This is a genomic window from Chryseobacterium manosquense, from assembly GCF_014623485.1.
GTDB classification, from domain to species: Bacteria; Bacteroidota; Bacteroidia; order Flavobacteriales; family Weeksellaceae; genus Kaistella; species Kaistella haifensis.
The window spans coordinates 230,687-288,357 of record NZ_CP060203.1; the positions used below are offsets into that span (position 1 = coordinate 230,687).

Sequence of the window (57,671 nt, forward strand, 5' to 3'; positions counted from 1 at the left end):
TTTAAGCCATTTTGTGAGAAGTTTATTGTCGTCAGTTAAAAACGGGAATTTGTATTCACATTCAAGTTTCAATGTTTCAGATTTCTCGTCAAGTTTGAAGAAGTTTTCATACTTGGTCAAATATTTAATATCTCTTTCTAATGTTCCTTGATTATGTATGTCAAAGTTGTCAAGTATCCAAATTAGATACATTCCGTGTTTTTTGTAAAAGTCGTAACGACTTAGAATATAGCCAAGCGACAAGTCTGAAAGTTGAATTTCAAATACAAGTTCTTTGTCATGAAATTTACAATAAACATCAGGTTTTCTTTTTTCATTGCCTTTGATGATAAATTTGTTGTCAATTTGAATTGTGCTCACATCAACGCCTGATACGTTTTTTAAAAGTTCGCCGATTTTATTTTTAAGTTCTTTGTGCCTGTCGCTTTCTTTGGCTTTTAAGATTGCCGTTATTTTTTCGTGGTCGTGTGGAGAAAGTTTACCGTCAGCTAAAATACAATAACTATGTCCTGGTTTGTGTTTGAAATGAAGCCTGTCATACTTACTATCCGAAACCATTAAATCTTGTTCACATTCACAACAAGAAAGTATGAGATTTTTTTCGTGATACTTTTTTCTGATTTCAAAAGCGTCTTTGGCAATATCAAACACTTCGTCAGCATCAAGTATTTCTCCTGATGTTTTGTCAAATGCAATTTTTATTGAACGGTCATAACGTCCCATCTTTCATATCGTGATTTGTCGTTGTATTGTATAATCTAAAGGTTCGTAGCTTGACGTTATTTTTTAATTTTCTTTTCAATTCGTGATTTTACTCTTGGCTTATCTTCTTTTTCTATCATTTTCAAACAACTTTCGTAAAGTTCATTTGCACGCTCAATTAAGTTCCAAGACCTAAATTTGTCTGCAATTTTTTCTATTGGTCTGAAATCTGCCTTATTAGATAAACTTAAAAATAATTCAAGTAATTTTATTGAGTTTTCAGATTTTTTAAGTTCAGTGGTTTTATGGTCAAAAATATAAATCAAGTTTTTATTAAATTCTTGTTTTTTGTATTCGTACCAGTCTGCTGACTGTTGTCCATAAATTTTATGTTTAATTTCTCCTTTGATAAGTTTGTCTAATATTTCATTTGTTTCTCCTATGAAAGAAATAACTTTTTCATATTTATGATTGTTGATTAACACTTTTAACCAACTATTCATTTGTCCAGAATGAATGGCAGAATCAATATCAAACTTGTATTTTTCAAATTGCTCATCTACAACCTGTTCATTATTTAATTTTAGTTCTACATCAACTTTTAAGTCTTCGTAATCTTCTGTCTTTTTTAGCATCAAAGCCTTATCTATTTCTTTTTGTGCATTTACAAAATCTTGATTATCAAAAAAATCAACAGCTCTTACGAAACCTTCTAAATCTTTCCCATAAACAACAAAATCTGTTAAAGGGATACCTTGTTCATTTAATGCTTTTATGAAATAGGGTTTTTCAGTTATTCTTTTGCCTGTTTCAAGTGAAATTTTATGATTTTGCTTTTTTAGATTGGCATCGTAAAATCCAAAATATCGCTCTTCTCTTTTTATAGCTTTCCAACGTCCATATTTTTCCTTTTGTGGTTTAATTCCTATTTCATACCATTCCGAAAGCGGTTTTACAATGTCCACATATTTTAAAATTTGTTTGGGAAGTTCAATGTAATTTCCAGTTTCTAAATAGACAGGTATTTCTTTAATTTTTTCAAATTCTTGTTCTTTTTTCTTTTTCCTCTCTTCGGATGGAAGGAATTGTTGTGGGTATGCAAGTCCGTAATATGTTCTAAACTCATCATATTCTTTTCGGATTACCTGCAAATGGTCTGTAAAATTTCCATTTTCATTGATGTTTTGTTGTCTAATACTTTCAATAAGTTTAGCATATGAAAGATTGGTAAGTTCAAAATCGCCAGTTGTGAGACCTCGGTCAATGGCATTAATATGCCAAACAATCGCATCAGTTCTGTCGGGAAATGGCAAACTTGATATTTTGGATTGAAATTTTTGTCGTGCTGAATTTGTCTGATTGTTTGTGGTTACCCCCTGTCTGTTATCAACAAAAGTTTGCTGTGATTTTTTTCTTGTACCGAAGTAAATTAGTAGTCCTACTACTGCTATGATTATGATTACTGTCATTTTTTATGCTGTCGCTTTACAATTGATTATCACCTGCTGGCGTTTTTGTTAACCATTATGTAAGTTAATTTTATATGTTGTAGGAAACTCACAAATATTTGTCAAGTCGCCTTGAATTATTAGTAAGTCAGCCGTGTCTGTTTGTTCGCTGTAATTGTATAAACGATAAAGATAATAATTCTCTTTTTCGATTTTACTTCGTTCAAGTTCGTTTCTTGTTACGAAAAAGGTTGAGTTCTGTTTACCTTTTGTTGTTTTAGCTTCTATGAAAATTTTGTTTCCGTAAATGTCAAACGATTGGATGTCGAAGCCTGTTCCATCTCCTTCGTCTTTTGATGTATGCTTTATCTTGTCAATTAGATTATAAAGTTTGGCGTTTTGTAATTTCTCAATTTCGTATTTCATAACCCATAGTTCGCCTAAATCTCCCAATCGTTTATTTTCAATTCCGTTTTGAATAAAGTTTACAGTTCTTCCACGAAAACTAATTTGGTCAGCAGAAATTCTTAAGTCAGTTGATAAAACATTGGTTTCTCTTATTTCTGTTGGTTCAGACGTATCAACTAAAATTGCTTGGTCTAAATGTCTTGCAACTGCATATATAAAATCTTGTGTTAGAATGTTTAGATTTTCATCATAATAACAGTCAGAAGTTATTCTGTTTTTATGAAGTTTTAAAAGTTCTTGATCAAGCGAAAGTTCAAATCTGATGAGTTCACATTGGCTATTAAAGTGTCCAATATTTTCAAGATGACCTTTTACTGGTTTGTAAATCAACTCTAATTTTTTAGAAAATTGTTTAAACATTTCAAATTTGTAGAAAAAGTAACGCTCAGGATAACGTAGAACTAAATATACAATTATTGCTCTTGGGTCTTGGTATGATTTTTTGTTTTTAAATAGTTCGTCATTTATTACATTAATATTTGTTTGAAAATTTTGAATTCGCTCAAACAAATCTTCTTCTTCATTATATAAGTTTCTAAAAAGTTGTCGAACTTCATTTGGTCTATGTTCAGCATATTGAACTAACATTCTTAAGGGGAAATATTGTCCGCTGTCTAACAGGTTTTTTGTTCTGCTTAATGAAACCATTAACATTTCATAAAAATTTTCAGCTTCAATATTCCAATTATCTTGATAACATTTTACAGCTTTCCATTTGTAAATTTCTTCTTGATTTACTCTGTCGAAGTTGAGTTTATACTCGTTTATGTAATGTCTTAAAATCTGTCTGTTCATTGTTTAAGGTGTATCGTGAACTCGTTTGTAACTCTCACAAATGTTATCAATTCAACTAAATATGGTTGATTTTATGTAACTAACTTGTGGGTAAATTTTATAAATAGCTAAAGTACAAAAAAAGCCAATGTAGGAACATTGACTTTCTTTAATTAGACTTACAAACTTTATAGTTGCGAAACAAAAGACTGCTCCATACCCTTAAATTTATGCGATACCTTTTGCATATCCTTTCCGACCTTCTCGTTGAGAATTTTTGCATAAATCTGAGTAGTAGCAATGTTTTTATGCCCTAACATTTTGCTCAAACTTTCTAATGGAACACCCTCGCTTAAAAATAGCGTAGCAAACGTATGACGTGCTAAATGAAAGGTTACTTTCTTTTCTACAAGGCAGTCAATCAGTTGAGATATTCTCTTTAAGCTGTCATTACAAATCGTATTTGATGGTACAGGAAATACCTTTCCGTCTTTTGCGAATCCTGCATATTTCTCAATAATCATTTTCGGAATATCCAAGAGCATCACGTTTGATGATGTAGCCGTTTTCTTTCTCCGTACAATAATCCACTGGTTACCGTCAAAGAAATCTTGAAGATTGCTGTTTTTAAGCCCTTTCATATCTGAATAGGAAAGCCCTGTAAAGCAACTGAAAACAAACAGGTCTTTAACTAATTCGTCTTTCTTTTTATCGCAGTTGAACGTTACGAGTTGTTCCAATTCATTACGCAATAGATAACCACGGTCTTTATCCTTTTTGGTATTCTTGTATTCGCTTAATGGATTAAAAGCAAGATGCTTTCTGCTCATTGCCAATCGGCAAAGCGTGGTAAATCCAATCATATACAGCCAAATGGTGTTGTGGGTCAAACTTTGGTCGTCACGCAGGTAGTAATCAAAGTCCTGTACAAAATCAGGTGTAAGGTCGTTAAAGGACACATCGGAATAGCCGTATTTTGTAAGTGCAAAATTTCGAAGATGTTTCAAAAGTATTTTGTATTTACTGCGTGTGCCATTTACCCGAAGTCCACTATTAACCTTTTTCTCATAGTCCAATAGGAACTGTTCATAGAATTTGAAAAAGGTCAGTTCTCCGCTTTCCATCCCAAGAACGGCATTTTTAAGTTTAGCACTGTTTACAGCCCCCTCGTTCTTCAGGATTTTGGAATAGCATTCCTCAATACCCGAACGAATTTTGTCAAGTTTGCTGTTTGTGTCTTGGGCTTCTCGGCTTTTACCTAAAACCCTGCCGTACTTCAAATCCCAATTTGTTGCGGAAATATCCAGCTTTGTACTGAATGCAGACTGTTTGCCGTTTACGGTAATCCTGCACATAACCGTGACTTTTCCGTTTTTCTTTGGGGCGTTCTTTTTAAGGTAGAACAATACCTTAAATGTTGATTTTTTTGTCGTTTCCATACTCACAATTCTTAATGATAAAATTAAACCTATGTGAGCTACGGAACAATATGAAAAACTATGCAGAAAGCTGAAATACAGTATTTTAAACGATTGTTTCTAATGTTTAAAAGTAACGTTTTAGTAACCTTCCTTTTGCCAAACCTCGCTTTTTACTGCTTTTTAACTCATTACCAAAAAATCATAAAACGGCTGTAAAGTCTTTATTTACAACCGTTTTGCCTGTTATTAATCTTTGATGTATTTTTACTGAAACTTTATTTTAAATTCACTATTTTTGGAATTGATTTTACATTGATGACAAAATATTTAAAACTGCTTCGTGTAGAGCAATGGGTGAAGAACCTTTTTGTTTTCGTACCACTTTTTTTTTCCGGAAATATCACCAATTTTGATCTGCTTATCAAAAGTTTTTTTGCGTTTTTGGTATTTTCTTTTGCAGCGAGTGCAGTGTATATTCTTAATGATTATTCCGACATCGAATCCGATAGGAAGCACCCTGAAAAAAGTAAACGACCTCTCGCGAGTGGAGCTATTTCAAAAACTACTGCAGTTGTTGTTTTTGTAGGATTAATCGCACTTTGTGTAGGTTTGATAATCTTTGGTGGATCGTATTTTCATCTCAATTCCTGGAAGTTTGCGAGTATTATTGCCTTTTATTTTTTTATGAACATCGCTTATACTTTTAAGCTGAAACATGTCGCCATTATTGATGTTTGCATCATTTCAATTGGTTTTGTATTAAGGGTTTTAGCCGGCGGTTATGCCACAGGAATTTTTATTTCCCAGTGGGCGATTCTCCTAACCTTTGTTCTCGCATTAGTATTAGCAATAGGGAAAAGACGCGGAGAGTTGATCAATGCACAAATTTCCGGGAAAACAAGAAAAGCATTAGACGGCTACAATGTACAGTTTGCAGATATTGCGCTTTCCATCAGTTGTGCGCTGGCAATTGTGTGTTACCTTATGTTTACACTTTCTCCCGAGGTTCAGCAGCGTTTTCATCCGAGGGTTTTTTATACGGTGATTTTTGTCGTTTTTGCTTTTTTGCGCTATTTGCAGCAAACTTTGGTGTACAACAAAACAGAATCTCCAACCAAGATTATTTATAAAGACCGTTACATTCAAGTTACGTTGGTTCTATGGATTGCGGCATTTTTACTTCAAATTTATTTCAAATAATGAAACCAAATTTTACACAGAAAGTTACGAATTGGGGCAATTTTCCAGTTGTGGAAAAAGAAATGAAATCTGAAGATTCTATCCGGAAAATTAAAGAATTCGTACAAAATCACAATGAAATTATCGCTCGCGGAAACGGACGTTGCTATGGTGACGCTTCACTTTCTGAACATATTTTTTCAACCAAAAGACTTAATAAGTTCATTAGTTTCGATCGGTTGAACGGAGTGATAGAGTGCGAATCCGGAGTTTTGCTTTCCGAGGTTCTCGAAGTGTGCGTTCCGCAAGGTTATTTTCTTTATGTGACGCCGGGAACCAAATTTATTTCCGTCGGAGGTGCCATCGCATCGGATGTTCATGGCAAGAATCATCATTTGGAAGGTTGTTTTTCCAAGTATGTGCTTGAATTTTCTTTGTTAAATGAAAAAAATGAAGTCATGACTTGCTCGAGAACTCAAAATTCCGAAAAATTCTGGGCAACTATTGGCGGAATGGGACTTACAGGAATTATTCTTTCCGCAAAATTTAAACTGAAAAATATCGAAACTGCATACATTCGACAAGAAAGCATTAAAGCCAATAATTTGGATGAAATTTTTCAGTTGTTCGACGAAAGTGAATCCTGGACTTACAATGTAGCATGGATTGATTGCCAGCAAAAAGGAAAAAACTTAGGAAAAAGCATTTTAATGAGAGGCGAACACGCTTTCAGACATGAATTGCCAAAGAAATTGCAACAAAATCCTTTAAGATTAAAAAAGAAAATTAATCCATCTGTACCATTTTATTTTCCTGGTTTTGTGTTGAATAAATGGAGTGTAAAGTTGTTCAACTGGTTGTATTTTAATAAAAAACGGAAAAAAGAGGTAAAGGATTATGTGGATTATGAATCGTTTTTCTATCCTTTGGATGTGGTGAACGATTGGAATAAAATTTACGGAAAAGAAGGTTTTATTCAGTATCAAATGGTAATTCCCAAAGAAAATGGGAAAGAAGGAATGAGAAAAATCCTTGAAACCATCGCGAAAAGCGGAAACGGCTCTTTTCTCGCCGTGCTGAAGCTTTTCGGTAAGAATAATCCTGAAGCTTATAACTCTTTCCCGATGGAAGGTTATACGCTGGCTCTGGATTTTAAAGTTAACAAAAATCTCAAAAATCTGGTCGAGAAATTGGATGCGATTGTAGAGGAATTTGGTGGCAGAATTTATTTAACTAAAGACAGCATGAGCAAATCCAGTTTAACGAATTATCTACAAAACGTTCAGAATTCGAAATTTGTATCGTTACAACACAAAAGAATCATCAATAATAACTGAATCATTTCTACTAATTCTAATTTATGATCATACTCGGAAGCAATTCAGAAGTTGCGCAAGCATTTGTTGAAAAGGTTTTAGAAGAGGGCGGAAAATATTCGACCATCTATTTGGTGACCTCCAATCGGGAAACTACGGAAAAATTTGCCCGACATCTCGATGTGAAATTTCTACAAAATACCGAAATCATCGACTTCGATTTGTTAAAAGACAACGAATATACCAAACTTGAACATCTTTCAGCGGATTTGTTGTTTTGCGCGACAGGTTTTCTCGGCGAAGGAACTGAAGAAAGCTTGTACGACCCGAAAAATACGGCAAATATTGTTGATATTAATTACGCAAAGCTAATTCCATTGCTCAATTTTTTCGCCCAGAAAATGGAGAGGCAGCGTTCCGGAACAATGATCGTTCTGTCCTCGGTAGCGGGTGATCGTGGCAGACAAAGCAATTTTATTTATGGAAGTGCAAAGGCAGGATTAACGGCTTATTTAAGCGGGTTGAGGAATTATATGTTCACCAGAAAAGTTCATGTGATCACCATAAAACCAGGATTTATGGACACCAAAATGACGGAAGGTTTGCCGCTGAATCCCAAACTTACAGCCACGCCAACACAAGCCGCAGAAGCAATTTATAAAGCACTGAAAATGAAAAAAAATGTTGCATATGTATCGCCGATTTGGGGATTGATAATGCTGATCATCAGAAATATTCCTGAATTTATTTTTAAAAAACTGAAACTTTAGAAAACACGATTCCGATTGATGAGAAAATTATATTGCTTCGATTTTGATGGAACATTAACCCACAAAGACACGATGTTTTTGTACCTGAAATTTTATGATGCTGCGAAATACAGGATTCAGTTTATCAAGCATATTCCGCTCTTTATTTTGCTTAAATTAAAGCTTGCTGATGCCGAAAAAGTAAAGAAAAATTTTATATCTTCTATTTTAAAGGGTGAAAGCAAAAGCAGAATAGAAAAGAAATCGGAACTTTTTTTTCAAGAATTTTATCCGGAAATTTTTCGGGAAAATGCTTTGGAATTCATTAAAAAAATCGACCGTGAAAATATCGATTGCTATATCGTTTCGGCCTCTCTTGACATTTGGGTAGCGCCTTTTGCCAAAGAATTTCAAATGAAACTTTTATCCACACGCGCGGAGTTTAAAGACGATAAGTTTACCGGAAATTTCATAGGCAAAAACTGCAATGGAGCTGAAAAAGTAAACCGAATTAAAGAAGCAATTGATGGCAAAAAGTTCGATAAAATCATCGCTTTTGGCGATACTTCGGGCGATCGGGAAATGCTGGCTTGGGCAAATGAAAGCCATTTTGAATTTTTTCACTAATTTTAACTCCCCAAAATAACAAAGTACAAGAAAATGGATAAAATATATCTGGATAATGCTGCGACAACACCGCTCTCCGAGGAAGTAATTGATGCAATGGTTTCGGTAATGAAAGTTACTTATGGCAATCCTTCATCTACCCACAGTTTCGGGCAGGAAGCCAAAATTCTTATCGAAAAAACTAGACGCGAAGTTGCTGATTATTTGCATGTTACTCCATCTGAAATTATTTTCACTTCATGCGGAACCGAATCCAATAATATGATCATTAAATCTTGTGTAGATCATCTTGGAGTGCAGCGAATCATCACTTCACCACTGGAGCATAAATGCGTTGCAGAAACCGTTTTGGAGATGAAAAATAGGAGAGGAGTTGAGGTGGTTTACCTTCGTCCGGACCAAAAAGGAGATTTGGATTTGGCAAAACTTGAAGAATTGTTAAAAAATTCAGATAAAAAAACGTTGGTAAGTTTAATGCATGCCAACAACGAAATCGGAAACCTTCTCGATATCAAGAAAGTAGCGGAAATTTGCAAAGAAAACAATACGCTTTTCCATTCAGATACTGTACAATCGATGGCGCATATGGATTTGGATTTTTCTCAAATTCCGGTGGACTTTGCAAGCTGTAGTGCCCATAAATTCCATGGTCCGAAAGGAAGTGGGTTTGCTTTTATCAGAAAATCCTCCGGTTTGAAGGGGATCATCACCGGTGGACCTCAGGAAAGATCGTTGAGAGCAGGTACGGAAAACGTTTGTGGAATTGTAGGTTTAGGAAAAGCATTGGAACTTTCATTGAAAAATATGAGCGATTATGCTTCACACATCAAAGAAATTAAAAATTACGCGATCGAAAAACTTGCTGCTGAAATAGAAGGCGTGAAATTTAACGGAAGAAGTGCGGAAGAGGGAAGTTTATACACGGTTTTAAGTGTTTTATTGCCTTTCAAAGATCCAATGATTGGATTGAAATTAGATATGAATGGAATCGCCATCTCTCAGGGAAGTGCTTGTTCATCGGGTGCATCTAAACCATCAATGGTGATGATGATGATTTTGGATGAAGAAGAAATGGATAATTCCACACCACTGAGAATTTCGTTTAGCCATCTCACCACCAAAAAGGATATTGATGCATTAATTGATGCGCTGAAAAAGATCGCTTCAGATTCTAAAATAGAAAAAACAAATATTGAACATAGATAATTTACGCAAGGGATTGGTAAGAAAGTTGTAAATTTGGACTTTGAAATTTTAATTAAAAAACAAAAAAGATATGGCATTAGAGATTACAGACCAGTCATTTAAAGAAATGGTTTTGAATTCAGACAAACCAGTGTTGGTTGATTTTTGGGCAGTATGGTGCGGACCATGTAGAATGTTAGGACCAATTGTTGAAGAAATCGCAACAGATTTCGAAGGAAAAGCGGTTGTAGGAAAAGTAGATGTTGACAATAATCAGCAGGTTTCTGTTGATTATGGTATCAGAAATATACCTACTGTTTTAATCTTCAAAAATGGTGAGGTAGTAGACAAAATTGTAGGAGTTGCTTCGAAAGAAGTGATTGCGGAGAAATTATCTGCACATTTGTAGAAAAATAATTCAGTAATAATCAATGCTTTCCGAAAAAGAAAGCATTTTTTTTTCGAAAATATTTTGTAGATAAGCAAAAAGTTGTATTTTTGCACTCACCAAAAAGAAAGAAACTTTCTAAGAGGTAATTCTAAAGATCCGGTAGTTCAGCTGGTTAGAATGCCGCCCTGTCACGGCGGAGGTCGCGGGTTCGAGTCCCGTCCGGATCGCAGAAAAGATTTACAATTTTATCTTCAAAAAATTGATCCGGTAGTTCAGCTGGTTAGAATGCCGCCCTGTCACGGCGGAGGTCGCGGGTTCGAGTCCCGTCCGGATCGCCACTTAAAAGGCAAAACCTTACAAAACCCTTTATATCGTATGATTTAAAGGGTTTTTATTTTTGCGGCATCACAAAAATTACAATTTTTTGCATTTCGTAGGGGATAAATTCGGTTACCCGAAATATTACCCTTTCAGGGTAACCGAATTTCTCGCAAACTACCTGTTTATGGGCTGTCCAATAATTGAACGTCTTGTAAATAGGAGTCTTGACAATTAATTTTAATCCTATAAAGTCACCACTATGAATGCCAAAATTTCTATTCTCTTCTATGCGAAGAGAGCCAAAGCCAGCACTTCCGGTTTAGTTCCAATTTATTTAAGAATTACAGTTGATGGAGTTCGTATAGAAATCAGCTCCAAACGTTTTATAATGCCCGAAAAATGGAGTCAGGAACAATGCAGGATGACTGGTAATTCCGAAGAGGCAAGATCACTAAATTCGTATCTTGACATCCTTAAAGGAAAAGTATATGATGCACAGAGAGAAATCGTGCAGGAAGGAAACTTAGTTTCTGCAGAAACGCTCAAAAATAAGTTGCTTGGTACAGAAGTGAAGAAAAGAATGCTTATCCCAATTTTCCAGGAACATAACAACCGAATGGAAAAGTTAGTTGGGAAAGAATTCGCTAAGGGAACACTTTGCAGATATCAGACCTGCATAAGCCATACAAAGGAATTTCTGAAATGGAAATTTAACATTTCTGATATTGATATAAAGAAAATTGACTATACATTCCTTAATGATTTTGAATTCTATCTAAGAACCGAAAAATCTTGCAATAATAATTCTGCAGTAAAGTATCTGAAAAACTTTGGAAAAATAATAAGAATCTGTATGGCCAATGGTTGGCTTGAAAAAGATCCTTACCTCAACTACCATTCTAAATTTAATGAAGTTACAAGAGTCTTTTTGAATGAAAAAGAACTTCAAACACTCATCAATAAGGATTTCAAAAATGAAAGGCTTTCACTAGTTCGCGATATTTTCCTTTTCAGTTGCTATACAGGCTTAGCATATATTGATACTCAAAAATTAACTCAGGATAACATCAACCTTGGTCTGGATGGTAATAAGTGGATATTTACCACGCGTCAGAAAACCAAAACGACATCCAATATTCCCTTACTTCCGCAGGCAGAAGATATTATTGAAAAATATAAGAAACATAAAATCTGTCTCAATTCTGGAAAACTCTTGCCGGTTCTAAGCAATCAAAAAATGAATGCTTACCTCAAGGAAATTGCGGATTTATGTGGAATTAATAAAGAATTAACGTACCACATCGCAAGACATACATTTGCTACCACCGTAACTTTATCAAATGGCGTTTCTATTGAAAGTGTAAGTAAAATGCTTGGCCATAAAAGTATTAAGACGACACAGCATTATGCTAAGATTCTAGATAAAAAAGTCAGTGAGGACATGTCTAATCTAAGTAATATTCTTAATCTAAAAATGAACAACAAAAAACCAAGTCAAATAATAGGTACATAGATAAGTGTAACTTTTACAAATTAAAATCAAGAAGCAAGTAAAAAAAATATAAGAAAACTGTCATAAACAGTGTTGATCATTTAATAACAGGCAATAAATTCTAAATTAATGTTTTTTAAATATTTTCTTCACTAATTCATGAGGGTATTTTTTAAAAAGGACAAAGAAGAATTTTGGGAAAAAGAAATAATTTTGGCTTATTTTCTAATATACTCCATATTTCTATTATTATGATTTAATTCAAATTATCACAATATAAATTTTTTACGAAATGCTTTAAGGCAGCATAGAAATTCTAGGTAAACCAATCTCGTGTTCCTGCGGATAAGGTTGTCGCCATGTCATACTCACATCTTCATTAATTTTCCTGTGGATTTCAAATTTTTTCTTCTGGTCTCCGGAGTATCGCGGATCGGGTATAAATGGCATCTTTGCCATTTTATGAATGGTAATGGTCGGAAAATGAAAATCAACTTCCACAGTTCCCAAAAGCAGATAACAGCCACCGCCCTGAAAAGGATACTGCTTCAGATTATCAGGAAAATGCGCCGTGTCGAAATAGTTGCCTTCAACGTCAATCCAGGTTCCGAAAAACATCGTGCCTTTTTTGGTGGGCACATGCTTTCGGGAAATTAAGTAAGCCAACATTTTCACCTGCTTTTTATGGAATTTCGTTAAATCTTTCGCCATAACGCTTCCACGGTATTTGGTCTGCAACAAATCAAACGGACTGCCCGTCACGGGAAATCCCAAAATTTCAATTTCATCGAAAGCATCTTCAAAAGGATTTCTTTTTAAAATTGGAAGTGTATAATCTTTTTTAGGGGTATCAAAAAAAGAAGGATTTCGGTATTCTGGTTTAAAGTTCACCATTAGCAGTCTTGCCTCAATCAACAGTTCATTTTTCTGTTTTCCGGTAAAACGGAAAGCCCCGATGAAGATTAAAGTTTGTAACGTTTCAATTCCAATCGGAATTCTTTTTATGAAATCTTCAAGAGAGAGAAAATTACCGTTTCGTTCACGTTCTTCGGGAATGAACTGCGCCAAACGGCTTTCCAGTTTTTCAATGCGAATTAAACCTAAAAAAACATCTTCACCATAAACCGTAGTCTCAAAAAGGCTCCGGTTTACACACGGATTATGGATTTTCCCACCACCCATTCTGCATTCGTGGACGTAAACTTCTGTCCGGTAAAATCCGCCACCATTGTTGATGGCCGAAACCATAAACTCTATAGGATAATTGACCTTTAAATAAAGGCTCTGATAACTTTCCACAGCATAAGATGCGGAATGTGCCTTACAGAATGAATATCCTGCAAAACTCTCAATCTGCCGGTAAACTTCCGCAGACAGTTTTTCGGGATGCCCCTGCTTTGAGCAGCATTCAAAGAAATGGTCTTTCACTTCCTGAAGCTTTTTGATAGAACGGCTTTTTCCGCTCATCGCCCTGCGCAGAATGTCGCCATCGTCCGCAGAAACGCCGCCGTAATGGAGCGCAATTTTAATCACATCTTCCTGATAGACCATAATGCCGTAAGTTTCTCCCAATTGCTCCTGAAAAATAGGATGGAAATATTCAAACTTATCGGGATTATTGTGACGAAAAATATATTCGCGCATCATACCGCTCTGTGCAACTCCGGGACGGATGATGGACGAAGCAGCCACCAAAGTTTTGTAGTTGTCACACTTAAGCCTCCGCAAAAGCCCGCGCATTGCCGGACTTTCAATATAAAAACAGCCTAAAGTTTTTCCGATACTTAAATATTCGTTGCATTTTTCTTCATTTTTTGAAATGGAAATATCACGAATTTCAACATCAATTCCGCGGTTTTTTTTAACCAAATCCACGGTATCTTTAATTGTTCCCAAACCGCGTTGGGACAAAATATCAAACTTTTCAAAACCGATTTCTTCTGCCACATTCATATCGAATTGCACTATCGGGAAACCTTTCGGTGGCATTTCGAGTGCAGTGTAATTGGTAATCGGTTCCTCGGAAATCAGAATTCCGCACGAATGCATACTTCGCTGATTTGGGAATTTCTCCAGCAACATTCCGTATTTCTGAATTAGTTTCACCACATCGTTGTCGTCGTGCAGAGCCATCGGATTTTTGGCCAATTCATCCAGTTCTTCTTTCGGTAAACCGAAGGCCTTTCCGACTTCACGGAAAATCGAGCGATATTTAAACTCTACATTCGTGCCGCAAAATGCCACGTGGTCTTTTCCGTACTTTTCAAAAATATAGATAAGAATATCATCCCGGTTCTGCCAGCTCCAGTCAATATCAAAATCGGGCGGAGATTTTCGGTTCAAATTCAAAAAGCGCTCAAAATAAAGATCCAATTGAAGAGGACAAATGTCGGTAATTCCCAAACAGTAACTCACGATGGAATTGGCACCGCTGCCTCTTCCCACGTGCATGAAACCACGGCTATTACTATACTGAACGATATCCCAGGTGATTAGAAAGTAACCGCTGAAATTCAGTTCGTCGATGACCTGTAGTTCTCTTTCTATTCTGTTTACGGCAGCTTTATTGTTTTCAGAATAACGCTTCTTTAAGCCTTTGTAGGTGAGTTTTCGGAGCAGTTTTTCGTCTTCTTCCTTAGTTCCTGTGAAATGTTTTTTGTTCTTCGGAGTTGAGAAGTCGTACTCAAAATGTGATTCCGAAATTATTCTTTCCGTATTTTCAATAATCTGGGGGAAGTTTTTGAAATGTTTCAGCACTTCGAAAGGCTTCTTCATCACTTCCGATTTTGAGCAAACATCCTTTTCTTCGAGTTTTGAAAGCAAAGTGTTTTTGTCAATAGCTCTTAAAATCCGGTGCAGATTGTATTCCTTCTTGGTTTTAAAAGTCACCGGCTGAAGAACCACCATTTTGTGCAAAAACGGTTTCCATTTTTTTTGTATCAAAAGATTCACTTCTTCAGGCCGTACTCCAATAAACTCGTAGTCGCCTAATATTTCCGGTACATTTTGCATAGGATATATCACGAAGACATTTTCAAAATTTGGATTTTTTTTGGGGAATAGAATGTTCTCACAATTAAAATCGGTCAATACCCGGTTGATCTCGGCAACTCCTTCCGGATTTTTGGCAATGGCGACATAATACGGTTCATTGTCCAACCTCACTTCCACACCAACCAGAGGTTTTATCTGATGAATTTTGCAGAGTTTATAAAAATCATATATTCCGATTATGGTATTGATGTCCGTCAAAGCCAAAGCATTCACGCCGGAATCAACGGCCTGCTGCACCAGTTCTTCAATGGAAACAGTGCCGTAACGTAAACTGTGATAAGTGTGGCAGTTGAGATACATTTTAACTTTGATTTAAAATAAATCCTGAAGCACGGCCAACTGCATCTGCTCCGAAACGGGTTTTCATTCTGTCCATCGCCTGATAAAGATTGATGAGCTCCTCGGTGTCTTCGAACAAATTCATTTGGTGATTGCCGTGAACAAGGCCTGAGAATCTTACGCCGATTAATCTTAAGCGCATCCTTCTCGTATAAACTTTTTTGAAAAGTTCCGCCACATATTTTGAAAGCGTGTGGTCAACTGCTGTGTATGGAATTTTGACCTGCTTCGTTTCAGTGTCGAAATTAGCGTAGCGTATTTTCACGGTAACGATAGAGGTGAGCCACTGTTCTTTGCGCAACTGAAAGCAGAGTTTTTCCACCATTCCGGAAAGTAAACTTTGCATATTTTCCACGTTTATCGTGTCCTGTGGGAAGGTATGTTCTGTGGAAATGGATTTTCTTTCGGAATACTGAACCACGGGCGTTTCATCGATACCGTTGGCTTTTCTCCAAAGTTCCGTGCCGTTTTTTCCTATCATTTGCTGTAGGACATCAACCGGCATTTCCGATAAAGTCTGAATTTTGCGGACGCCAATTCTTGAAAGAAGCTGAAAAGTAGCATTTCCAACCATCGGGATTTTTCGGATGCAAAGTGGATTTAAGAAGGGTTTAATGTGTTGTGCGTCAATTTCGAGTTTTCCGTGGGGTTTGGCTTCTCCGGTTCCGATTTTGGAGACAGTTTTATTGGTAGAAAGTGCAAAACTGATGGGAAGCCCGGTATTTTTCATTACCGAATCTGCGATTTCGCAAGTCCATTTGTAGCAGCCGAAAAATTTGTCCATTCCGGATAAATCAAGATAAAATTCATCCACACTCGCTTTTTCCAGAACAGGAACTTTTTTCCTGATAATTTCAGTCACTTCGTGCGACATTTTGGAATAGAATTCCATATCCCCGCAAATCACTTTGGCTTCGGGACATAACCTTAAAGCCATTTTCATAGGCATTGCAGAACGTACGCCGAAGTATCTTGTTTCATAAGAGCAGGAAGCTACCACACCACGTTCTCCACCGCCAATAATGATGGGCTTTCCAATAAGTTCAGAATGCTTTACTCTTTCGCAGGACACGAAAAAAGTGTCCAGATCCATATGTACGATTGCACGGTTCACGTTACAAAACTATTGCAGTTTTGTAACATTTTATTTATTTTTGTTGTTCTAATTTGTAACAATGTCAGTTTTTTCAGATAATATCAGGGTTTTGAGAGACCGCAAAAATATCTCGCAACAGAAGCTTGCCGATAATCTACTCATCACGAGAAGCCGGTTTGTAAAATATGAGGACGGAACTTCGGAACCACCTATTGAAATATTGATTCGTATTTCGAAATATTTTAATTTGAGTATTGATTTGCTGCTGAATGTTGACATAAGAAAATATCCCCTGGATGATATGCTGAAAATTGCAGAAAACAGAATATTGCTTCCTGTAGCAGTGGATTCTAAAGGCGAAAATAAGATTGAGATTGTCCCGGCAAAAGCATCAATGGGTTACCTTAACGGTTATCAGGATCCGGAGTATATTGAAGGTTTGCAAACATTGTCACTGCCGTTTTTAAGAAACGGTAAATTTCGCGCATTTCCAGCAGGCGGTGATTCTATGCCGCCTTATAAAGACGGGACTTATATTGTAGGAAAATACGTTGAGAATATTGCAGACTTAAAAACCGATAAAACCTACATTTTTGTAACAAAAGAAGGCATTAGTTATAAGCGCTTTCATTACCATGAAGGAAATTCTATATGGGTGCAGGCGGATAACAATTTTTATGAGCCATACAAAATTTCACTTTCTGAAATTTTTGAAATCTGGGAATTTGCGTGTAGCATCAATACTGAAGAATATAGAAAAGGAGAGTTTGAAAATCAGAATATTCGTGTTTTAGTTGACGAAATAAAAACTGAAATAGAAAAACTTAGTAAGAGATTGTAGTAAATGCCTTTAAAATTATTGCATTCGCTGTAATTGGTTACTAGAAACCTGCCAACTCCGCCATCTCTTTGTATTGCACGGCTGCCCGCTCCAGTTGATTGTCACGGTCAGCCAATGTTTTTTTTAATTGAAAATTTTCATAGAGCAGGAGAGCTACAGCTAAAATGAGCAAGATAAAAACAATTTTGTAAATTAGTTTCATAGGATAAGTTTTATGGTTAATTTAAGTTTCTTTGAATTTACAAAACTTTCAAAAGAAAATCAATGGGAAATTCTATTTAGTCTCTCCTTAAACCACCTATAATTTACTGATTATTAGTATTTTGGGTTTAAAATAGCTTGTTTTTTATTGCAAGAATTTGTATCTTAGAGCTTTAAAACCTTGCAAATATGTTGGGGAAAAATCCAGAAAAGAAGCCAGAATTATTCCGCCCAATGTTGGTGGATTTTATTGACCACGAGCATGAACTTGTTCTACTTTCAGAAAAAATAGATTGGAATTATTTTGAGAAAGAATTTTCGCCCTTGTATTCCAAAGTGGGCAATCCGAGCCATCCGATTCGGTTTATGGTGGGTTGTTTGCTACTGAAACATTTGTATAATTTGGGCGATGAGACGTTGGAAAAAGCCTGGATCATGAATCCTTATATGCAGTATTTTTGTGGCAGGGTTTTCTTTGAACACGAATTTCCTTGTGACCCGAGTAATTTTGTTCATTTCCGAAAAAGAATTGGCGAAAAAGGTATCGAAAAAATCTTTGCCTACAGCGTAAGAATGCACGATGCCAAGACGAACACCTCAAATTTTGTTTTGTCCGATACTACCGTTCAGGAGAATAATACCTCTTTTCCTACCGATGCAAAATTGTGCAAAAAAGTGATCGATTATTGCAACAAAATAGCCGGAAATGAAGGCATAAAACAAAGACAACGCTACACAAAAGTCAGCAAACAAATGGTGCGCAACACCTACAACGGAAAACATCCCAAGCGGGCAAAAGCGGCAAGGAAATCTCAAAGACAGCTCAAAACCATCGCCATGAGACTGATTCGTGAATTGCAACGGAATTTTAATGCAGAACAGCAAGAATTTTATAAAGATTTAATGACATTGTACACCAAGGTTGTCACACAAAAAAGAAACGATGCCGATAAAATTTACAGCATTCACAAGCCTTTTACCCGATGTATTGCCAAAGGAAAAGCGCATAGCCAGTATGAATTTGGGAATAAGGTAGGTTTGATAACCACCGCCAACAAAGGCAAGAAAATCATTCTCGGGATTAAAGCATTTTTGCAAACTCCTTACGATGGTCACACCATAGAACCACTTTTGGAACAGATGGAAACCGGTGGTCAAAAGCTCCCAAAAGAACTCGTTTACGATAGAGGTGGCAGAGGAAAATCAGAAATAAAGGGCGTGAAAATCTCCATCCCAAGCACTCCAAGAAAAAAAGACACTGCTTATCAAAAGCAGACAAAGCGCAAAAAATTTAGAACCAGAGCGGCAATAGAACCTATCATCGGACATTTAAAAACCGATTTTAGGCTGGCAAAAAATTACTTCATGGGAGAAACGGGACCACAAATCAATGCATTACTAGCTGCAACCGCTTGGAACATGAAGAAAATGATGGAACTACTGAAACAGAAAATTATTTTCTTATCTTATAAGATACAAATTATGCTGTTTTCTAATCCTGTTTTTAAAAATAAATTAAATAGTGGGTTTTGTTAAGGAACGACTATTTAAAGAGGGTGTTTTTATTAATTCTGCAATTCAAGGTAATATAGAATTTGTCTTATATAAATTATTTTCTTTCTACGTAGAAGTTGAATACAATAAATCTTTTAATAAAATAATTAAAATGGTATGTTATGAAGATTTAAAAGATAAAATTAATTAAATTTTACGGTCAAATAATTCTTTTCTCAACTTCCATTTGATTATTGTATAAGTGTGAAATACGACTCTTACTTAGTTTTTCCTATTTTCAAAAGCTTATTATCTTTCATATATGTTCCAAAATCAAATTTGAAATCAAAGAGTTCTTTAGGCTCAATTCCTGCGGCTAAAGAAATTCGAATGAGTGTAGAAAGTTTTGGTACATTTTCCTTATTTAATAGCCGATAAATTTGCCGTCTGTCTAAATTAGCTGCCGCTGCCAACTCCGCAACTTCAATACTCTTAAACTCCAATAGTTTCTGCAAATGGTCTGTTAGAGCAATAAAATACTTGTCTTGTATTGTATTCATCTTATAAATGTGACATAATTGTCAAAATTTTCATTGACATATTTGTCACAATTGAAAAATGTTTTATATATTTGTTTTATCAGATTACTTAATAAAAAGTAATTTTGCGACACTTCTAAAAAAATATTGAAGCTTCGCTTTGAATCTCGACTGGAAAACTGGTAATTTAAGGAACGAGAGGATAAGTAGAAGGCTCACGTCCCGGGCGTGGGCTCTCTTATCGTTCCAAGGTATACCAGTACCCCCAGTCGGTAAGTTGAGTTCCACGCCTTTTTTGTGCAGTACACTCAGCGTTCATCGAAAACTCTTTAATAAGTCTCGCTAAGATTAGACCTCTACAGCAGTGTGCACAACTGTTGCGGCCAAAGTGCTTCATTTAGTTTTTATTTTCATATCAATCGGCTTTGCATTTGAGAAAAGCCATCTGATGATTTTGGATAATGGAGTAAGTATCGTTTTTCTCATTGGCAAGGCTTTAAAACAAAAGCCTATGTAATAATTTTCCAAAACAAAAAGCCCTTCCTGCATATTATGGGGTAATCATGCAGAGAAGAGCATAGTCTTAATTTTCTAACTAAAACTTTACAAAACTATGAAAATCTTCCTGAAGTATTTGGGATGGGGTTGCCTTGTCTTGATATTGAGTACATTAAGGACTCAAGTTACAGCACAGTATAAGAAGCCACTCTCAAAAAATCCAGAAATAAAATCATTGCTTCCAGGTGAAAAAATCCCTGAAAACCTCCGGTTTCATCCACTTAAATTGATCAACGGAACAAAAGAAACTATAAGTCTTTCAGATTTTAAAGAACGTCTGGTAATTCTTGAGTTTTGGGCAAGTAATTGTTCAGCCTGTCTAAAAAATATTCCAAAAGTAGCTGAAATCAATAATCAGTTTAAAAACAGAGCGATCATATTGCCTATTTCAGAACAGCCAAAAAGTGTTATTGCAAAGTTTTTCCAGGGGGATTATGGAAGAAAATATACCGATTTAATATCAGTAACAGATGACAGTATACTTGGAAAGTATTTTCCTCATTATGGAGTCCCTTACCTGATCTGGATTTACGACGGCAAAGTTATGAGTACCACTGATGCCGGACAGCTTTCAGCAGAATCAGTTAGTGATATTTTGCAGGAAAAAAAATCTTCTCTCAAAAATATACAGCAGATGGATGCTTCTAAGCCTTTGTTTCTTAAACCCAAATTCCGCAATAGAAAAAAAAGAGTATTTTAGTATTCTAATATCCAACTGCGTAGCAGTAGAAAAAAATAAGCGATGAAATTCGATCTATCCTTTACCAATAAAGAGATTACGCCTTGGGGTGGAATGGTGTTTTTAAAGCAAATGTTGGACAAAATCGGCTTTAGAGAGCAAATTGAAAAATGCGAATCTTTACCTGTGTCACTTTCCAATAATTCTTATAAAAAAGAAGTTTTGCTTGAATCTTTTATTACGAGTATTTGGTGTGGCGCCAATCGTTTTTTGCACACAGAAATTACCCGTGCAGATAAGGCTCTTGGGGAAATATTTGACTGGCGGAAAACCCCTGCTCAGGACGCATATAAACGCTATTTTGGCAAGTTTACACAACACATCAACCAGCAAGTTGGGCATCATTTTTTCAGTTGGTTTTTTCAGAATTTGAACCTCAATTATTTTACGTTAGACATTGATTCATCTGTAATTACTCGATACGGAGAGCAAGAGGGAGCAAAAAAAGGCTACAATCCTAAGAAAAAAGGAAGAAACAGCCATCATCCTATCATTGCATTTGTGAACGATGTAAAGATGGTCGCTAATTTTTGGCTCAGGAGCGGTGATACTTCTTCGGCAAATAATTTTGTAGGATTTTTAGAAGAAACACTCTTAAATTTTGGGGATAAAAAAGTAGGATTAGTTCGTTTGGATAGTGGTTTTTTCCAGAAAGACATTATGGATTATCTTGAATTAAAAACACTCCAATACATCATCGCTGCAAAATTTACTCACCCCATTCAACACTTGATAGACCAGCAAGATTTTTGGATAAAAGTTGATGAGGGCATCGAAATTTGCGACAAATATTATCAAGCAAAAAACTGGGAAAAGCCAAGAAGGATAGTCATTGTAAGGCAAAAAACAGCACAACGGCCGAATGCGGCAGGCCGAATATTAAGCCTGTTTCCGGAAGATGAAATCCATAGAAATTATCGCTATTCAGCCTATATTACCAACCAAGAACAATCGGCAACAGATGTTTGGAGAACGTACCGAAACAGAGGCGATGCAGAGAATAGAATCAAGGAATTAAAGGCAGATTTTGGAGCCGAAAGTTTTAACCTTAAAGGCTTTTTCCCTACAGAAGCTGCACTTATATTTTCGATGATTGCTTATAATCTGATGTCAATTTTCAGACTGTTTGTTCTTCAAGAAAAAACGCAGAAAACATTATCTACACTACGATATAGAACCTTTGCTATTGGAGCTTATTTTGAAAAAGTAGGTGACACACTTAAACTGAAGATTGCACTCACCAAAAAACGCAGAAAATGGTTCGTCGGAATTTGGGATTACCCCATAGACTTATCTCAAAAAATTTCAACTGCGTGATTTGGGTTAAAGAAAGCTATTTTGATAATGATGCCACAACACTGCAAAACTATTTTATTCTTTCAAAAGGTGCCGTTAACGGAATTGGTTCTGGAAGTTCATTCAGAAAATCTCCTACAGGTGCAATTAATGGGAGAATGTTCAGCAACCTTCCGCTTAGTGATATTCTCTTTGCGATAGGCCTGGAAATTTTTAAACAGAAAGGAGAAGTGGCACTTTTCAACGAGAAGAGGGCGGTAATCAATGTAGCGGATCAATCTAAAATTTTTCAGTTGACGGACGACTATATTGATAAAGATAACCTTTACAGTTTGGATCTGATTGTCCCAGAGAAAAAGGCAGATTCACTTTATTATTTTATGCTTGATAACCTTAACCGTTATACTGGGTTTAAATCAAAATTTAAAGTTGTTCCCACTAAATGTTTAGTATTAAAAAGAACATCTGAAAAAGATAAGATAAGAACTAAGGGAGGGAAAAGAATTTCAACATTTCCGCGAACACCCTCTATAATCCAGAATGCACCACTTTCTGTCATGGTAAATATGTTGAACGGCAAAACACCAATTTCATTACCCATCATTGATGAAACAAATTATACTTCTAATGTGGATATGCAAATCTCATCAATTACAACAGTTGAAAAACTGCAGAAAGAACTTTTGCAATATGATCTTGAATTAATAGAGGCTTCAAGAAATCTTCTGATGCTGATAGTTGAAGAAAATAACCAAAAATAAAATTAACAATATGAAGAAATCTTTGTTTATTACGCTAATAATATTGGGATCATTACTTCATGCCCAAAAAATGCTTCGTGGAACTGTGATAGACGAATCCACTAATCTTCCCTTAACCGGAGTTAATGTATCATTTGAAGATTCTGACAAACTTGTGCTCACAGACCAATATGGAAAATTTGAACTTCCAATAACACAGGAAGGCAAAAAAGTCAAATTTAGATTTAACGGCTATGAGACAGTTGAATTTTCTGTGGATCAGTTGAATAAATCTAATTTTATAATTAGGCTTAAGTACAAAATAAAGGAAATTGAAGGTGTTAATCTCCTTTCAACAGGATATCAGAAAATCCCTAAAGAAAGAGCTACCGGCTCATTTACTGAGGTTGACAATCGGTTGTTCAAAAATCAGGTTTCCACAAATGTCCTAGACCGTTTGCCGGGAATAGCGGTTGGAATCATCGTGGATAAAGGGACATCCTTAACAAAACCGCAGTTTATGATAAGGGGGCTAAGTACAATCAGAGGACCGAAATCACCTCTGATTGTAATTGATAATTTTCCTTACGATGGTGACCTCGGGAATATAAATCCGAATATTGTTGAAAACATTACCATTCTCAAGGATGCCTCTGCAGCGAGTATTTGGGGAGCCAGAGCAGCAAACGGGGTTATTGTAATTACTACCAAGACAGGCAAATTCAATCAGCCGACTTCTTTTAACTTCACAATGAATACCATCGTTACGGGGAAACCTGATTTAAGTTACATTAAGCAAATATCCAGTGCCGATTTTATTGAGTTAGAACAGGAGTTGTTTAGCAGAGGGTTTTACAATACGGATATTAATTCTTCCAGCCATCCAGTTATATCGCCAGTAGTTGCATTGTTAGATAAGGAAAAAAAAGGTCTGGTAGATCATTCCGCGGTAATTGAGCAGCTTAACAAATGGAAACAGATTGATATGAGGGAGGAGTTTAAAAGATATATGTACAAAGCCTCTATCAACACACAATATGCTTTTGATGTTTCTGGCGGAAGTAATCGATTTTCCTGGTCTTATAATCTCGGTTATGATGATAATGAAGGTAATTTGGACGAACGGTATAAAAGGATAAATTCTAGGATTCAAAATACATGGCAGCCAAACGATGCAATCAAATTTAACTATTCGATACAATACAATGCTACAGAAACAAAAAGTGGAAGAACGCCGTATGGAACAGTATCAATGAAAAATAACAACGCTGTTCCTTATATGCAGTTAGCCGACGAATTTGGTAATGGCTTACCCGTATTTGCGGGATATAATCAGGATTATAAAATCGCGTTGGGCAACGGGAAATTATTAGATTGGAATTATTATCCTTTAACGGATTGGCAGCATAATATTTCGTCCTCAAAAAACAATGAGATTATTATTGCTGCTGGTTTAAATTATAAAATTATGAAGGGACTGGATATGGATTTAAAATACCAATTTCAAAATAATATTGGTGTTGCAGAAAATTTACAGGACGAAAAAAGCTACTACACTATTAATTACATTAATAGGTTTACGCAACTCAATTCTAATGGAAGCTTAACTTATGCTGTTCCGCGTGGGAGCATATATGGAAGATCCGTTTCTCATTTGAGAGTAAATAATTTAAGAACACAGCTAAATTATGGTACCAATTGGAATAAAAGTCAGATTAATGGATTGGGCGGTATTGAAATTAGAGATATTAACAATGAATATATGAATAACAGATTTTACGGATATAATACAAACAATCATACTGCTGGTGTTGTTGACTTTACCAAACCGTACCCTGTTATCACCGGTGGAAATTCATTCATTGACAATTTAAATGCTATGGGGGAAACTACTAACAGGTTTGTTTCTGTATTTGCGAACGCAGCATATATTTACGATAAAAGATTGATATTCTCAGCAAGCGCTAGAAGGGATGCCAGTAATTTATTCGGGCTTAAGACAAATAATCAATGGAATCCGTTTTGGTCTGGCGGGTTAGCTTGGATCATTTCGAATGAGGAATTTTACAAATGGGATACGCTTCCTAAATTAAAGATCCGCAGTTCCTATGGTTATAATGGAAACGTTGATCCTGCAATGGTTGCGGTTTCTACGGTTTCTTACTCAGCAAATAATTCAATTTACACAGGAACAAAAATGGCTCAGTTTAGTAATTATTTTAATCCAAATCTTAAATGGGAAACAATAAAAACATTTAATCTGGGTCTTGAATTTTCGTCAAAAAATTCAAGAGTGAGCGGTTCAATCGACTATTTTAATAAAAAGGGGAGTAATTTGTTTGGCCAGACACCAATGGATTATACGACCGGAATAACAAGTATGCTATGGAATGTTGCAGGGATGAAGTCAAATGGTGCTGATATAGAATTAAGAACATTAAATATTAATAGTAAAATTCAGTGGAGCAGTCTTATTAATTTTAGCGTCGCAAAAGAAAAAGTTACAAAATATTTTCTATCCAATACTGTTGGCCGGCAGTTTGTCGTTTCACCAATCCCAATTTCAGGTGTGGAAGGGTTACCGGTATATTCCATATTTGCTTATAAATGGGCTGGATTAGACCCTGCTACTGGAGATCCGCAAGGTTATCTAAACGGAGAAATAAGTAAGGATTATGCAAAAATAACAGGGGTAGGTACGGATTTAAAAGATTTACAGTATTTCGGTTCTGCTGTTCCTACACTATATGGTTCTTTTATTAATACAATATCATTCAAAAATTTTACTTTGGATTTGGGAGTTACTTATAAACTTGGCTACTGGTTTAGGAGAAGCTCGATTAACTATACCAATCTGTATAGAGATTGGGCTGGGCATAGCGATTATGCATTAAGATGGCAGAAACCTGGGGACGAACTTATTACAAACGTACCTTCAAATATATATAAAACTAATACAAACAGAGATGCATTTTACGCTGGATCAAGTATTTTAGTTGAAAAAGGGGATCACGTAAGATTACAGTTTATCAATTTTAATTATTCATTATCTCAGGAAATGCTAAATAACCTTCCGCTTAAATCTTTGGATCTATATTGTAACATCTCAAATATTGGACTTCTATGGAAAGCAACTAAGCAAGATATTGATCCGGATTTTAGTCTTGGAAACAATACACTCAAAGCCCCATTAACTATTGCATTTGGATTAAAAACAAAATTTTAAAAAATTATGAATAGAATTTATAGATTAATAGTTTTAGTGATAATTTTAATTACTTTAACTAATTGCCGTGATTTTTTATCAGAAAAATCTGATGTTAAATTGGCAATACCAGAAACAATTGAAGACAATCAGGCTTTGTTAGATCAGTATGGATTTATAAATATTGATTTTTCAAGTATTGCCGAAACCAGCTCTGATGATATTTATCTCAATGATTCAGACTATAATTCGCTCCCTTATGATGAATATAAACGATTATATACATGGCAGCCAGATAATGTAACACCGCCTGTATCAGTTGGCAATGCGTGGATGCATTGCTATCGCGCAATATATATTTGCAATTCTGTATTAAAAAATATTAATGATTACAATCTGACAGGAATTGATGCTGATAATGTTAAAGGACAAGCGCTAGCATTAAGGGCAATACGTTATTTAGATGGTGTTCAAGCATGGTGCAAAGCCTACAATTCTGCTACTGCAGGAAACGATTTGGGATTACCATTAAAACTTGACCCCGACATGAATGCTCCGTCGACAAGGTCTTCGCTTCAAGATACTTATGCGCAAATAATTGCTGATTTAAAAAGTGCAATCGATTTACTGCCAGAGAAGCAGATATCTGTAACAAGAATGTCCAAAACAGCAGCACAAGGTATTTTGGCAAGAACCTACCTTTATATGGGAGATTATGAAAATTCGCTGAAATATTCATTGGAATCTCTTAAGAGTAATAGCAAACTTTTGAACTATAATCAACTAAATCAACAAGCGGATTTTCCAATAAATGACTTGAATGAAGAAATTTTGTTTTGGGGAGCCATGAAATATGATTATCATCTTATACCGGCCAAAATTCCTCTTTCGTTATTCAACAGTTACAGTGACAACGACTTAAGGAAAAATATTTTTTTCAGAACCAATGCATCTGGAGAAATTCTATTTAAAGGCTATTATCTAAATTCTAATGGCCCTTTATGCGGTATAGCTGTTGATGAAATCTTTTTAATGGCAGCTGAATCTTATATAAGGAAAGGTAATATTGTCGATGGTTTAGCAAAACTTAACGAATTATCAGAAAAAAGATGGAAAATTGGGACTTTCATTCCTTTTTCTGCTTCTACACAAGAAGATGCTTTGGAGATTGTTTTGACAGAACGGAGAAAGGAGCTGATATTAAGGGGTTTGAGGTGGGCAGACATAAAGCGTCTAAATTTGCAAGGAAAGAATATTGTTCTGAACAGAAATGTAAATGGTCAATCATACATTTTGCAACCAAATGATTTAAAGTATGCAATAGCAATTCCCGAAGATATTATTAAATTAACTGGCATGCAACAGAATCCAAGATAATCAGGGATGCGTGGGCATCCCTGCTTTAAAAATTGGCTAAGGTTTTCTTTCTCCAGGATTAATTGCTAAAACTTGTGAGTTGCTCATTCCACCAATGTATTCTTCTAGAGAAGTGCCTTCGGATACCAAAATATGGCAAGGTCTTGCTCCATTGGACTGACAGGATGAGCTGCCGCTTGGACTCCAATTTGAAACATTTCCGAAAGCTCCTTCTGTCGTATCACTACTGTTGTAGTAATAAACAGTGTCAGTAACAACATTCTCAGATTTTTCAAAGGATTGGATTGAGAATAACAAAGCCAAAATAAATAACGTGAAAATTCCAATTTTTAACCCAAATCACGCAGTTGAAATTTTTTGAGATAAGTCTATGGGGTAATCCCAAATTCCGACGAACCATTTTCTGCGTTTTTTGGTGAGTGCAATCTTCAGTTTAAGTGTGTCACCTACTTTTTCAAAATAAGCTCCAATAGCAAAGGTTCTATATCGTAGTGTAGATAATGTTTTCTGCGTTTTTTCTTGAAGAACAAACAGTCTGAAAATTGACATCAGATTATAAGCAATCATCGAAAATATAAGTGCAGCTTCTGTAGGGAAAAAGCCTTTAAGGTTAAAACTTTCGGCTCCAAAATCTGCCTTTAATTCCTTGATTCTATTCTCTGCATCGCCTCTGTTTCGGTACGTTCTCCAAACATCTGTTGCCGATTGTTCTTGGTTGGTAATATAGGCTGAATAGCGATAATTTCTATGGATTTCATCTTCCGGAAACAGGCTTAATATTCGGCCTGCCGCATTCGGCCGTTGTGCTGTTTTTTGCCTTACAATGACTATCCTTCTTGGCTTTTCCCAGTTTTTTGCTTGATAATATTTGTCGCAAATTTCGATGCCCTCATCAACTTTTATCCAAAAATCTTGCTGGTCTATCAAGTGTTGAATGGGGTGAGTAAATTTTGCAGCGATGATGTATTGGAGTGTTTTTAATTCAAGATAATCCATAATGTCTTTCTGGAAAAAACCACTATCCAAACGAACTAATCCTACTTTTTTATCCCCAAAATTTAAGAGTGTTTCTTCTAAAAATCCTACAAAATTATTTGCCGAAGAAGTATCACCGCTCCTGAGCCAAAAATTAGCGACCATCTTTACATCGTTCACAAATGCAATGATAGGATGATGGCTGTTTCTTCCTTTTTTCTTAGGATTGTAGCCTTTTTTTGCTCCCTCTTGCTCTCCGTATCGAGTAATTACAGATGAATCAATGTCTAACGTAAAATAATTGAGGTTCAAATTCTGAAAAAACCAACTGAAAAAATGATGCCCAACTTGCTGGTTGATGTGTTGTGTAAACTTGCCAAAATAGCGTTTATATGCGTCCTGAGCAGGGGTTTTCCGCCAGTCAAATATTTCCCCAAGAGCCTTATCTGCACGGGTAATTTCTGTGTGCAAAAAACGATTGGCGCCACACCAAATACTCGTAATAAAAGATTCAAGCAAAACTTCTTTTTTATAAGAATTATTGGAAAGTGACACAGGTAAAGATTCGCATTTTTCAATTTGCTCTCTAAAGCCGATTTTGTCCAACATTTGCTTTAAAAACACCATTCCACCCCAAGGCGTAATCTCTTTATTGGTAAAGGATAGATCGAATTTCATCGCTTATTTTTTTCTACTGCTACGCAGTTGGATATTAGAATACTAAAATACTCTTTTTTTTCTATTGCGGAATTTGGGTTTAATAGATGCGTATTTTTCATTGTCCAGGTCTTTTTTTCTGTAAAAAAAGGTTGCCATAAAAAACTTTGGTTAGAGTTAATTTTCTTATTTAATTCTGAATTAAATTGTAACACAAAATTCACTAACATTGGAATAATAAACATTTTGATTATTGAGAATATTATATTATTTATCTCAGAAAACATTATTAATGATGCTTGATGTATTATTAATTTTGATTACTAAAACTTTTTGCAATATCTAGGTATTTTAGAGAGATTTAGAAAGTTGGTCTTGTGGAAGGCATTATACATGGCTATGTAACTTGAAAAATTGTTTTTAAATGCAATTTCTTTTAAAGTGAGATTGGTAAACATAATGTCTCTGATGGCGTTTACCATTTTCATTTTCAAAACAAAGGCTTGATGCGAGGAGCCATAATAGTCTTTGGAATCCTTAAGAAATTGTCGATAGTTAATTTCGGATTCATTTTTAATTGAAAAATTTTCCTCATTTAATGCTTGAACTAAAATTTTATTCAAGTACTTAAATCTATGATTTTTAAAGTCTATATTTTGAGTTGTCAATATTACCGTGTGTAACAAATAAACTGGATTATCAATATGGTCGATTTTGAATCCAATTTGAAAAGTTAGTGTTTGTTTGCTTACATGGAGAGTTCGTACAACCTGTAGGAATCTTTTATGATTTTTTTGGAAGGATGATTTCAAGGAAAAAGGAATTTTTTCTTCATTAGAATAATAATTACTGCTTTGAAGATTGATTAAAAAATCAGGAAAAATCGTTTTGAAAAAATCAATATAAAAAGAAAGCATTTCCCTGCTTTCCTCCATTATTTTTTTCAGCAGAAGAAGGCTGTAAACAGAATCTTCAAATGGAAGTTCTGAAAATAAATTAAATGCCTCTTCAATTTTATCATCTGCAATTTTAAGAATACCTATATTCATACAGTCTAATTTTTTCCTTTGCAAAAAATGAAATTCATTTTTTCAGAAAAATAAGACCTAAATGTTTATGACACAAAATATATAAGTCGTAATTTATAAATAATGACGTAATTTTAATCTTTTAAGGAATATTTACTCTTAATTTTATGATATTATTCAAGTTCCTTTTTCCTCTGCTTAATAAAATCTGTCGGACGGATCCCATTTATTTCCAAAAAGAGATCTGAAAAGTTTTGTCGCGAAGAAATCCCACATTCATCTGCCAAACCCTGTACTGAATAGCTCAAAACTTTAGCGTCGTTATACATGAGGTCGGTGACATAGTTGATCCTTAGAGTAGAGATATACTTATTGAAATTCACGCCCATCACATCATTGATATATTGGGAGAGATATGTTGTATTAGTTTTAAAATTTTCCGCCAGTTGAGGAAGGGTTATTCCTTTTTCTTTAAAACTTTTTGTATCTTCAAATTCTTTTAGCTTTTCAGCCAAATCAGTGAAAACATCTTTGCTAATTACGGCTTTACTTTGTTGCGGAATATTTTCGTAAGAAACTGCTGGTGTAGGTTGGTGAGTTTGTAATCTCTCTTCTAATTCGGAATATTTTTTTCTGATGAGTTTTTCTTTTTGATAAAGCTTCCATGCTATAAAAATTAATCCAATTACAGCGAGAATTAATAATAATATTGCACCTAAACTCCAATAATTTTGCTTTTCTAATTTACCCTTCGCATCCTCTAAAATTTGAGTGTCGTAATCCTTATGAATTTTTGCAGAAAGATAAGGGAAGTCCTTGGCTAAAATGCTGTCCGCCTTCAACAAATTTTTGGTGTAGTGTAGTTCTTGTTTATCATTCTTTTTCTCTTTCCAATATTTGATGAGCAGTTCATAATTTTCGCGTAGTTCCGGAACAATAAATTTGTGTTTTTGGAAAATAGAATCAACCTTCTCAAACTGCTGTATCGCCTGTTCTTGTTTTCCCAATCCTAAATAACTTTTCCCAATATAAAAATCTGCAACTGATGTCCAGGAAAAATCATTGTTTTTTTTAAGCACTGGTAACGCGCTGGTAAGATTTTGAATTGCATCATCATAATTTTTTTGGTGATACTCAAATATCCCTTTGCATTTTGTAAAATAGGCTTGTTCTAAAGGGAATTCTTTGCTTTTACTTGTGAAATTTAAGCCTACATTCACTAATGAATCCGCCATTTTGTAATTTCCCAAATTCCTATAGCAGATGGTGGCTTGGTGCAAACTGTTGAGGTAGCCTTTGCTATTATTAAAAATGGTGTTAGGATGTAAATCTCCCTTTGTTTTAGGCTCAAAATATTGAATACAATCCTCAAAATGCTTCAGCGCTTCATTATAATAACCAAGGTAACTTTTTACCACACCCATGTGATAGATTACTTTATATTCTTGGTAATCATCATTTCCTTTTTTAGAATATTCATACGCTTTTACATATTGATCGAGAGCAGGTTCGTAGCGTTTAAGATTGAAATAATAAATGGTTCCCTTTCCTAAATATGACCGACTAATAACATCATAATCATTTGTTTTTAATGATGCATTAATACAACTGTCAGCATATTTTAATTTTAATGTAGCATCATTAGAATAGTAAAATGCATCTTCATAACCCTTTACTAATTTTTCATAGTTATTTTCCTTTTTTGCCTTACTAATAAAAAGTCTTACTACTGGTAGAGCCCTTTCATCATTTTGTTCGTATATTTTATACTTTTTTCTTATGTCATCATATGTATTTTGAGCTTTCATTTTGAAGCTAAATGAAAGTAAAAAAATAAGAATTGATATTAAATGATATTTTTTGATGAGCATATTAAAGAAGAATATTAATCTTCTTTGCCAAAAATAAACAAATCTGATTAAAATATAAGAAAACTAATCAAATATTGTTAAATCATTTATGTTTCTGTTTTTCAGAACATTATAAAAAATTCATGTCCTAATTTATAAATAATGACGTCTTAAATTTTAAAATTTATAGAACAAGACTGTGTTTAGTTGCAAAAATTTTTAACACCTAATAATTTTAGCAACAGAATTCTAAGGAAAATTTTTTCCCGGCCGGGATAAACTTTAAAAAATTAATTATGAAAAAGTTTATCTCATTGGTAGCAATAGCTACAATATTAATTTCAGCAGTAAGCTGTAGAGAAGCAGAACAGATTGCCGATTTACAAGAAAACCCAAATCTCTCTGCAAAAGTAATGAATGTATCTGAAAATGGAAATTTTGCAAAAGATAGCATTTATGTTGCCACTGCAAATAGCGAAACAAAGGATCCACCTGACAGAGATGGACACAATTGGTAATAAAATAGGAAAGTAAATTGTTTACATTTAAATAAATGTAAAAATTAAAATTATGAATTTGAGTTTTCGAAAATTGATATGTTTTCCAGGTCTGTTAGCATCTTTCTATTTGGTGAATGGACAGGAAGTTAAAGATAGTATTTCAACAAAAGAAATTCAGGAAGTTTTAATTAAAGCACTGCGGAAAAAGCAGTTTTCCGACCATGCTAATTACACTTTTGATAAGGAAGCGTTAGAAAAAGCCAGACACTCAAAAGATTTGTTGACGACACTTCCAGAATTACAACTCGACCCTATTTCAAATACCGTTACAAGCATTAAAGGTGGAAGAACTCTCTTTTTAATTAACGGCATTGAAGCGACGGACAACCAAATTAAAAGCATTGCACCAACGAATGTTGTTCGGGTTGAATATTTCGATATTCCTCCTGCAAGATATTCGCAAAGAGCCGATACGGTGATAAATATCATCACAAGAAATCCCGAGGTTGGTTATTCTTATGGTGCAGATGTTACTTCTGCTTTAACCACAGGTTTCGTCAATGGTTCTGCGTATGCAGGTTACACGAAAGTCAAGAATGATTTTGGTTTGGAATATTCTATTAATCTTCGGGATTATGACAACAGAATTGTTGATAAAATCTACGACTATAATCTCAACGGAAGCCACTACAATTCTACCGAACAGCAGAAAGACCATTTTGGTTATACGAATCAAAACATTTCTCTGCGCTATGCCAATGTGGTTACGGGAAACTATACTTTTCAGGCAAAAGGGAGTATTTTTATCAACTCCAATTTTGTAAAAGGTTTAGGACAAAGCCTTTTCACGCAGGATAATTTAACAGAAAATCATAGTACCATTCACAAGAGTAATTCAAATTATACTGCACCAACACTAGATTTGTATTATTCTAAAAATATTGGAAAAAAAGATGAATTAAGTTTAAACTTAATTGCTTCGCATTATACTACCAATTCTTCACAGTTTGACCACGAATGGAACATTGCGGATAATTCAGATGTTTTTAACAACGATATGAACCTAAAGGCGAAACAGACCGGAATTGTTGGTGAGATTGCACACGTTCACAGTTTTGAAAACGGAAAATTAAGTTCCGGTTACAGGATTTCCAACACCGCAATTTCCAACGATCTCGTTAATTTGTTTGGCAGTTCCCATTATGATGTCAATTATTTAGAACAATATCTTTATACAGAATACTCCGGAAAATGGGACAAGTTGGGTTATCGTGTAGGATTTGGCGTTACAAATATTCACAACAAAAGTGCAGAAACAACACAAGATGATTGGGCGCCAAATCCGAAAATTGCTTTAAGTTACGAATTATCCAAAAATCAGATGTTGAGGTTATATGTTGATTATGGACCCCATAGTCCAAACAGTGCCTCTTTAAGTAAAAATATTGTTCAGGTTGTCCCAAATATTGTTCAATATGGTAACCCCTATCTTAAATCATATGGTGATTATTATGGAAATATCCAATATTCTTTCAATAACAAGTTTGTGGATTTAAATTCAATTATTTTCTATGAATACAAACCCAAGGCTTATAACCAGTTCTTTATTGAAATTGATAACGGTTTCGGACTAACATATGAAAATACCGAATATACTAGAGATATTGGATTGCAATTTTCGGGATCGGTAAAACCGTTTGGTAATAAACTGTTGGTTTTGAAGGCTTTTATTGTTCCCGCTTCAACCAAAGTTAAAACAGTTAATGGCAAAGAAATTACAAATAATCAGATTAGAAATAATTTTGTGATTTCGTCAGAATACAAGTCTTTTTATATCCAATACCAATTTAGTATTCCTACAAATATGCTTTATGGAGCGTTCTTAACTAGCACTGAAAATGCGAACAACATATTTGCAAGTTATAAATTAAAAGAATGGGCTTTTACAGCAGGAATGTATTGGATGGGCATGCCTTCAGAATATAAAACAAAGAGTCTTCCTGAAAGCGTTGTGGATTACACCAGAATATCGCGTATTTACAATAATAAAAATATGTTCGTCCTCGGTTTGAGCTATGATTTTTCAAGCGGTAAGAAACTGCAAGTCCAGCGAAAACTGAAAAACAACACAGCCCCTGCATCAATTTTTTAAATTGATTTATATGTGGTTTCGGGTAGTGCGCAATACTGAGAAACTATGTCTAAATAAAGCTTTCTTTAAAGCAAAATTTGTCTATTAACTTCCAAAATTTAAACAAAATGGAAAAGAAAAATCAAAACAAGAGATTTCAAGAGCTTGCTAAAAAAGTGCAGACTCTATCTGAAACACAGAAAGGGAAACTTAAAGGTGGATTTTCTGCATTTTCTGCAAATGTTCCAATTAGTGATCCTACGAATGTTAACGTAGACGTAGCGAGTGGCCATACTTGTGCATGTGCTTGCTCATAAACTAAACAAAAATGGGCTGTTTTCATAGAAGACAGCCTTTTTTCAAAAAATAATTTAAAGATGAAAAAAAGTAAATTTAATACCATCGTTAATTTTGATAACTTGATTATCTTACATAACTCTTTCACAAACAAGTTCCTGCTCCTAGAACAGTTTTTATATGACATGTATAATTCTGTATCAACACAAGATGACCTCTTAGAACTAAAAGAGGTGCATTCAGATTTTTATGAAGCTTTAATAGCTAATGGATTCTTTGTTGAAAAAGATGTAAATGAATTAGAACGAGTTAGAGATTTGATAAATACTGTTGACAATCAGGACGAATATTATCACCTTATTGTCAACCCAACTATGAATTGCAATTTTAAATGTTGGTACTGCTATGAAACACATGAAAAAAAATCACAATTAAATGATGAAACTATTCAAAAGATCGAAAAATTAATTGAGAATGTTTTTATTAAAAATCCTAATATCAAATATATTGTGTTATCATTTTTTGGTGGCGAACCACTATTATTTTATGATAAAATGATTAAATTAATTAGAGGAGCTAAAATAATCACAGACAACTATAATAAAGGTTTGGAGCTAGCAATTACGACTAATGGCCTACTAATCAATGAAGAAATTATCAGTGAATTAAATAACTATAAAATATCAGGCTTTCAAATCACTTTAGATGGAAACAAGGAAAAACATGATCAAGTTAGATATATATCGAAAAGTAGGGGGTCTTACGATAAAATTATTGAAAATGTTATAGCTTTAGCTCAAAATGGAATATTTGTTACTTTGAGAATAAATTACACAAGAGAAAATCTTAATGGCTTGGAGGAGGTCATAAATGATTTGGAAAATCTAGAAAGCTCTGCAAAAAAAAATATTGCGTTATCAATGCAAAAGGTTTTTCAAGAGCCAAATTCTCAAGAGCTAACTGATTTGGTTGAGAATTTTAAATTTTATGCAAAAGAAAAAGGAATAAATCATAGAAGTGCTTTACTGTCTGATACTTTAAGGAATTCCTGTTATGCTGATAAAAAAAACCAAGCAGTTATAAATTATAATGGGGATGTATACAAATGTAACGCTAGAGATTTTAATCAAAAAAATAAGGAAGGTGTACTGAATGGAGATGGAGAAATAATTTGGAATGAACAGCATAATAAAAGACTTATTCCTAAAATGACTAACAAACCCTGCTTAGAATGTAGCATATTACCAATTTGTGGCGGTGGTTGTAGTCAGATGATTGTTGAAAATATAGGGAAAGACTACTGTGTCCATAATTTTGATGAAAATAGTAAAAAAGAACTGATTTTAAACATGTTTCTAGACGAGGAATTGATATAATGATTTTTTTTGCGCAACATGACCAAATGGATTGTGGACCTGCATGTCTTGCTATGGTTGCATCTTACTATGGCAAAAATTTCGGACTGCAATACTTGCGAGATAAAAGCTTTATTACTAGAGAAGGAGTTTCACTATTAGGGATAAGCGAAGCTTCCAAAAAAATAGGATTTAAAGAAATCGCCGCAAAACTTAAAATAGAGGAATTAGACTCTGACCTTTTCCCATGTATTATTCACTGGAATCAGAACCACTTTGTTGTACTTATTAAAATTTCTAAAAATTTTTTTACAGGAAAAAAAATATATAAAATTGCAGATCCAGGGCATGGCTTATTATCTTTAACTGAAGAAAAGTTTAAAAAATCTTGGCTTTCACATGAAGATAAAGGCGTAGCTTTATTCATGGAGCCAACAGAAGAATTTTATAATCAGACACCACCGCAGGAAGAGAAGCTTTCTATAAAATATTTATTAAAATACCTTCGTCCACACCAAGCGCAAATGGGTTGGATGATTTTTCTCCTTACTTTAGGTACACTCTCGACATTAGTTTTCCCTATTCTTACTCAAAAATTAATTGATGAAGGTGTAAGCAAGAAAAATCTGTCAGTAATTACAGTTATTTTATTGGCTCAGCTGGCATTCTTCTTTGGAAATATTGTAATTAATATTTTTCGGAACTGGATTATGCTTGTTGTAGGTACAAAAATTAATATTCAAATCATCTCTGATTTTCTTAAAAAGCTTTTGAAGCTACCAATAAAATTCTTTGACACAAAGCTTATGGGTGACTTTAATCAAAGAATACAGGATCATGAAAGGATTGAAAACTTTCTCACCTCACAAAGTTTATTAACGCTATTTTCAATTATAACTTTTACAGCCTTTTTTGGGGTGCTTTGGTATTACGATGCCAGAATTTTAGCTGTTTATATGATACTTACAATCGTTTCTATATTGTGGTCTTTATACTGGATGAATAAAAGAAAGATTTTAGATTATTTCAGGTTCCAACAAAGAAGCGAAAACCAGGAATCTATTTATGAAATAATTAATGGTGTGTCTGAAATGAAGCTCAACCAATTTGAAGATTTTAAACGTAAAGAATGGGAACAAATCCAGCAAAAACTTTTTAAAATCAATATTCGCATTCTTAAATTAGATCAAGTTCAACTTTCAGGATTTGAATTTATAAATCAGCTTAAAAACATTCTGGTAACTTTTCTTTCTGCTTATTTCGTAATAAAAGGACATATGACTTTGGGAGCTCTTCTAAGTGTTTCATACATCATTGGCCAAATGAATTCTCCGGTGAGCCAACTCATCAATTTTTTCAGATCACTACAAGATGCAAAATTGAGTTTAGCAAGGCTAAACGAAGTGCAAAATAATCCTGAAGAAGAACAGGAAAACCAAGTACCGTTACTTAGTAAAAAATATACAGAACAAAATGGGATAGAAAAAGGAATTTATTTCAAAAACGTTTCATTCCAATATGAAGGGCCACAATCTCCGTATGTTCTAAAAGATATCAATTTGTTTATTCCGGATGGAAAAATTACTGCTATTGTGGGAGCTAGTGGAAGCGGTAAAACCACTTTAATGAAAATGCTCTTAAAATTCTACGAACCAGTAAAAGGTGAAATAAAATTTAATCATCTCAATCTAAGTGAAGTTTCACCCACAGATCTTAGAAAAAATTGCGGTGTAGTAATGCAGGACGGATTTATTTTTTCTGATACAATTGAGCGAAATATTGCAACAAGTGATGAAAATATTGATTATGAAAAACTAAATACTGCTTTAGAAACGGCCAATATTAAATCTTTTGTAGAAGAGCTTCCATTGGGATTAAAGACTAAAATTGGTGCTTCTGGTAACGGAATTTCCGGTGGACAGAAGCAAAGAATTCTTATTGCTAGAGCGGTTTATAAAAATCCACACTTCATTTTATTTGACGAAGCTACTTCTGCTTTGGATGCTGAAAATGAAAAAATAATTCACAATAATCTGCAATCTTTTTTTAGAGGAAAAACAGTAATAATTGTTGCCCACAGACTTTCTACAGTGAAAAATGCAGACCAAATTATTGTACTGAAAAATGGACAGATTGTGGAACAGGGAAATCACCAGGAGCTGGTAAGCAAAAAAGCAGATTATTTTAATCTGGTTAAAAATCAATTGGAATTGGGAAATTAAAATATATTTATTGAGAACAAAACTAATATGAAAATCGATATTCATGTTCATACTCGTAAAATAAAAACAGGCGACGCTCTTTCAAGAAATATTGAAGCGGAAAAATTCATTGAAACAATGAAGAATACCGATGTAAAGATTATGGCAATTACAAACCATAACCATTTTGATATAACACAATATGAAGTTTTCAGGGAGGGAGTCAAAGATCATTGCCAATTATGGCCAGGTGTTGAGCTTGATGTTTTTGAGAATGATAAAAGGGGACATCTTATTGTAATTTGCAATCCTATAAACCACGAGGAATTTGATAAAAGAGTTAAAGCTTTGATTGGCGAAAAAAACGTAGATACTTTTACGTGTTCAATAAAGGAAATGGTAGAGTCATTTGATGATTTAGATTGCATTTATGTAGCTCATTATTTTGCTAAAAAACCAAATATTGGAGACGAAGAACTAGAACTTTTGGGAAATCAAATCTCAAATAAAAAGAGAATTATAAAAGAAGCGACAAACTCTATTTCTGCGGGCATCTATATTAGTCACGGTCATAATTCTATTTACGGTTCTGATGTTCATGATTGGGATAACTACATTAAAGAAAGTGAAAATTTACCAGAACTTAGGCTCCCTGTCGAAAGTTTTGAACAATTTTCTTTATTACTTGAAAAAGATGAAGCAACAATAAATACACTTCTTAATAGTAAAACAAAAGAAAATGTAGAACTTGTTCCTTTTACAGTGGCAGATAAGATATCTTTAGAAATTTTCAATGATATTAATATTTTATTTGGTTCGAAAGGAACCGGAAAGACAGAAATTTTAGATAATTTGTCAAAATATTACAATGATTTAGGATACAAAACAAATGTTTATAAATCCAATGATCAACATCTAAGTGAGGCATTTGATTTACGAGGTTCAGACAACATCGATTTTGCTACATTGAATATAGATGGATGTGAAGAAGAAATCCAGTTTATTAAGCAAGTAAGTGAAGAAGATATTACTAGTATTTCAAAATACAAACAACATTTCGCTTTAGAGCAAACAAATAAAATTTCAAAAAATCTAAAAATTAAGGACACCATTCTGCAAGATGATACTATAATATCTCGTAAATTAAGTGAGTTAAATACGATTTCGCAAAAATTTAATGATTTCCTTACTTATACTAGAGATAACGACAATTTAAAAGATTATATTGATTTGGAACTGCTTAAGGAATTAATTGGAGTTTTGAATAAAATTTTGTTTTCATTGAAAAAACATACAGAAGATAAATTCATTGAGAAAACAAGTGTAAAAATGCTAAATCAAATAATTAATCTTTTTAGTACAGAAATTGCAAAAAAAACGGGTCAACCTCAAAAACCTGCAAAAACTGGATTTGCAGAATACGCAAGTAATCGTATAAAAATTGAAAAAACTATAAAAAAAATTCTTCAAAATATTAGTAAACAAATTGAACCGATTGAAGAATACGCTGGAAGCCTAGGAGAGAAAGGTGAAATTTTTTGCAAAACAAATCTTAAAATTCAAGATGGCAATATTACTGATAGTGCTTATACTCCAGTAAAGCAAGTTAGAAAAACACCTCAAAAAGATTTCGCAAAATCAATAATAGCGATACAGAGATCTTTATATAATAACAATTTATTCGAGAAAATTACAGAATTGAATGCGATCGATGGTATTGAAACAATTAATTCAGTAAGTGATTTACTTTTGAAATACAAACATTTCATTCTGAATAATGAGTCTTATAGTCCTTCTAATGGAGAGTCTTCGATGATCTTATTGCATAAAGAATTAAGCGAGGACAAGGAAATTTACTTGATTGATGAACCAGAAAAAAGTTTAGGAAATGATTATATAAATGATGTAATTGTACCTTTGTTGAGGGAAAAAGCACTGCTCGGTAAAAAAGTGATAATTGCGACTCATGACGCAAACATTGCAGTGAGAACTTTGCCCTACAACTCGATATATAGGCTTCACGACCAAGGACAATATTACACATTAACAGGAAATCCGTTTTCTAATAAATTGAAATGTATTTACGGAATTCATGATGAATTAGATTGGAAAGAAATAAGTATGAAAACATTGGAGGGTGGTAAAGAAGCCTTCGGAGAAAGAGGAAAAATATATGGAAACTAAAACAGCAAATATCAAAAGAGAGGCAACAGCAACCTCATTAATTCTTAATTTAGACACTCCTTTGGAAATAATTCTAACAGAGGATAATCCAAATTCTGTCAAAGCAATTTTTAATAATTTGATAAAAGAACTTAAAAAAGGTCCTTTAAAATTTAAATTGCAAGATGAAAAAAAAGATGATATGTACTTTCACATTTGCGATGAATACATTAAACAATTAAATTCTGAAATGGAAACTGTCTATAACGAATTGGAAGATTATGAACTTTTAGAGATAAAAGAAGAATAATCCCGTCCTAATTCATAAATTGAGACATATTCTAGTTGTATATTAGGACAAATCAACAATATTTTTGCTTTGCTTATCGAAAACCAATGCAGGAATATTTTGAAAATATAATCGAAACACTCCAGGAAAACATCCGGGAATTATCCATGGAGATTGATAATCCCATTGTATTTTCCGAGTTGGCCGTCAAATTGAGTTTGGATACGCTTTCTGAGCTTAAAAAATATGTTCTTGAACATTCGTTTCAAAATATTGAAGATGAGATTTGGTTTTTCAAAAATATTAAACCAAAAATTCTTTCAAAATTAATTTATCATAATTCAGTTTTCAGAATTGAAACCAAAAAGCCAAATGGTGGTGAGAAAATTATTAGAAAATATTATGAAGCACAATTGGCCAAGCTCAAAAATTATTTTGAGAATAATTTAGAGTTTTATAAATATTACAGAACCGGAAATACCTTTCTGGATGATCATTATTTCGTGAGAGGCAAATATGATATAAAGCTGAGTTTGGATACTTATTTCTTTGAATCTGACCACTCTTTCACAACTTCTCACGATTATAAAGTGGCCAAAATCATTGCAAATGATCAACTGCAGGTTTATCTTGAAAATGAACTCACCAATCTTTATAAAACACACAGCAGAGAGGAAAAAGAGTTGCTTTTGTCAGGTTTAAAATGGACGGCTCCCAAAGTTTCCCTAATTGAATTGCTTTATGCTCTGCATGCTGATGGAGTTTTTAACAATGGCGCTGTGGAACTAAAAGAAATTGCAGAAAGTTTTGAAAAAATATTCAATATCGATTTAGGACAGTTTCATAGAGTTTTTCTGGAAATAAGAATACGCAAATCGTCCAAAACAAAATTCCTTGATAATTTGAAGGAAACCCTTATAAAGAGAATGGATGATGCGGATGAAAATTAATTATTACTAACCAAAATACATAATATTATGAAAAAACATTTTTTTATTACATTAGCATGCTGTTTATTTTTACTATTCACATCATGCTCAGACTCTTCAATATCAACTCAATTTGATGAAAGAGGTTCTGAAAAAATCACAAAGTTTACTTCTGATATAAATGAAGAAGCTGATGCAGCAATTCAGGAAGAAGCAAATTTAAAGATTGGGAAATTAATGCAAGCTTTTGGAGCGAACAATGCATTAGGGAAATCCAATGTTAGTTATCCAGATTATTATGGAGGTTCATTTATATCTGATAAGGGTATTTTAACCATTTATATTTCAGGTAAGTTTGGCGTAGGTAAAAAAGAAATACTGAAAATAATTGACGAAGACAAAGTAAAATTTAAGCCGGCAAAATTTTCCTATAAATATTTAACAGGCTTAATGGATGAATTGAATGTTTGGGCAAAAACTAAAGAGGATCCCTCTTTGTTAAATTTTATTTCAACCTTTGGGGTAATGGATGAATTGAATACTATCGAGGTCAATGTTTTGGGATTGGATGAATACAAGAAATCTCTCTTAGAAAAATCTATATTTGGAAAAGAAGGAATCAAATTTACAAATGTAAGTGGAAGAGTTAAATTAGAAACAATAATATATCCGGGATGTGCCGTTGATAGAACCTCTTCCATGGTCACCGCTGGTTCAGTAGGATTTAAGGCAAAAAGAAATTCTGATGGAAAAATCGGATTTGTTACTGCCGGTCATGCAATATCAGTTGGCGAAACTGCTTATTATGGAGGTGCAGCGGTTGGCACTTGTGCAAATTCAAAACAATCTGGAACGGTTGATGCTGCTTTTGTTGTTTTAAATAATATATCAACAGATGAAGTAAGTAATACACTTTGCAGCACTGTTGACAATTTGTCTTTATCTACAACTCTTCCCGGTGTTGGAACAGTTGTTAATAAAAGAGGTAGGCAGACGGGGGCAACATCTGGTAAGATTTTAAGTACGAATATAAGTATAATTAGTGCTACAGGGGAAACTATTGATAATATGTCAACTGCAGATTATAATAGTGATGAGGGTGATAGTGGTGGTACTGTTTATACTTACATAAGTAGTACTGGAGCAAGACCAACAGCTGGAATACATATGGGTGCAATTGGAACGACAAGATATTTTACAAAAGCTACAAATATCCTTAGTACTTTTGGATTATCTAGGAATTAAAAATAAGTAACTTAATTATTAAAAATAAAGTAATGAGAAGTTTGCTTTTGTTATTGCTTACTATAAGTTATGGATGTAACAAAAAACTCAATCCTACAAATCCATCTGTTAATAAATATACAATGAATGAAAATGTCTTAAATAGAAGTGAAAAAACGGAGGTAGTACTAAAAATTTCACCAAAAATTTTCAATTATTCTGATTCAAAAAAAGAGGGTACTTATAAACTCATAAATAATACTGAAAATCAAATATTATATTCAAGCGATTTTATTATTGAGAAATTTAATGATGAAAAATGGTTAAAACAGGCTTTAGATCCTAAATTAGTTTTTGGAGAGATTAATTATTCATTAGAAAAGAAAACCTCAAAATCTTATCCGCTTTTTTTGATAACTTTTATGAAAAATAAGCAGTTAGAAAAAGGACTTTATAGAATTGGTAAAAAAGTATGGATTTCTGAGAATCCCAAAGATGTTCGATATGTATACGATGAATTTTTAATTGAATAGTTTGAAAAAATCACAATTCTGTGCAACTTGCTCAGTTTCTAAACCCTAAAAAGTAATTTTTAATAACACTTTTTAGGGTTTTTTGTTCAAAGAAATCGTTCACAACTTCGGTTGCGCTTGTGAATAACTTATAGGTATAAAGTTAAAATTTGCAAATCAATTTAAATGTATTTATTATGGCGGTAAACATCATCACTCAGGAAGATTTGCAGAACTTCAAAAAAGAACTTATTGATGAAATCAAAAATCTATTTCATTTCAGAACTACCGAACAAAAACTTTGGCTGAAATCTGCAGAAGTAAAGGAATTATTGAAAATTTCTGCGGGAACACTTCAAACTTTAAGAATCAAAGGCACTCTGCGGTATTCTAAAGTCGGAGGAACATTGTATTACAATTACGAGGACATCGAAAAAATGTTGAATCAAAAATAAAGAGTTATGAACTACATTCGGCATTTAACAGGTTTTTTCGATAAAATTCAGGACGATGAGCAACTTAATCCTACACACATCAGTCTGTATCTCGCACTGTTTCAGTTTTGGAATCTCAACCATTTCCAAAACCCGATAAGTATTTCCAGAAATGAAATCATGCAATTAAGTAAGATTTCGGCGTATGGCACTTATCACAAGTGCATAAAAGACCTGCAGGAGTTTGGATATATTGAATACATTCCATCATTTAATCCATATAAAGGAAGCATGGTAAACCTCCACAATTTTGAAAATTCAGAAGTTCAAAATTTGAACAGGAAGCGTATCAAAAAACAGACATCCTCTGAACAAGCATTAAACCAGCACCATATCAAAATCGATACAAGTTCTGAACAAGCGTTGATACCTTCTATAAACAATACAAACTTATTAAACAATAAACATAGGATAAGCCCAAATAAAATTAATGAGTTAAATTTTGAATCTGAAGAGTCAGAAAAAGAAAAGTTGCGCCAAAAGAAAAGCGATACTGTCATTGCGAGCGAAGAGAAGCAATCTCAGTCTGTCATTCTGAACGGAGCAAGGCGAAGTGAAGAATCTCATTATACAAAACCATGTTCAAAAATTCCTCCGGAATTTCCCGAAGTTCAGATGTATTTTGAAGAAAAAGATTCCACAAAATTAGAAGCTGAAAAATTCTTCAACCACTACGAAAGCAATGGTTGGCTCGTTGGCGGAAAATCCAAAATGAAAAATTGGCAAGCCGGCGCCAGAAATTGGCTTTTAAATTCCAAAAAATTCAATACCGTCATTGCGAACGGAGTGAAGCAATCTCATAATTTAAAACCAAGTCACCTCAATGCAACTACCAACAAATCCTACCAAGACAAACTCTAATTTCCCCTCTTTTTTAAAGAGGGGTGTCCGCAGGACGGGGTGTTTAAGAACATTCATTGAAAAAAATCATCACAACAATGCAACTTCCCAATCATGAAATAGAAATGTCCTACGACTACAAGCAAGTGGTAACCTGGCTCCGTAAAGCGGGCAGAAAACACATCGGCAAAAACTTTGTCATTCCAGATAACGAAAAAGGAATCATTTTCGGAATGCTCGCTTGGTTTCTTCAGGACGAGTCAGTGGCCAAAGAAATGAATATTGACCTCAACAAAGGAATAATGCTGAGTGGACCAATCGGCTGTGGAAAAACAATCCTTTTCAAATTGATGAGACAAATCCCTTCCGGAAGAAAAAACTTTATGATGGCTTCCACCCGACAAATTGTTTCAGAATTTATGCAGAATGGCTACGAAGTTCTAGAAAACTATTCCCGCGGAAGCCTCTATAATGACAATCGAATTCCAAAGAACTACTGCTTCGACGATCTTGGAACAGAAACCACCTCCAAATATTTCGGCAACGACTGCAATGTAATGGCAGAAATCCTTCTCACTAGATACGACCTTTTCAAAGAAAAAGGAATTATAACCCACCTCACCACAAATCTCACCGCTGGAGAAATAGAAACCATCTACGGCAACCGCCTAAGATCTAGGATGAGGGAAATGTTTAATCTGTTTGGGTATGATGAGTTATCAACAGATAAGAGGAAATAACAAAAATATCAATATCTTTACACAATATGCAAATTATATGAGCAAAAAAGCAATTAATAGGCTAAAAGTAATACTTGCAGAGAAAAATGTAAGTAGCAAATGGTTAGCAGAACAATTGGGCAAAAATGAAGCAACAATTTCTCGTTGGTGTACTAATGAAGTCCAGCCACCTTTAAAAACATTCGTTCAAATTGCAGAAAAGCTTGATGTTAAATTAACTTCTTTATTCAATGACTAATAATTCAGTAAAAATTCCCTTTAAAGTATCAGCAAGGACTGCTAAACTGATAGGGATGGAAAATTTTTCCACAGAAGAAGGTGCAATAATCGAATTAGTAAAAAACACTTATGATGCTGATTCAAAAAATTGTGTTTTGATTTTTGATTTAAAGGAAAAACCGGTTGTTGATCATGAAAATAATTTGCTATATGATGAAAATGGGAAAGTTTTATTAGAAAGAGATAAGTCAAACAGCAAAATTTACATTATTGATAATGGAGATGGAATGACTTCCGAAGTTATTACCAATCAGTGGATGACTATTGGAACTTCAAACAAACTTTACAAACATACAACTGAAAATGGTAGAATAAAAACTGGAGCAAAAGGCATTGGTAGATTTGCATTAAACCGGTTAGGTTTATTCACAAATATGCAAACAGTTTCAAAAGGTAATCAGCGTGGATATGAATGGATGGTGGATTGGCGCGAATTTGATAAACCTTCGGCTGTGGTATCTGATGTTGAGGCTGTTCTTATAGAAATTGATAAGTTAAGTCTAAAAAATGAGTTGCGAGGCAAATTTGGAAATTTTCATAATGTAATGGAAATTGTAAATGATTTGAATTTTGACACAGGGACAATTATTGAAATTTCTGAGCTTAACGATACGTGGGATTATGAACAGTTGAATCGTTTGTTTGGTAATCTAGAAATGTTATTGCCACCAAGGGAGCAACCAGATTTTGCAATTCATTTATTTTCGCTTGAAAACCCTATTGAGTTTGGTAAGGTAAAAACAGCGTATTATGATGATTTTGACTACAAAGTTATCGCTAACTATAATAAAGAAAATGATGGAAAATTAAAAATCAAAATCGTAAGAAATGAATTAGATGTTGATTTATTGGCTAATAAATATTTAGAGGTTTTCGAAAAAGGTGCCATGCAAAATGCACCTTATCGTTTAGTTGATTTTATTTCCAGCCCAATTACAATTTTAGACAAACGTTTAGATGAAGTTCTTTCAAAAAACGTTGATAGAAACTTAATTAGTAAAATAGGTAAATTTGATTTCACTTTTTACTTTTTGAAAAATACCATATCAGATGATAAGGTAGATGGTGATAGAAAAAAATACCCATATAAGACTTTTAACAGTAGTAATCGTAAATCATGGTTGAAAAAATTTGGAGGTGTAAAAATTTTTAGGGATGATTTTCGTATAAGACCATATGGTGAAAATGGAGAGGACTGGTTAAAGTTGGGAGCCAGACAAGCTGAAAGTCCCGGTGGAGCAGGTCAAAAATTGGGAGGATATAGAATTAGACCAAATCAAATTGCTGGTACTATAAATATATCACGACTTTTTAATGAAAGTTTTCAAGATAAATCTGGTAGAGAAGGATTAATTGAAAATGATGTATTTGAATTATTCAAAAATGTAATTATTGAAATTATTTCTTTTTTTGAAAAAGATAGAAATACGATTATGTATAATTTATCTGAGTTCTATAAGAGGAAAAATGCAGAAGAGGAAGCCAAAAGAAAAGCACAAGAAGAAGCTGAATCTATAAACGACGAAGAAGAAGCAAATTCAACTCAAAATAATTCCCAATCTCAATCATCTTATACAGACAGAGAGAAAGTTTTAGCTGATGGCATTCAAATATTAACGCGAGAAAATGAAGAAAAGGATAATGAAATTAGGTTGTTGCGCAGTTTGGCAAGTGTGGGATTGATAATTTCATCCTTTGCGCATGAGGTTAAGAGTCTTCAATCAAGATTGATTCCACGGACTCAATTTTTACTTAGGGAACTGAAAAATCATATAGACGAAAATGAGTTATCTCATTTGGATATTGATGATAATCCTTTTTATATGATTCGTCTGATGCAAGAAGAAGACACTAAATTAAAACATTGGCTAGATTATTCACTAAATACTTTAAAGCGCGATAAAAGAGAGAGGACAAATCTTAATTTTGAGGATTATTTTTCACGATTTAAATCAACTTGGTTTAAAGCATTACAGCAAAGGAAAATTGATTTAGAATTAATAGGCGATAAAAAAAATGAATGTGTTATTCGTGCATTTGAAGTTGATATGGACTCAATTTTCAATAATCTATTATCTAATTCTATCAATGCCCTATACGGATTCAATAAAGATTCTAAAAAAATTGTAATTAGCTGGGAAAAAATTGATGATAGAATTGAAATCATTTTTAGTGATAATGGAAAAGGGTTGGATTCGCAATACATTAATAATCCAGAAGAAATTTTTAATTTAAATGAATCATCGCGAAAGGACAAAAAAGGAAATGTTGTTGGAACCGGTCTCGGTTTGTATATAGTTAAATCAATAATTGAAGAACATAATGATTCCTCAATTTCAATATTAAATTCGCAAAACGGTTTGTCAATCAAAATTAATTTTAAGACTAGAAAATGAAATATAAAATAGCATATATAGATGAAAGTCCATTTTGGATAAATACATTTTATCAAACCTTCAAGGACGAGTATGATATAATGAAAATAAAAGTTGAAAGTAACTGTTCTATTGATGAAATTCTAAGCATACTTAAAGATGATGAATTAGATGCGATAGTAACCGACTATCTATTAGAGGAGGAAGGAGATGTTTCTTTTAACGGTAATATTATTGTTGATGCTGTACGTGCATATAAGCCACATTTCCCAATAATAATGTTGACAGCTCATGAGCCTCAAGCCATAAATCATATGGATGATGTTCACATAATTTATGGTAAAAATATTTTAGATGGCGAAAGTGAAGATGAACTATTATTATTTAAGACGAAAATGAAAAGTAATATTGATAATTACTATACAAAAATTCAAGATACCCATTTTAAAATTGAAAATTTAATTACTAAAAGACAAAAAGAAGGTTTAGACAGTATGGAAGAAGAAGAGTTATCTAAGCTTTTTATTTTGCTGGACGAGTTAGAGCCAGAGGGGAAAGGTTTACCTACCAACTTAGCGCAAAAAGAATCGATTACAAAATTGCATGAGTTTGTTTCAGAGGCTAAAGATATCTTAGAACAATTAAAAAAAATTAATAAGAAATAATGTTTCGAGATTTCACGCCTAAAAGACAAAATATTACTCGTAAAGTTTCAGACTATAAAAACCACAGGTCAGATTTAAAAAATGACTTTAAAGAAAGATGTGGTTATTGTAATGACATTTATGTATGGCGATTTGCCTCATTTGAAATTGATCATTTTATTCCCAGAAAAAAAGATAAAAAGACTTTCTTAACAATAAAATCAGAAACTGATTATAGTAACTTGGTTTACGCTTGTAAGTCTTGTAATAATTCTAAAAGTAATAAATGGCCAACCAATGATGAAAATTTACATAATGAAAATGACATAGGCTTTATTGATCCTTGTGACGATAATTATAATTTACAATTTGATAGATTGAATAATGGTCAAATAAAAGCAATTACTCCTTTAGGAAACTGGATGTTTAAAGAATTAAAGCTATACAAACCACAACATGAATTTATATGGAATCTGGAGGAATTGGACAAAATAATTGAAGAATCTGAAATCATTTTGAAAAGCACCACTGAAGAAACATTATCTAATGACCTTAAGGATATTATTTTGGACTTCTATAGAAAATATAGACAATATACTAAATTATTGGGTAATCTATAATGAGCGTTTCAATTAATAAATTTTTTAAAGATAAATTATTACAACCTAAAGATGTCGATAGGTTAATAATATCTGCTTACATCGAGATATCAAATGTTACGGTAAACAATAATGAATTAATCCTAAGTCAAAAAATCTCTGTCCAGCAAATTGAGGAGTACAAAATGTTAAAAGAGTTTATTACTTTCTTAAAAAAGCACTATGAAGCTTTTTCTTTTGAAAACCTTATAGAACTCTTTGAATTTGTAATATCTCCTGAAGACAGAATCGTTACCGGAGCTATTTATACGCCAAAAGAAATTCGAGAATACATTGTTTCAGAAACTTTTAGAAATTGCTATGACTTAAATGATGCAAGAATAGCGGATATTTCATGTGGTTGCGGTGGGTTTCTCTTGTCGGCCGTTCAAGAACTTCGTGAGCAAACACAGAAGTCATTCTTTGATATTTTTAATGAAAACATTTTTGGTCTTGATATCCAGGAATATTCAATTACTAGAAGCAAGTTGTTGCTTTCACTATATGCTGTTTCCGAAGGAGAAGATATAGAAAGATTTGATTTCAATTTACACACCGGAGATGCATTGATATTCAATTGGGAAGAAAAAATTGAGGATTTAAAAGGATTTCAGATTATAGTTGGTAATCCACCATATGTTCGTATAAGAAATCTTGAGGATTCTGTCAGACAAAATTTGCAAAATTGGGAAGTCTGCGCAACAGGCAATCCCGATTTATATATACCTTTTTTCCAAATTGGTTTTGAAGCTTTGAGTACAAACGGCATACTTGGCTACATCACAATGAATTCATTTTTCAAAAGTTTAAATGGTCGTGCACTAAGAGAATATTTCAATAATCATCAAGCAAAAATCAAAATTATAGATTTTGGTATTAATCAAATTTTTAGATCCAAAAGCACATATACTTGTATTTGTTTTATCGAAAAAACCGAACAAGAATTTATTGAGTATTATAAATCAAAGAAAAAAGAATTTCCTTCAGCAGATAATGATTTTACGCAATTAAATTATACGATTCTTGATTCTAAAAAAGGTTGGAATTTACATCACAACGATATAATTTCTAGAATAGAATCAGTCGGAGAGCCATTCGGTGAAAAATATAAAACAAGACACGGTATTGCAACCCTAAAAAATGATATTTACATTTTTCGTCCTGTAGGTGAAGATGAAAATTTTTATCATCTTCAGAACGGCCAGTTATTCGAAATTGAAAAGGGTATTTGCAGGGATGTTTTAAATTCAAATAAATTAAGTAGGAACATAGACTTTGAGAGTGTTAAAGAGAAAGTCATTTTTCCTTATGATGACAATATCAAGCCTAAGGCATTTTCTGAAGATTACATCAAAGAGATGTTTCCAAAAGCATACGATTATTTCACCCATAAAAAAGAAACTTTAGCAACAAGAGATAAAGGTAATGGGAATTATGAACCTTGGTTTTCATTCGGTAGAACTCAGTCATTAGAAAAAGTTTCAAATAAATTATTTTTCCCAAAATATTCTGATAAAGCTCCAAATTTTCACACTAGTTTTGATGAAAATCTAATGTTTTATAATGGTCAGGCAATTGTTGGCCATGAAGAGGATGAAATGAAAATTATTCAAAAGCTAATGCGGTCAAAAGTTTTTTGGTTTTATATTGAAAATACGAGCAAACCATATTCTGCGGGCTATTATTCTCTAAACGGAAATTACATTAAGAATTTTGGAATTTGTGAGTTGAATGAAGCAGAAAAAAGATTCATACTTACAGAAAATAATGAGGTTGAATTAGATAAATTTTTTAATGATAAATATGAAGTTTTAATCTGATATAATAAAATTTGAATGAATAGACTTATACTTATAGGAAACGGCTTTGATTTAGCGCACGGTATGAAAACATCTTACCGTGATTTTATATTGGATTACTTAAAAAACGTTTTCAAACAAGCGAGGCAGAATGGTGCTTATGAAGATGCTTTACTGAAAGTAGAATTTAATAATCAAAATTCGGAATGGGCAAATCCAGGTTTGAATTTTGATGATTGGTCTATCTCGAATTTTGTCAAGTATATTGATGGTCCAAGTCATCAAATGCAGGATGTATTCAGAAGATCGGTAACTATTTATAGATATGAATTCATTTTTGTTAGTAAAAGCAAGTTAATAAAAATACTATTAACGAAATGTGATGAATACAATTGGGTGGACATCGAAAATGAGTATTATATAATACTTTGTCAGTTCTCTTCAGATAACAAACTCGACAAAATTTCAGAATTAAATGAGCAATTCGAATATCTTCAGAAATTGCTTCAAGATTATTTAAGAAAAATAGAGAAAAAATTTGTGGATGAAGATTGTGATAGTTTTTTTAAATCTTATTTGGTTGATAAGCTAACTGAAATTGCCAATCTGCCTGAAGAACAAATTAGAGTAGTAGGCAAGGATACCTCAAAACTTAAGCCTGAGAAGATATTGATTCTGAATTTTAATTACACGATCACAATATCTGACTACTTGGACAGCATTAAAAAAATTATTCCTGAAACCAAAGTCATTAATATCCACGGAAAAATTGATGATGAAGAAAATCCTATCATTTTTGGTTATGGGGATGAAGAAGAAACAAATTATGCTACTCTTGAAAAATATGATGAATGTTTGAGATTTATAAAAACATATCGATATTCGAGAACTCACAATTATCAAAATTTTATTGATTTTGTTAATTCAAATACATTTGAAGTATATGTTGTAGGCCATTCCTGCGGATTATCAGACAAAACGCTTTTATCCGAAGTTTTTAATAACAGGAACTGTTTTAAAGTAAAACTGCTGACCTACAATAAAAAGGGCGATTCCATAATAAAAATTGAATCCACAGACTATATTGAAAAAACATATCAAATTGGCAGAGTTTTTAAAGAAAAATCTGAAATGAGACGAAAACTAATTCCTTTTAGTACATCTGATTTACTCATTATAAGAAAAGTACCTCTCTAAGATGGAAAATAAAAAATATTGTATTGACTCCATAGACTATGACAGGGAAATGTACTACAAAGAGTTAGACCGTAAAAAAGATTTTGAGACATTACTGACAACGCCACTCTTAACATATTCCTTTATTGTTACTATGAATTATTTTTTAATATCTGGAATTGTAAAAAATGTTGGTCTTCAATTAAATTTTTGGATTTACTTTTTTGCTGGATTAGTTGGATTAGCATTGATAACTTCTATAATTTTCCTTTTACTGTTTTATGATAACTTCTTAGGATCTTTTAATTATTGGGAAATTGGAAATCCAGCAGAAATACTTAAAATGGAAAATGATTTTAAAGAAGAGCAAATAACTTTCGTTTTCGCAGAAATACATTTCAAAGAAAAATTAAAAAATCTTTACGCTGAGTACGCGGGTTACAATATGAAACTGAATGTAAAACGTTTGGAATTTTTTTCACTTTGCAAATTATTCCTTATTTTGTCAGTACTGGTACATGGCTGCTTTTTTGTATCTGAATAAGTTTATTAATCAAGCCAAAAAGGAGAATAATTTACATAAACTCTTTCAAGGCTACAAAGAAGCAACTTATTACAGTGCTGATAAAAATGTTAAAATAAAGTATAGTGATAGTTGTATTTCAACTGCACTTAAAACTCAAGATAATGATTTGATAAGTTCAGCTCATCTTGGAAAAGGAATTGTGTATTATTCTAATTATCGCCAATATGTAAAAGCATTAAACCAATATCTTATCGCTTTTGATTATTCTGAAAAAGGAGCAGATGAATATCAAAAACAAAAAATAAATTACCATATCGGCGTAGTCAAAAGTTATTTGGGTTATTATAATGATGCGTTACTTAATTTTAAGAATGGAGTACAATTTTTCAAAAACAAAACATCAGGGGATTATCACCGGAATGAAATTTATAATAATAGCAAAGGTTATTTAAACAGCTTACATCAGGCAATTATATGCAATCAATATTTACAGAACTACAAAGATGCTAATAGCCTCATACAGGAAGGACTAAGATTTACGCAAACCCAGCCGGATTTTTTATTGGAAAAGAATTATTTTTTAAAATCATCAGCGATATCAGATTATAATGCTGATAAATTGCCTGAGGCTTTGAATAAATTTAATGAGAGCCTGCCTGTGTTTGAAAAGAAGCAGGATTTTATGACTGTGGGTATTGTGAATTACTACTTGGGAAGAACTTATGAAAGAATGGGGGATAGCCAAAAAACTATACAACAATTTAAAAAAGTCGATTCCATTTTTTCAGAAAAGTTGATTTTTTTTCCTGAACTAAGAAAAAATTATGAATATCTGATAAATTATTACAAGAATAATTCAGATGAAAAAAACGAACTGTTATATACTAAAAAGCTGCTGAAAGTTGATAGCATCATGAATTCAGATTTCAAATATTTGTCTGCAAAGATTCACAGAGAGTATGATACCGTAGCTTTGGAAAATGCAAAGAAAAAATTGGAAAAACAAAATTCTTTTGGTGTATCTGCCCTTATTTTTTTGTTTTTAATAATTTCTGTCTTAAGTTTTTTAGTTTGGAAGTATTATAATAATCAGAATGAAATCAAAAGAAAATACTTGCTGTTAGAAAATCGCCTTACTGAAAATGCTGTTAAACCAAATTATAATAATGATGAAAAGATATTAAATACTAAAATTCTAATTCCCGATGAGATTTATCATAATATAACCAGAAAATTAGAAAAATTTGAAGATAGGAGAGGGTATATCGAAAAAGGTTTGACACTTGCAAAACTTGCAAAAAGGTTTAACACCAATGCAACATATCTTTCACAAGTTATAAACGAAACAAGAAAGTTGACTTTTAATAAATACTTAAGTGAACTAAGAATTAATTATATTACAAACCGTCTTTACAATGATAACCAATACCTTAAATATACTGTTGAGAGTTTGGCGGAAGAATGTGGCATCGCATCTCGTCAAAATTTTTCAGATTTGTTTAAGGAAATAAATGGTATTAGGCCAAAGGATTTTATCGCGTTAAGAAGGAAAGAACTTGGTATTAATACTTAGGTTTTTGTTAAACTCAATACTTCTTTTGGTCTTAATTTATATATTGAGACATACATTTCTTGGAAGACTTTTTTAATGTTAATAAACTTGCATTTCAGTATAGAAAATGCAAGAATTTTTTGAAAATGTAATAGAAACGCTACAGGAAAATATCCGGGAATTATCTATGGAAATTGACAATCCCATTGTATTTTCCGAACTGGCTATAAAATTAAGTTTGGATACACTTTCCGAACTTAAGAAATATGTTCTCGAACACCCATTCCAAAATATTGAAGATGAGATTTGGTTTTTCAAAAATGCAAAACCAAAAATTCTTTCAAAATTAATCTATCATAATTCAGTTTTCAGGATCGAGACCAAAAAACCAAATGGCGGTGAGAAAATTATTCGAAAGTATTATGAAGCACAATTAGCAAAACTTAAAAATTATTTTGAAGATAATTTAGAGTTTTACAAATACTATCGCACAGGCAGCACTTATTTGGACGAACACTATTTTGTAAGAGGAAAATACAATATCAAACTAAGTTTGGATACATATTTCTTCGAATCAGACCATTCATTCACAACTTCGCACGATTATAAAGTGGCCAAAATTATTGCCAATGACCAATTGCAGGTTTATCTTGAAAATGAACTCACAAATCTCTATAAGACACACAGCAGAGAAGAAAAAGCGGTCCTTTGGTCTAGTTTAAAATGGACGGCTCCAAAAGTTTCCCTAATTGAACTGCTTTATGCTTTACATGCTGAAGGGGTTTTTAACAACGGCGCTGTAGATCTGAAAGAAGTTGCAGAAAGTTTTGAGAAAATGTTCAATATTGACTTAGGTCAATTTCACAGAGTTTTCCTGGAAATAAGAATTCGCAAATCGTCCAAAACAAAATTCCTGGATAATTTGAAAGAAACTTTGGTAAAAAGAATGGATGATGCGGATGAAAATTAATGTAAGATTTAATAAAAGAATATGGGGTATTACATTGTAAATTTAGAAAATAGCCAATTGAAACATTTGTACGTTCAAAACGAGGATGACCTTATAAATGTTGAATTTATCAAAGAGAATACGATAATTTATCAAGGAGAAGAAAATTGGTATCCAATCCGAATTGGTGACTCAATTAAGTTTAAAAACTATACTAAAGATTAGTTCAGAGCTGGTTTAATGGCTCAAAAAATTTTCAAAGAACAAGCGAAAAATGAAGATTTAATCGTCGAAGATTTAAGTCAGGATGCTGAAAGTTTTAAACAATTCTTATTAAATAAACAAAAATATATTCCTATAAAAAGAGGTGATTTTTTGATTAGAAATTTTGGAAACCTCGAGATTGAGGTTAAATGTTTAAATTTCTACGAATCTACGGGTAAAATGGTATTTAATATTAAATGTGATAATTTTGAAAGACATTCTAATATGCAAGATTCACTAAAACACCAATAATACTTGCAGTATATGATCGCACAATAATTAAAAGTTTAGATGCTAATCCATATTTTATTTCGATAGAAGCAATAAGCCTTCATAAAAAAGATTTCAAAAAAGTATACATTCAACAAGAAAAAGTTGGTTATTGCTATCAAATACCAGTTTGTTACACTTCAGAAAGTTTCTCGTATATTAAAGAATTTTCATTTTAATCTGTGAATTTTCCTTTCTGTACAACTAAATCTCACAGGATATAAACCTAAAAGTAATTTTTAATATTGCTTCTTAGGTTTTTTTTTTCAAAAAAAATCGTTCACAACTTCGGTTTCACTTGTGAAATCGTATTTCAAATAATCCTAAACTTTGTTGCCATAAATAAATTCTTAACATTATGGCAATCGCAGTACTCACCAAAGAAGACCTTAAGGATTTCAAAAAAGAACTTTTGGAGGATATAAAAAACTTATTTCATTCAAAAGTTTCAGGGCAGAAACAATGGCTTCGTTCGGCGGAAGTTCGAGCACTACTTAACATATCTTCTGGCACATTACAAAACTTACGAATCAACGGGACTCTTCACTATTCAAAAGTGGGTGGAACAATCTTTTACGCTTTTCAGGATATTGAAAAACTAATGCATACCAATAATAGAAGTCTATGAACTGTATGCAACATTTAAATGGTTTTTACAGCAAAATTCTGAATAATGATAGATTGAGGCCTACTCATATCAGTTTGTATATGTCGCTTTTTCAGTTCTGGACAACCAATCGTTTTAAAAATCAATTTCGGATTGTGAGAGAAGAGGTGATGAAAGCAAGCAAAATAAAATCGGTTGCTACTTATCATAAGTGTATTACTGATTTGCATGCTCTGGGTTATATTATTTATAAGCCGAGCTTCAACCCATACATGGGAAGTTTAATTACTATTGTAGAACTATCCGGTTTGCAGTCGCAGAGAAAGAATACAGATTCTGCAATTGGAAGGTCATTCAATTCTTTACAAGATAAAAGCTTTATGGATTTAAATAAAGCTATTCAAAATATTACCTCAGTCGATTTTCAGCCACCACATATCTTTGAAGTGCAAATGTATTTTCTGGAAAAAGCAGCACCAATAGAAGAAGCACAAAAATTTTATGATCATTACGAAAATATCGGATGGAATGTTTCTAGGAAATTTCCGATGAAAAGTTGGACGGCTGCAGCAAGAAATTGGTTGAAAAAAGTAGATAGAATTGAATTGGAATCTCGTAAAATCTAAAATATAATGAAACGCATAGATTCGAAAACTCCACTATTAAACCTTACTGTCGAAGAATTTTTGGAAGTATCCAAAAAACTTACTGCTGACGAAAATTATGCTCACGGACTAAAAGGCTTAGCAAAATTCCTGGGTTGCTCGAGATCGAAAGCCTCGGAGATAAAGTCTTCGGGAATTTTAGATGAAGCTATCATTCAAAAGGGAAATCTAATTATTATCGATAAAAAGA

General features: G+C 33.3%; 52 protein-coding genes and 2 tRNA genes (2 of these 54 running past the window's edge). 42 read left to right on the plus strand and 12 right to left on the minus strand.

The features are described from left to right. From H0S70_RS01100 to H0S70_RS01115, 4 genes are all read right to left on the minus strand, one after another. On the minus strand, positions 1-723 hold the start of the coding sequence (locus H0S70_RS01100) for a DUF6035 family protein (RefSeq protein WP_188321386.1). The gene continues 945 nt to the left of window position 1, outside the view; the window shows 723 of its 1,668 coding nt (coding positions 1-723); the start codon lies at positions 721-723; its stop codon lies beyond the left edge, outside the window. Between the two features lie 56 nt (positions 724-779). Next, entirely contained in the window at positions 780-2,171 is a 1,392-nt protein-coding gene (locus tag H0S70_RS01105; RefSeq protein ID WP_130867166.1) for a hypothetical protein, read from the minus strand. Positions 2,172-2,219: 48 nt separating this feature from the next. Then, the gene (locus H0S70_RS01110) at positions 2,220-3,413 is read right to left on the minus strand and encodes a DUF3883 domain-containing protein (protein ID WP_130867167.1); all 1,194 of its coding nucleotides are present in this window, start codon (positions 3,411-3,413) and stop codon (positions 2,220-2,222) included. Between the two features lie 167 nt (positions 3,414-3,580). Next, entirely contained in the window at positions 3,581-4,831 is a 1,251-nt protein-coding gene (locus H0S70_RS01115; protein ID WP_188321387.1) for a site-specific integrase, read from the minus strand. A 297-nt stretch (positions 4,832-5,128) separates the two neighbouring features. On the opposite strand from H0S70_RS01115, the gene H0S70_RS01120 reads away from it, so the two are divergent. The 9 genes from H0S70_RS01120 to H0S70_RS01160 all read left to right on the plus strand — a co-directional run bounded on the left by H0S70_RS01120 (position 5,129) and on the right by H0S70_RS01160 (position 12,094). Further along, complete coding sequence (locus H0S70_RS01120; protein WP_188321388.1) at positions 5,129-6,013, plus strand: decaprenyl-phosphate phosphoribosyltransferase; 885 nt, start codon at positions 5,129-5,131, stop codon at positions 6,011-6,013. Further along, positions 6,013-7,329 carry an FAD-binding oxidoreductase gene (locus tag H0S70_RS01125; RefSeq protein ID WP_188321389.1) on the plus strand — a complete coding sequence of 439 codons (1,317 nt, stop codon included), beginning with the start codon at positions 6,013-6,015 and terminating at the stop codon, positions 7,327-7,329. Before H0S70_RS01120 ends, H0S70_RS01125 begins: the two co-directional genes overlap by 1 nt. A gap of 23 nt (positions 7,330-7,352) precedes the next feature. Next, positions 7,353-8,078, plus strand: coding sequence for an SDR family NAD(P)-dependent oxidoreductase (locus H0S70_RS01130; protein ID WP_188321390.1), 726 nt, complete (start codon positions 7,353-7,355; stop codon positions 8,076-8,078). A gap of 18 nt (positions 8,079-8,096) precedes the next feature. Continuing rightward, on the plus strand, positions 8,097-8,684 hold the full coding sequence (locus H0S70_RS01135) for an HAD family hydrolase (RefSeq protein ID WP_188321391.1): 588 nt from the start codon (positions 8,097-8,099) through the stop codon (positions 8,682-8,684). Positions 8,685-8,717: 33 nt separating this feature from the next. Beyond that, positions 8,718-9,890, plus strand: coding sequence for a cysteine desulfurase family protein (locus H0S70_RS01140; RefSeq protein WP_188321392.1), 1,173 nt, complete (start codon positions 8,718-8,720; stop codon positions 9,888-9,890). Positions 9,891-9,960: 70 nt separating this feature from the next. After that, a complete protein-coding gene (gene trxA / locus H0S70_RS01145) occupies positions 9,961-10,278 on the plus strand; it encodes a thioredoxin (protein ID WP_031502343.1) in 318 nt (105 codons plus the stop codon). Between the two features lie 135 nt (positions 10,279-10,413). Continuing rightward, positions 10,414-10,487, plus strand: a tRNA-Asp gene (locus H0S70_RS01150). 34 nt (positions 10,488-10,521) lie between these two features. Further along, positions 10,522-10,598 (plus strand) — tRNA-Asp (locus H0S70_RS01155). A 242-nt stretch (positions 10,599-10,840) separates the two neighbouring features. Beyond that, entirely contained in the window at positions 10,841-12,094 is a 1,254-nt protein-coding gene (locus H0S70_RS01160) for a site-specific integrase (RefSeq protein WP_188321393.1), read from the plus strand. Between the two features lie 276 nt (positions 12,095-12,370). Here the strand turns inward: H0S70_RS01160 and H0S70_RS01165 are convergent, their stop codons facing one another. Together H0S70_RS01165 and dinB are read right to left on the minus strand one after the other, a co-directional pair. After that, positions 12,371-15,427 (minus strand): DNA polymerase III subunit alpha, encoded by a 3,057-nt coding sequence (locus H0S70_RS01165; protein ID WP_188321394.1) that lies wholly within the window; start codon positions 15,425-15,427, stop codon positions 12,371-12,373. A 1-nt stretch (position 15,428) separates the two neighbouring features. Continuing rightward, positions 15,429-16,580, minus strand: a complete 1,152-nt coding sequence (dinB, locus tag H0S70_RS01170; protein WP_188321395.1) for a DNA polymerase IV — start codon at positions 16,578-16,580, stop codon at positions 15,429-15,431. A gap of 61 nt (positions 16,581-16,641) precedes the next feature. Between dinB and H0S70_RS01175 the strand changes: the two genes are divergently transcribed. Continuing rightward, positions 16,642-17,403 carry an XRE family transcriptional regulator gene (locus H0S70_RS01175; RefSeq protein ID WP_188321396.1) on the plus strand — a complete coding sequence of 254 codons (762 nt, stop codon included), beginning with the start codon at positions 16,642-16,644 and terminating at the stop codon, positions 17,401-17,403. A gap of 40 nt (positions 17,404-17,443) precedes the next feature. On the opposite strand, the gene H0S70_RS01180 is transcribed toward H0S70_RS01175, so the two are convergent. Continuing rightward, positions 17,444-17,605, minus strand: a complete 162-nt coding sequence (locus tag H0S70_RS01180; protein WP_188321397.1) for a hypothetical protein — start codon at positions 17,603-17,605, stop codon at positions 17,444-17,446. Between the two features lie 188 nt (positions 17,606-17,793). On the opposite strand from H0S70_RS01180, the gene H0S70_RS01185 reads away from it, so the two are divergent. Further along, positions 17,794-19,140 carry an IS5 family transposase gene (locus H0S70_RS01185; protein WP_124985443.1) on the plus strand — a complete coding sequence of 449 codons (1,347 nt, stop codon included), beginning with the start codon at positions 17,794-17,796 and terminating at the stop codon, positions 19,138-19,140. Between the two features lie 236 nt (positions 19,141-19,376). Here the strand turns inward: H0S70_RS01185 and H0S70_RS01190 are convergent, their stop codons facing one another. Then, complete coding sequence (locus tag H0S70_RS01190; RefSeq protein WP_122028065.1) at positions 19,377-19,658, minus strand: helix-turn-helix domain-containing protein; 282 nt, start codon at positions 19,656-19,658, stop codon at positions 19,377-19,379. Positions 19,659-20,250: 592 nt separating this feature from the next. Here H0S70_RS01190 and H0S70_RS01195 point away from each other — a divergent pair. From H0S70_RS01195 to H0S70_RS01215, 5 genes are read left to right on the plus strand one after another with little or no spacing between them, the layout of a single operon-like run. Next, entirely contained in the window at positions 20,251-20,895 is a 645-nt protein-coding gene (locus H0S70_RS01195) for a TlpA family protein disulfide reductase (RefSeq protein ID WP_228453758.1), read from the plus strand. A gap of 42 nt (positions 20,896-20,937) precedes the next feature. Then, the gene (locus H0S70_RS01200; RefSeq protein WP_124986562.1) at positions 20,938-22,251 is read left to right on the plus strand and encodes an IS1380 family transposase; all 1,314 of its coding nucleotides are present in this window, start codon (positions 20,938-20,940) and stop codon (positions 22,249-22,251) included. Continuing rightward, positions 22,248-22,991, plus strand: a complete 744-nt coding sequence (locus H0S70_RS01205; RefSeq protein WP_188321399.1) for a hypothetical protein — start codon at positions 22,248-22,250, stop codon at positions 22,989-22,991. The genes H0S70_RS01200 and H0S70_RS01205 overlap by 4 nt, the downstream gene beginning before the upstream one ends. A gap of 10 nt (positions 22,992-23,001) precedes the next feature. Next, positions 23,002-26,196 carry a SusC/RagA family TonB-linked outer membrane protein gene (locus H0S70_RS01210; protein ID WP_188321400.1) on the plus strand — a complete coding sequence of 1,065 codons (3,195 nt, stop codon included), beginning with the start codon at positions 23,002-23,004 and terminating at the stop codon, positions 26,194-26,196. Between the two features lie 6 nt (positions 26,197-26,202). Continuing rightward, positions 26,203-27,552, plus strand: a complete 1,350-nt coding sequence (locus H0S70_RS01215) for a RagB/SusD family nutrient uptake outer membrane protein (protein ID WP_188321401.1) — start codon at positions 26,203-26,205, stop codon at positions 27,550-27,552. 36 nt (positions 27,553-27,588) lie between these two features. Here H0S70_RS01215 and H0S70_RS01220 read toward each other — a convergent pair whose 3' ends face one another. From H0S70_RS01220 to H0S70_RS01235, 4 genes are all read right to left on the minus strand, one after another. Further along, positions 27,589-27,855: a hypothetical protein gene (locus H0S70_RS01220; RefSeq protein ID WP_188321402.1), complete on the minus strand. Its 267-nt coding sequence runs from the start codon at positions 27,853-27,855 to the stop codon at positions 27,589-27,591. Positions 27,856-27,891: 36 nt separating this feature from the next. Beyond that, positions 27,892-29,205 (minus strand): IS1380 family transposase, encoded by a 1,314-nt coding sequence (locus tag H0S70_RS01225; RefSeq protein ID WP_124986562.1) that lies wholly within the window; start codon positions 29,203-29,205, stop codon positions 27,892-27,894. Between the two features lie 302 nt (positions 29,206-29,507). Then, on the minus strand, positions 29,508-30,233 hold the full coding sequence (locus tag H0S70_RS01230; protein ID WP_122028060.1) for a helix-turn-helix domain-containing protein: 726 nt from the start codon (positions 30,231-30,233) through the stop codon (positions 29,508-29,510). Between the two features lie 152 nt (positions 30,234-30,385). Further along, positions 30,386-32,020: a helix-turn-helix domain-containing protein gene (locus H0S70_RS01235; protein WP_228453759.1), complete on the minus strand. Its 1,635-nt coding sequence runs from the start codon at positions 32,018-32,020 to the stop codon at positions 30,386-30,388. 338 nt (positions 32,021-32,358) lie between these two features. Between H0S70_RS01235 and H0S70_RS01240 the strand changes: the two genes are divergently transcribed. The 26 genes from H0S70_RS01240 to H0S70_RS01365 form a co-directional block, all read left to right on the plus strand. Further along, a complete protein-coding gene (locus H0S70_RS01240) occupies positions 32,359-32,580 on the plus strand; it encodes a hypothetical protein (RefSeq protein ID WP_188321404.1) in 222 nt (73 codons plus the stop codon). A gap of 52 nt (positions 32,581-32,632) precedes the next feature. Further along, on the plus strand, positions 32,633-34,714 hold the full coding sequence (locus H0S70_RS01245) for an outer membrane beta-barrel protein (protein ID WP_188321405.1): 2,082 nt from the start codon (positions 32,633-32,635) through the stop codon (positions 34,712-34,714). A 107-nt stretch (positions 34,715-34,821) separates the two neighbouring features. Next, positions 34,822-35,010: a hypothetical protein gene (locus H0S70_RS01250; protein ID WP_188321406.1), complete on the plus strand. Its 189-nt coding sequence runs from the start codon at positions 34,822-34,824 to the stop codon at positions 35,008-35,010. Between the two features lie 60 nt (positions 35,011-35,070). Beyond that, positions 35,071-36,366, plus strand: a complete 1,296-nt coding sequence (locus H0S70_RS01255) for a radical SAM/SPASM domain-containing protein (RefSeq protein ID WP_188321407.1) — start codon at positions 35,071-35,073, stop codon at positions 36,364-36,366. Beyond that, on the plus strand, positions 36,366-38,567 hold the full coding sequence (locus H0S70_RS01260) for a peptidase domain-containing ABC transporter (protein ID WP_188321408.1): 2,202 nt from the start codon (positions 36,366-36,368) through the stop codon (positions 38,565-38,567). The genes H0S70_RS01255 and H0S70_RS01260 overlap by 1 nt, the downstream gene beginning before the upstream one ends. A 27-nt stretch (positions 38,568-38,594) precedes the next feature. After that, on the plus strand, positions 38,595-40,730 hold the full coding sequence (locus H0S70_RS01265) for a hypothetical protein (RefSeq protein ID WP_188321409.1): 2,136 nt from the start codon (positions 38,595-38,597) through the stop codon (positions 40,728-40,730). Continuing rightward, the gene (locus tag H0S70_RS01270; RefSeq protein ID WP_188321410.1) at positions 40,720-41,019 is read left to right on the plus strand and encodes a hypothetical protein; all 300 of its coding nucleotides are present in this window, start codon (positions 40,720-40,722) and stop codon (positions 41,017-41,019) included. The genes H0S70_RS01265 and H0S70_RS01270 overlap by 11 nt, the downstream gene beginning before the upstream one ends. Positions 41,020-41,105: 86 nt before the next feature. Beyond that, a complete protein-coding gene (locus tag H0S70_RS01275; protein ID WP_188321411.1) occupies positions 41,106-41,948 on the plus strand; it encodes an RteC domain-containing protein in 843 nt (280 codons plus the stop codon). Between the two features lie 27 nt (positions 41,949-41,975). Beyond that, positions 41,976-43,172, plus strand: a complete 1,197-nt coding sequence (locus tag H0S70_RS01280) for a hypothetical protein (protein WP_188321412.1) — start codon at positions 41,976-41,978, stop codon at positions 43,170-43,172. A gap of 32 nt (positions 43,173-43,204) precedes the next feature. Continuing rightward, positions 43,205-43,684 carry an immunoglobulin-like domain-containing protein gene (locus tag H0S70_RS01285; protein ID WP_188321413.1) on the plus strand — a complete coding sequence of 160 codons (480 nt, stop codon included), beginning with the start codon at positions 43,205-43,207 and terminating at the stop codon, positions 43,682-43,684. Between the two features lie 149 nt (positions 43,685-43,833). Continuing rightward, the gene (locus H0S70_RS01290; RefSeq protein WP_317173160.1) at positions 43,834-44,118 is read left to right on the plus strand and encodes a helix-turn-helix domain-containing protein; all 285 of its coding nucleotides are present in this window, start codon (positions 43,834-43,836) and stop codon (positions 44,116-44,118) included. A gap of 6 nt (positions 44,119-44,124) precedes the next feature. After that, on the plus strand, positions 44,125-45,018 hold the full coding sequence (locus H0S70_RS01295) for a transcriptional regulator (RefSeq protein WP_188321414.1): 894 nt from the start codon (positions 44,125-44,127) through the stop codon (positions 45,016-45,018). A gap of 56 nt (positions 45,019-45,074) precedes the next feature. Then, positions 45,075-45,737, plus strand: coding sequence for a P-loop NTPase family protein (locus H0S70_RS01300; protein ID WP_188322264.1), 663 nt, complete (start codon positions 45,075-45,077; stop codon positions 45,735-45,737). 37 nt (positions 45,738-45,774) lie between these two features. Then, a complete protein-coding gene (locus tag H0S70_RS01305; protein WP_188322170.1) occupies positions 45,775-45,975 on the plus strand; it encodes a helix-turn-helix transcriptional regulator in 201 nt (66 codons plus the stop codon). Further along, complete coding sequence (locus H0S70_RS01310; protein ID WP_188321415.1) at positions 45,968-48,412, plus strand: ATP-binding protein; 2,445 nt, start codon at positions 45,968-45,970, stop codon at positions 48,410-48,412. Before H0S70_RS01305 ends, H0S70_RS01310 begins: the two co-directional genes overlap by 8 nt. Next, positions 48,409-49,056, plus strand: coding sequence for a hypothetical protein (locus tag H0S70_RS01315; RefSeq protein ID WP_188321416.1), 648 nt, complete (start codon positions 48,409-48,411; stop codon positions 49,054-49,056). The genes H0S70_RS01310 and H0S70_RS01315 overlap by 4 nt, the downstream gene beginning before the upstream one ends. Continuing rightward, complete coding sequence (locus H0S70_RS01320) at positions 49,056-49,655, plus strand: HNH endonuclease (protein WP_188321417.1); 600 nt, start codon at positions 49,056-49,058, stop codon at positions 49,653-49,655. Before H0S70_RS01315 ends, H0S70_RS01320 begins: the two co-directional genes overlap by 1 nt. Then, positions 49,655-51,493, plus strand: a complete 1,839-nt coding sequence (locus tag H0S70_RS01325; RefSeq protein ID WP_188321418.1) for an HsdM family class I SAM-dependent methyltransferase — start codon at positions 49,655-49,657, stop codon at positions 51,491-51,493. The genes H0S70_RS01320 and H0S70_RS01325 overlap by 1 nt, the downstream gene beginning before the upstream one ends. Before the next feature lie 15 nt (positions 51,494-51,508). Next, a complete protein-coding gene (locus tag H0S70_RS01330) occupies positions 51,509-52,669 on the plus strand; it encodes an AbiH family protein (protein ID WP_188321419.1) in 1,161 nt (386 codons plus the stop codon). 1 nt (position 52,670) lies between these two features. Beyond that, positions 52,671-53,192: a hypothetical protein gene (locus H0S70_RS01335; protein ID WP_188321420.1), complete on the plus strand. Its 522-nt coding sequence runs from the start codon at positions 52,671-52,673 to the stop codon at positions 53,190-53,192. After that, positions 53,167-54,747 carry a helix-turn-helix domain-containing protein gene (locus H0S70_RS01340; protein ID WP_188321421.1) on the plus strand — a complete coding sequence of 527 codons (1,581 nt, stop codon included), beginning with the start codon at positions 53,167-53,169 and terminating at the stop codon, positions 54,745-54,747. The genes H0S70_RS01335 and H0S70_RS01340 overlap by 26 nt, the downstream gene beginning before the upstream one ends. Before the next feature lie 106 nt (positions 54,748-54,853). Beyond that, on the plus strand, positions 54,854-55,696 hold the full coding sequence (locus H0S70_RS01345) for an RteC domain-containing protein (protein WP_188321422.1): 843 nt from the start codon (positions 54,854-54,856) through the stop codon (positions 55,694-55,696). Positions 55,697-55,915: 219 nt separating this feature from the next. Then, positions 55,916-56,191 (plus strand): hypothetical protein, encoded by a 276-nt coding sequence (locus tag H0S70_RS01350; protein ID WP_188321423.1) that lies wholly within the window; start codon positions 55,916-55,918, stop codon positions 56,189-56,191. A 376-nt stretch (positions 56,192-56,567) separates the two neighbouring features. Beyond that, a complete protein-coding gene (locus tag H0S70_RS01355) occupies positions 56,568-56,837 on the plus strand; it encodes a helix-turn-helix domain-containing protein (RefSeq protein WP_188321424.1) in 270 nt (89 codons plus the stop codon). 5 nt (positions 56,838-56,842) lie between these two features. After that, positions 56,843-57,442: a transcriptional regulator gene (locus tag H0S70_RS01360; RefSeq protein WP_188321425.1), complete on the plus strand. Its 600-nt coding sequence runs from the start codon at positions 56,843-56,845 to the stop codon at positions 57,440-57,442. A gap of 6 nt (positions 57,443-57,448) precedes the next feature. Then, positions 57,449-57,671, plus strand: the 5' portion of a protein-coding gene (locus H0S70_RS01365) for a DUF3853 family protein (protein WP_188321426.1). The gene runs 26 nt beyond the window's last position; the window shows 223 of its 249 coding nt (coding positions 1-223); the start codon lies at positions 57,449-57,451; its stop codon lies off the right edge, out of view.

Coding starts and splice junctions, on each gene's coding strand:
- H0S70_RS01105 (WP_130867166.1), bottom strand. CDS start 2,171: ATGACAGTAATCATAATCATAGCAGTAGTAGGACTACTAATTTACTTC.
- H0S70_RS01110 (WP_130867167.1), bottom strand. CDS start 3,413: ATGAACAGACAGATTTTAAGACATTACATAAACGAGTATAAACTCAAC.
- H0S70_RS01115 (WP_188321387.1), bottom strand. CDS start 4,831: ATGGAAACGACAAAAAAATCAACATTTAAGGTATTGTTCTACCTTAAA.
- H0S70_RS01120 (WP_188321388.1), top strand. CDS start 5,129: ATGACAAAATATTTAAAACTGCTTCGTGTAGAGCAATGGGTGAAGAAC.
- H0S70_RS01125 (WP_188321389.1), top strand. CDS start 6,013: ATGAAACCAAATTTTACACAGAAAGTTACGAATTGGGGCAATTTTCCA.
- H0S70_RS01130 (WP_188321390.1), top strand. CDS start 7,353: ATGATCATACTCGGAAGCAATTCAGAAGTTGCGCAAGCATTTGTTGAA.
- H0S70_RS01135 (WP_188321391.1), top strand. CDS start 8,097: ATGAGAAAATTATATTGCTTCGATTTTGATGGAACATTAACCCACAAA.
- H0S70_RS01140 (WP_188321392.1), top strand. CDS start 8,718: ATGGATAAAATATATCTGGATAATGCTGCGACAACACCGCTCTCCGAG.
- trxA (WP_031502343.1), top strand. CDS start 9,961: ATGGCATTAGAGATTACAGACCAGTCATTTAAAGAAATGGTTTTGAAT.
- H0S70_RS01160 (WP_188321393.1), top strand. CDS start 10,841: ATGAATGCCAAAATTTCTATTCTCTTCTATGCGAAGAGAGCCAAAGCC.
- H0S70_RS01165 (WP_188321394.1), bottom strand. CDS start 15,427: ATGTATCTCAACTGCCACACTTATCACAGTTTACGTTACGGCACTGTT.
- H0S70_RS01175 (WP_188321396.1), top strand. CDS start 16,642: ATGTCAGTTTTTTCAGATAATATCAGGGTTTTGAGAGACCGCAAAAAT.
- H0S70_RS01180 (WP_188321397.1), bottom strand. CDS start 17,605: ATGAAACTAATTTACAAAATTGTTTTTATCTTGCTCATTTTAGCTGTA.
- H0S70_RS01185 (WP_124985443.1), top strand. CDS start 17,794: ATGTTGGGGAAAAATCCAGAAAAGAAGCCAGAATTATTCCGCCCAATG.
- H0S70_RS01190 (WP_122028065.1), bottom strand. CDS start 19,658: ATGAATACAATACAAGACAAGTATTTTATTGCTCTAACAGACCATTTG.
- H0S70_RS01195 (WP_228453758.1), top strand. CDS start 20,251: ATGAAAATCTTCCTGAAGTATTTGGGATGGGGTTGCCTTGTCTTGATA.
- H0S70_RS01200 (WP_124986562.1), top strand. CDS start 20,938: ATGAAATTCGATCTATCCTTTACCAATAAAGAGATTACGCCTTGGGGT.
- H0S70_RS01210 (WP_188321400.1), top strand. CDS start 23,002: ATGAAGAAATCTTTGTTTATTACGCTAATAATATTGGGATCATTACTT.
- H0S70_RS01215 (WP_188321401.1), top strand. CDS start 26,203: ATGAATAGAATTTATAGATTAATAGTTTTAGTGATAATTTTAATTACT.
- H0S70_RS01225 (WP_124986562.1), bottom strand. CDS start 29,205: ATGAAATTCGATCTATCCTTTACCAATAAAGAGATTACGCCTTGGGGT.
- H0S70_RS01230 (WP_122028060.1), bottom strand. CDS start 30,233: ATGAATATAGGTATTCTTAAAATTGCAGATGATAAAATTGAAGAGGCA.
- H0S70_RS01235 (WP_228453759.1), bottom strand. CDS start 32,020: ATGAAAGCTCAAAATACATATGATGACATAAGAAAAAAGTATAAAATA.
- H0S70_RS01240 (WP_188321404.1), top strand. CDS start 32,359: ATGAAAAAGTTTATCTCATTGGTAGCAATAGCTACAATATTAATTTCA.
- H0S70_RS01245 (WP_188321405.1), top strand. CDS start 32,633: ATGAATTTGAGTTTTCGAAAATTGATATGTTTTCCAGGTCTGTTAGCA.
- H0S70_RS01250 (WP_188321406.1), top strand. CDS start 34,822: ATGGAAAAGAAAAATCAAAACAAGAGATTTCAAGAGCTTGCTAAAAAA.
- H0S70_RS01255 (WP_188321407.1), top strand. CDS start 35,071: ATGAAAAAAAGTAAATTTAATACCATCGTTAATTTTGATAACTTGATT.
- H0S70_RS01260 (WP_188321408.1), top strand. CDS start 36,366: ATGATTTTTTTTGCGCAACATGACCAAATGGATTGTGGACCTGCATGT.
- H0S70_RS01265 (WP_188321409.1), top strand. CDS start 38,595: ATGAAAATCGATATTCATGTTCATACTCGTAAAATAAAAACAGGCGAC.
- H0S70_RS01270 (WP_188321410.1), top strand. CDS start 40,720: ATGGAAACTAAAACAGCAAATATCAAAAGAGAGGCAACAGCAACCTCA.
- H0S70_RS01275 (WP_188321411.1), top strand. CDS start 41,106: ATGCAGGAATATTTTGAAAATATAATCGAAACACTCCAGGAAAACATC.
- H0S70_RS01280 (WP_188321412.1), top strand. CDS start 41,976: ATGAAAAAACATTTTTTTATTACATTAGCATGCTGTTTATTTTTACTA.
- H0S70_RS01285 (WP_188321413.1), top strand. CDS start 43,205: ATGAGAAGTTTGCTTTTGTTATTGCTTACTATAAGTTATGGATGTAAC.
- H0S70_RS01295 (WP_188321414.1), top strand. CDS start 44,125: ATGAACTACATTCGGCATTTAACAGGTTTTTTCGATAAAATTCAGGAC.
- H0S70_RS01305 (WP_188322170.1), top strand. CDS start 45,775: ATGAGCAAAAAAGCAATTAATAGGCTAAAAGTAATACTTGCAGAGAAA.
- H0S70_RS01310 (WP_188321415.1), top strand. CDS start 45,968: ATGACTAATAATTCAGTAAAAATTCCCTTTAAAGTATCAGCAAGGACT.
- H0S70_RS01315 (WP_188321416.1), top strand. CDS start 48,409: ATGAAATATAAAATAGCATATATAGATGAAAGTCCATTTTGGATAAAT.
- H0S70_RS01320 (WP_188321417.1), top strand. CDS start 49,056: ATGTTTCGAGATTTCACGCCTAAAAGACAAAATATTACTCGTAAAGTT.
- H0S70_RS01325 (WP_188321418.1), top strand. CDS start 49,655: ATGAGCGTTTCAATTAATAAATTTTTTAAAGATAAATTATTACAACCT.
- H0S70_RS01330 (WP_188321419.1), top strand. CDS start 51,509: ATGAATAGACTTATACTTATAGGAAACGGCTTTGATTTAGCGCACGGT.
- H0S70_RS01335 (WP_188321420.1), top strand. CDS start 52,671: ATGGAAAATAAAAAATATTGTATTGACTCCATAGACTATGACAGGGAA.
- H0S70_RS01340 (WP_188321421.1), top strand. CDS start 53,167: ATGGCTGCTTTTTTGTATCTGAATAAGTTTATTAATCAAGCCAAAAAG.
- H0S70_RS01345 (WP_188321422.1), top strand. CDS start 54,854: ATGCAAGAATTTTTTGAAAATGTAATAGAAACGCTACAGGAAAATATC.
- H0S70_RS01350 (WP_188321423.1), top strand. CDS start 55,916: ATGGCTCAAAAAATTTTCAAAGAACAAGCGAAAAATGAAGATTTAATC.
- H0S70_RS01355 (WP_188321424.1), top strand. CDS start 56,568: ATGGCAATCGCAGTACTCACCAAAGAAGACCTTAAGGATTTCAAAAAA.
- H0S70_RS01360 (WP_188321425.1), top strand. CDS start 56,843: ATGCAACATTTAAATGGTTTTTACAGCAAAATTCTGAATAATGATAGA.